The sequence below is a fragment of the Streptomyces sp. NPDC127114 genome (assembly GCF_042677525.1).
GTDB lineage: Bacteria > Actinomycetota > Actinomycetes > Streptomycetales > Streptomycetaceae > Streptomyces.
The window spans coordinates 1-53,431 of record NZ_JBHXTJ010000010.1 but is presented as its reverse complement, the minus strand read 5'-3'; the positions used below and the strand labels follow the sequence as shown (position 1 = coordinate 53,431).

Annotated in this window: 46 protein-coding genes and 1 riboswitch; of the genes, 37 read left to right on the top strand and 9 right to left on the bottom strand. The window is 72.3% G+C overall.

Going from position 1 to position 53,431, the window contains the following annotated elements; all coding sequences use genetic code 11:
* Window positions 1-90: 90 nt before the first annotated feature.
* A complete protein-coding gene (locus ACFVGS_RS13190; protein WP_385692520.1) occupies window positions 91-1,920 on the bottom strand; it encodes an ABC transporter ATP-binding protein in 1,830 nt (609 codons plus the stop codon).
* A gap of 78 nt (window positions 1,921-1,998) precedes the next feature.
* Between ACFVGS_RS13190 and ACFVGS_RS13185 the strand changes: the two genes are divergently transcribed.
* Entirely contained in the window at window positions 1,999-3,267 is a 1,269-nt protein-coding gene (locus ACFVGS_RS13185; RefSeq protein WP_385692519.1) for a hypothetical protein, read from the top strand.
* On the opposite strand, the gene glgX is transcribed toward ACFVGS_RS13185, so the two are convergent.
* Complete coding sequence (glgX, locus tag ACFVGS_RS13180; protein WP_385692518.1) at window positions 3,240-5,549, bottom strand: glycogen debranching protein GlgX; 2,310 nt, start codon at window positions 5,547-5,549, stop codon at window positions 3,240-3,242. The two genes, ACFVGS_RS13185 and glgX, sit on opposite strands and share 28 nt — an antisense overlap.
* 154 nt (window positions 5,550-5,703) lie before the next feature.
* On the opposite strand from glgX, the gene ACFVGS_RS13175 reads away from it, so the two are divergent.
* From ACFVGS_RS13175 to ACFVGS_RS13150, 6 genes are all read left to right on the top strand, one after another.
* Window positions 5,704-6,921, top strand: a complete 1,218-nt coding sequence (locus tag ACFVGS_RS13175; RefSeq protein ID WP_384413426.1) for an Ig-like domain-containing protein — start codon at window positions 5,704-5,706, stop codon at window positions 6,919-6,921.
* 184 nt (window positions 6,922-7,105) lie between these two features.
* Entirely contained in the window at window positions 7,106-8,350 is a 1,245-nt protein-coding gene (locus tag ACFVGS_RS13170; protein ID WP_384413424.1) for an Ig-like domain-containing protein, read from the top strand.
* Window positions 8,351-8,436: 86 nt separating this feature from the next.
* Window positions 8,437-9,204: an enoyl-CoA hydratase/isomerase family protein gene (locus tag ACFVGS_RS13165; protein WP_385692517.1), complete on the top strand. Its 768-nt coding sequence runs from the start codon at window positions 8,437-8,439 to the stop codon at window positions 9,202-9,204.
* 142 nt (window positions 9,205-9,346) lie between these two features.
* Entirely contained in the window at window positions 9,347-9,850 is a 504-nt protein-coding gene (locus ACFVGS_RS13160; RefSeq protein WP_384413418.1) for an ATP-binding protein, read from the top strand.
* Window positions 9,851-10,276: 426 nt separating this feature from the next.
* Window positions 10,277-11,038, top strand: coding sequence for a polysaccharide deacetylase family protein (locus ACFVGS_RS13155; protein ID WP_384413415.1), 762 nt, complete (start codon window positions 10,277-10,279; stop codon window positions 11,036-11,038).
* A complete protein-coding gene (locus ACFVGS_RS13150) occupies window positions 11,038-12,324 on the top strand; it encodes a YncE family protein (protein WP_385692516.1) in 1,287 nt (428 codons plus the stop codon). Before ACFVGS_RS13155 ends, ACFVGS_RS13150 begins: the two co-directional genes overlap by 1 nt.
* A gap of 177 nt (window positions 12,325-12,501) precedes the next feature.
* On the opposite strand, the gene ACFVGS_RS13145 is transcribed toward ACFVGS_RS13150, so the two are convergent.
* Entirely contained in the window at window positions 12,502-13,140 is a 639-nt protein-coding gene (locus ACFVGS_RS13145; protein WP_384413410.1) for a GNAT family N-acetyltransferase, read from the bottom strand.
* 73 nt (window positions 13,141-13,213) lie between these two features.
* Here ACFVGS_RS13145 and ACFVGS_RS13140 point away from each other — a divergent pair, with 73 nt between their 5' ends.
* From ACFVGS_RS13140 to ACFVGS_RS13125, 4 genes are all read left to right on the top strand, one after another.
* Window positions 13,214-13,429, top strand: coding sequence for an EF-hand domain-containing protein (locus tag ACFVGS_RS13140; RefSeq protein ID WP_384413615.1), 216 nt, complete (start codon window positions 13,214-13,216; stop codon window positions 13,427-13,429).
* Window positions 13,430-13,528: 99 nt separating this feature from the next.
* Window positions 13,529-14,440, top strand: coding sequence for a copper resistance D family protein (locus ACFVGS_RS13135; RefSeq protein ID WP_385692515.1), 912 nt, complete (start codon window positions 13,529-13,531; stop codon window positions 14,438-14,440).
* A 116-nt stretch (window positions 14,441-14,556) separates the two neighbouring features.
* Entirely contained in the window at window positions 14,557-15,918 is a 1,362-nt protein-coding gene (locus ACFVGS_RS13130) for a hypothetical protein (protein WP_385692514.1), read from the top strand.
* Window positions 15,915-16,556: a hypothetical protein gene (locus tag ACFVGS_RS13125; RefSeq protein ID WP_385692513.1), complete on the top strand. Its 642-nt coding sequence runs from the start codon at window positions 15,915-15,917 to the stop codon at window positions 16,554-16,556. The genes ACFVGS_RS13130 and ACFVGS_RS13125 overlap by 4 nt, the downstream gene beginning before the upstream one ends.
* 20 nt (window positions 16,557-16,576) lie before the next feature.
* Here the strand turns inward: ACFVGS_RS13125 and ACFVGS_RS13120 are convergent, their stop codons facing one another.
* The 4 genes from ACFVGS_RS13120 to gcvT all read right to left on the bottom strand — a co-directional run bounded on the left by ACFVGS_RS13120 (window position 16,577) and on the right by gcvT (window position 21,074).
* On the bottom strand, window positions 16,577-17,962 hold the full coding sequence (locus tag ACFVGS_RS13120) for an L-serine ammonia-lyase (protein WP_384413398.1): 1,386 nt from the start codon (window positions 17,960-17,962) through the stop codon (window positions 16,577-16,579).
* A 181-nt stretch (window positions 17,963-18,143) separates the two neighbouring features.
* Complete coding sequence (gene glyA, locus ACFVGS_RS13115; protein WP_384413395.1) at window positions 18,144-19,403, bottom strand: serine hydroxymethyltransferase; 1,260 nt, start codon at window positions 19,401-19,403, stop codon at window positions 18,144-18,146.
* Between the two features lie 24 nt (window positions 19,404-19,427).
* Window positions 19,428-19,811: a glycine cleavage system protein GcvH gene (gene gcvH / locus ACFVGS_RS13110; protein WP_384413392.1), complete on the bottom strand. Its 384-nt coding sequence runs from the start codon at window positions 19,809-19,811 to the stop codon at window positions 19,428-19,430.
* Between the two features lie 123 nt (window positions 19,812-19,934).
* On the bottom strand, window positions 19,935-21,074 hold the full coding sequence (gene gcvT, locus ACFVGS_RS13105) for a glycine cleavage system aminomethyltransferase GcvT (protein WP_385692512.1): 1,140 nt from the start codon (window positions 21,072-21,074) through the stop codon (window positions 19,935-19,937).
* Between the two features lie 172 nt (window positions 21,075-21,246).
* Window positions 21,247-21,358: riboswitch (glycine riboswitch) on the bottom strand.
* A gap of 152 nt (window positions 21,359-21,510) precedes the next feature.
* Between gcvT and ACFVGS_RS13100 the strand changes: the two genes are divergently transcribed.
* The 12 genes from ACFVGS_RS13100 to ACFVGS_RS13045 all read left to right on the top strand — a co-directional run bounded on the left by ACFVGS_RS13100 (window position 21,511) and on the right by ACFVGS_RS13045 (window position 34,549).
* Window positions 21,511-22,203, top strand: coding sequence for an AAA family ATPase (locus tag ACFVGS_RS13100; RefSeq protein WP_385692511.1), 693 nt, complete (start codon window positions 21,511-21,513; stop codon window positions 22,201-22,203).
* 141 nt (window positions 22,204-22,344) lie between these two features.
* Window positions 22,345-23,082, top strand: a complete 738-nt coding sequence (locus ACFVGS_RS13095; protein ID WP_384413383.1) for an enhanced serine sensitivity protein SseB — start codon at window positions 22,345-22,347, stop codon at window positions 23,080-23,082.
* 113 nt (window positions 23,083-23,195) lie between these two features.
* Entirely contained in the window at window positions 23,196-23,987 is a 792-nt protein-coding gene (locus ACFVGS_RS13090) for an enhanced serine sensitivity protein SseB C-terminal domain-containing protein (protein ID WP_385692510.1), read from the top strand.
* 226 nt (window positions 23,988-24,213) lie between these two features.
* Window positions 24,214-25,884, top strand: coding sequence for an ABC transporter substrate-binding protein (locus tag ACFVGS_RS13085; protein WP_384413377.1), 1,671 nt, complete (start codon window positions 24,214-24,216; stop codon window positions 25,882-25,884).
* A gap of 93 nt (window positions 25,885-25,977) precedes the next feature.
* The gene (locus ACFVGS_RS13080) at window positions 25,978-26,982 is read left to right on the top strand and encodes an ABC transporter permease (protein ID WP_384413374.1); all 1,005 of its coding nucleotides are present in this window, start codon (window positions 25,978-25,980) and stop codon (window positions 26,980-26,982) included.
* Window positions 26,982-27,944 (top strand): ABC transporter permease, encoded by a 963-nt coding sequence (locus tag ACFVGS_RS13075; RefSeq protein ID WP_384413372.1) that lies wholly within the window; start codon window positions 26,982-26,984, stop codon window positions 27,942-27,944. The genes ACFVGS_RS13080 and ACFVGS_RS13075 overlap by 1 nt, the downstream gene beginning before the upstream one ends.
* 2 nt (window positions 27,945-27,946) lie before the next feature.
* Window positions 27,947-28,939, top strand: a complete 993-nt coding sequence (locus tag ACFVGS_RS13070) for an ABC transporter ATP-binding protein (RefSeq protein WP_384413369.1) — start codon at window positions 27,947-27,949, stop codon at window positions 28,937-28,939.
* Entirely contained in the window at window positions 28,936-30,306 is a 1,371-nt protein-coding gene (locus ACFVGS_RS13065; protein WP_385692509.1) for an ABC transporter ATP-binding protein, read from the top strand. The genes ACFVGS_RS13070 and ACFVGS_RS13065 overlap by 4 nt, the downstream gene beginning before the upstream one ends.
* Before the next feature lie 145 nt (window positions 30,307-30,451).
* Entirely contained in the window at window positions 30,452-31,129 is a 678-nt protein-coding gene (locus ACFVGS_RS13060; protein ID WP_384422840.1) for a trimeric intracellular cation channel family protein, read from the top strand.
* Window positions 31,130-31,152: 23 nt separating this feature from the next.
* Window positions 31,153-32,019 (top strand): thioesterase family protein, encoded by an 867-nt coding sequence (locus ACFVGS_RS13055; protein WP_384422843.1) that lies wholly within the window; start codon window positions 31,153-31,155, stop codon window positions 32,017-32,019.
* Window positions 32,020-32,132: 113 nt separating this feature from the next.
* Window positions 32,133-33,110 carry a helix-turn-helix transcriptional regulator gene (locus ACFVGS_RS13050; protein WP_385692508.1) on the top strand — a complete coding sequence of 326 codons (978 nt, stop codon included), beginning with the start codon at window positions 32,133-32,135 and terminating at the stop codon, window positions 33,108-33,110.
* 275 nt (window positions 33,111-33,385) lie between these two features.
* Window positions 33,386-34,549: a cysteine desulfurase family protein gene (locus ACFVGS_RS13045; protein WP_385692507.1), complete on the top strand. Its 1,164-nt coding sequence runs from the start codon at window positions 33,386-33,388 to the stop codon at window positions 34,547-34,549.
* Window positions 34,550-34,625: 76 nt separating this feature from the next.
* Here ACFVGS_RS13045 and ACFVGS_RS13040 read toward each other — a convergent pair whose 3' ends face one another.
* A complete protein-coding gene (locus ACFVGS_RS13040) occupies window positions 34,626-35,354 on the bottom strand; it encodes an N-acetylmuramoyl-L-alanine amidase (protein ID WP_384422850.1) in 729 nt (242 codons plus the stop codon).
* A 60-nt stretch (window positions 35,355-35,414) separates the two neighbouring features.
* Here ACFVGS_RS13040 and mnmA point away from each other — a divergent pair, with 60 nt between their 5' ends.
* The gene (gene mnmA / locus ACFVGS_RS13035) at window positions 35,415-36,587 is read left to right on the top strand and encodes a tRNA 2-thiouridine(34) synthase MnmA (protein ID WP_385692506.1); all 1,173 of its coding nucleotides are present in this window, start codon (window positions 35,415-35,417) and stop codon (window positions 36,585-36,587) included.
* 144 nt (window positions 36,588-36,731) lie between these two features.
* On the opposite strand, the gene ACFVGS_RS13030 is transcribed toward mnmA, so the two are convergent.
* Window positions 36,732-37,547 carry an alpha/beta fold hydrolase gene (locus tag ACFVGS_RS13030; RefSeq protein WP_384422854.1) on the bottom strand — a complete coding sequence of 272 codons (816 nt, stop codon included), beginning with the start codon at window positions 37,545-37,547 and terminating at the stop codon, window positions 36,732-36,734.
* 120 nt (window positions 37,548-37,667) lie between these two features.
* On the opposite strand from ACFVGS_RS13030, the gene ACFVGS_RS13025 reads away from it, so the two are divergent.
* The 13 genes from ACFVGS_RS13025 to gatB all read left to right on the top strand — a co-directional run bounded on the left by ACFVGS_RS13025 (window position 37,668) and on the right by gatB (window position 53,306).
* Window positions 37,668-38,204, top strand: a complete 537-nt coding sequence (locus ACFVGS_RS13025; protein WP_384422856.1) for a TIGR00730 family Rossman fold protein — start codon at window positions 37,668-37,670, stop codon at window positions 38,202-38,204.
* 184 nt (window positions 38,205-38,388) lie between these two features.
* Window positions 38,389-38,808 carry a hypothetical protein gene (locus ACFVGS_RS13020; RefSeq protein WP_385692505.1) on the top strand — a complete coding sequence of 140 codons (420 nt, stop codon included), beginning with the start codon at window positions 38,389-38,391 and terminating at the stop codon, window positions 38,806-38,808.
* The gene (locus ACFVGS_RS13015; protein ID WP_385692504.1) at window positions 38,805-40,616 is read left to right on the top strand and encodes an alpha/beta hydrolase; all 1,812 of its coding nucleotides are present in this window, start codon (window positions 38,805-38,807) and stop codon (window positions 40,614-40,616) included. The genes ACFVGS_RS13020 and ACFVGS_RS13015 overlap by 4 nt, the downstream gene beginning before the upstream one ends.
* A gap of 98 nt (window positions 40,617-40,714) precedes the next feature.
* Window positions 40,715-41,194, top strand: a complete 480-nt coding sequence (locus tag ACFVGS_RS13010; protein WP_385692503.1) for a hypothetical protein — start codon at window positions 40,715-40,717, stop codon at window positions 41,192-41,194.
* A gap of 15 nt (window positions 41,195-41,209) precedes the next feature.
* Complete coding sequence (locus ACFVGS_RS13005; RefSeq protein ID WP_384422858.1) at window positions 41,210-41,908, top strand: SDR family oxidoreductase; 699 nt, start codon at window positions 41,210-41,212, stop codon at window positions 41,906-41,908.
* Window positions 41,909-41,915: 7 nt separating this feature from the next.
* Complete coding sequence (locus ACFVGS_RS13000) at window positions 41,916-43,952, top strand: tetratricopeptide repeat protein (protein ID WP_385692502.1); 2,037 nt, start codon at window positions 41,916-41,918, stop codon at window positions 43,950-43,952.
* Entirely contained in the window at window positions 43,949-44,974 is a 1,026-nt protein-coding gene (locus ACFVGS_RS12995; protein ID WP_385692501.1) for a methionine synthase, read from the top strand. Before ACFVGS_RS13000 ends, ACFVGS_RS12995 begins: the two co-directional genes overlap by 4 nt.
* Before the next feature lie 32 nt (window positions 44,975-45,006).
* On the top strand, window positions 45,007-47,184 hold the full coding sequence (gene ligA, locus ACFVGS_RS12990; RefSeq protein ID WP_385692500.1) for an NAD-dependent DNA ligase LigA: 2,178 nt from the start codon (window positions 45,007-45,009) through the stop codon (window positions 47,182-47,184).
* 353 nt (window positions 47,185-47,537) lie between these two features.
* Entirely contained in the window at window positions 47,538-49,661 is a 2,124-nt protein-coding gene (locus ACFVGS_RS12985; protein ID WP_384422867.1) for a putative bifunctional diguanylate cyclase/phosphodiesterase, read from the top strand.
* A 73-nt stretch (window positions 49,662-49,734) separates the two neighbouring features.
* Window positions 49,735-50,031: an Asp-tRNA(Asn)/Glu-tRNA(Gln) amidotransferase subunit GatC gene (gatC, locus tag ACFVGS_RS12980; RefSeq protein ID WP_010984178.1), complete on the top strand. Its 297-nt coding sequence runs from the start codon at window positions 49,735-49,737 to the stop codon at window positions 50,029-50,031.
* Window positions 50,032-50,037: 6 nt separating this feature from the next.
* Window positions 50,038-51,540, top strand: a complete 1,503-nt coding sequence (gatA, locus tag ACFVGS_RS12975) for an Asp-tRNA(Asn)/Glu-tRNA(Gln) amidotransferase subunit GatA (protein ID WP_384422870.1) — start codon at window positions 50,038-50,040, stop codon at window positions 51,538-51,540.
* A gap of 5 nt (window positions 51,541-51,545) precedes the next feature.
* Entirely contained in the window at window positions 51,546-51,779 is a 234-nt protein-coding gene (locus tag ACFVGS_RS12970) for a hypothetical protein (protein WP_030492500.1), read from the top strand.
* Between the two features lie 15 nt (window positions 51,780-51,794).
* A complete protein-coding gene (gene gatB, locus ACFVGS_RS12965) occupies window positions 51,795-53,306 on the top strand; it encodes an Asp-tRNA(Asn)/Glu-tRNA(Gln) amidotransferase subunit GatB (protein ID WP_385692499.1) in 1,512 nt (503 codons plus the stop codon).
* Window positions 53,307-53,431: the final 125 nt, after the last annotated feature.

The following is a 53,431-nucleotide window of genomic DNA, read 5'->3' as shown; positions in this document are numbered from 1 at the left end:
GGCCGTGACCGGTGCCGGGGGCCGCGGGCTTCTCCGCCGGCGTCCGCGGTCCGCTCGCCTCCTGCTCGGACGCGGTGTCGGTGCCGTCCTTCATCGTGCCCCCTCGTGCTCGTCCGTCCCGCCCGACATCAGCCAGGCGTACTCGGCGCTGGTGCGCAGCAGTTCGTGATGGGTGCCCACCGCCGTGACGCGGCCGCCGGAGAGCAGCGCCACCCGGTCGGCCAGCAGCACCGTCGACGGCCGGTGGGCCACCACCAGGGCCGTCGTGTCGCGGAGCACCTCCCGCAGCGCCGCCTCGACGCGGGCCTCGGTGTGGACGTCCAGGGCGGACAGCGGGTCGTCCAGGACCAGGAAGCGCGGGCGGCCGACGACCGCGCGGGCCAGGGCGAGCCGCTGGCGCTGGCCGCCCGACAGGCTCAGGCCCTGCTCCCCGACCTCGGTGTCGGTGCCGTCGGGCAGCCGGTCCACGAAGCCGTCCGCCTGGGCGACGGCGAGCGCGCGCCGCAGCTCCGGTTCGCCGGCGTCGGGCCCGGCGCCCATCAGGACGTTCGCGCCGACGCTCGCCGAGAAGAGGGTCGGCTCCTCGAAGGCCATGGACACGAGGGACCTCAGCCGGTCCCGCGCCATCAGGGTGATGTCCTCGCCGTCGAGGAGGATCCGTCCGCCGGTCGCCTCGTGCAGCCGCGGTACGAGCGCGGTGAGCGTGGTCTTGCCGGAACCCGTCCCGCCGACCAGGGCCATGGTCTCGCCGGGGCGGATGTGCAGGTCGACGCCGTCGAGCACGGGCGGCGCGTCCGCCGGAGCGTCCGGGTAGCGGAAGGTGACGTTCTCGAACCGCACGCCGTCCGCCGTGCCGGACGCCCCCGGGCTGCCGGACGCGGCCGCCCCGGTCGTCTCCGACTCCTCCGCGGCGTCCATCACCTCGAAGTAGCGTTCCGTCGCCGTCGCCGCCTCCTGGCTCATCGCCAGCAGGAAGCCGATCGACTCCACCGGCCAGCGCAGCGCGAGCGCCGTCGACAGGAAGGCCACCAGCGTGCCCGCCGACAGCTCGCCCTCGGCGACCTGCACGGTGCCGAGCACCAGGGCCGCTCCCACCGCCAGCTCCGGCAGGAAGGTGATGAACGCCCAGATCCCGGCGAGGAGCCGGGCCTTGACCAGTTCCGTGCCGCGCAGCCGCTCCGCCAGGGTCCGGAACGCCTCCGCCTGGCTGCGGTGCCGGCCGAAGCCCTTGACGATGCGGATGCCCAGCACGCTCTCCTCGACGACCGTCGTCAGATCGCCCACCTGGTCCTGCGCTCGCCGCGCCACCACCGAATACCGCTGCTCGAAGACGGAGGAGAGGATCACCATCGGCACGACCGGGGTCAGCAGCACCAGGCCGAGTGTCCAGTCCTGGGCGAACAGCACGCCGTACCCGGCCAGGATCGTCACGCCGTTGACCAGCAGGAAGGTCAGCGGGAAGGCCAGGAACATCCGGACCATCATCAGGTCCGTCGTGGCGCGCGAGAGCAGCTGTCCCGACGCCCACCTGTCGTGGAAGGAGATCGGCAGCCGCTGGAGCCGCCGGTAGAGGGCGGCCCGCATCCCGGCCTCGACCCCGGCCAGCGGGCGGGCCACCAGCCAGCGCCGGAAGCCGAAGAGGACGGCCTCGGCGATCCCGAGGAGCAGCAGGTACAGCGCGCCGAGCCACACCCCGGTCCCGTCGCCGTCCCTGACCGGCCCGTCCACCAGCCACTTCAGGACGAGCGGGATGACGAGCGACAGACAGGACGCGACGATCGCGACGAACGCGGCGGTGAGGAGGCGGACGCGTACGGGCCGTACGTACGGCCACAGGCGTAGCAGCGAGCGCACGGCGGAGTGCTCGGGGACGGCCTCCGCCGGCTGCTTTTCCTTGGGGGGTGCATGTTTTTCGGGCATCAGGTCCGAGCGTAGGGTTCACCCCTGACATCGCTCATGTGGTTTTCCGGCCACGGGAACATCGTCAGGAGTACGAGGGTGGGGAACACCAACGACCACGGGACCGGGCGCCGCGCCGCCGCGGCCCTGCTGCCGCTGCTGCTCGCGGCGCTCACGGCCTGCCAGTCCGCCGGCGGGCAGGAGCCCGGGGCAGAGGCGAAGGGCACGCCGTCCCCGACGCCCGTGTTCGACGTACGGCTCGACGACCAGCTCTCGGCCGCCACCCGGGCCACCCAGGCCGCCGGCACCGCCCGCTTCACCTCGACGCTCAGCTACGGCTCCGCCAAGGGCACCGCCGTGGACCGCGCGAGCGGAGACCAGGACTACGCCCGTGACCTCGCCCGGGCCGGTCGCGAGCTGACGGTCCCGCGCCGCTTCCCCGCCGACGCCGCGGCCGACCTCGGCCGCCGGCCGGGCGAGAGGCCCGTGACCGAGTCGTACGTGGTCGAGGGCAACCAGGTCGACTACCGGACCCGGCAGGGCGGCTGGCTCCGCTACTCCTCGCAGGCCTCCATGGACGTCGTCGACCTCTTCGACGGCATCCTCCAGCGGGCGGGCGACGCCGCCCCGTACGGGGGCACCCTCGCCGAGGTGGTCCGGAACGCCGACGCGACGAAGCAGCCGGTCAAGGCCGCCGACGGCAGCCGTACGTACGAGCTGACCGTCACGCCCCAGATCGCCGCGCCCGCGCTCCCGGAGTCCCTCCAGGGCCCGCTGAAGTACGACAAGGGCAGCTCGCGGATCGCCCTGACCGTGGTCCTCGACGACAAGGGCCGGCTCCGCCGGGCGAGCGCCGACTACACGCCCGCGCTCGAGCGGATGCACGAGGAGGGCCTCCTCAAGGGCGTGACCTCCCTCAAGGCGGAGTACTCCCTCACCGGCCTCGGCAGCACCAGGCCGCCCGGCCCGGCGGACGAGGGCGCGAAGGTCGAGGACGCCGAGAAGGCCCTCACCCCGCTGACCGAGGTGGAGCCCGGCGCGTGCGGCTCGGCCGACACCGGCCTCGGCGGCAGCCTGCTCCTGGTCCGGGTCGTGCCCTGCGGGACCAAGGCCGACCTGCGGGTCTTCGGCCAGGTGAAGGTGAACGAGACGGTCCAGGGCGACCCGGACGGCGTCGCCCAGCGCAAGGCCGGGGACCGCTGCGGCGCGAAGTTCGGCTCCGCGCCGCGCGCCTGGGTCGCCGACGCCCGGCCCGAGGACACCTACTTCACCTACGGTGCCGGCGCCACCAGCTTCGCGTACACCGGTCCTGACGTCGACGTCGAGGGCGACTACACCTGCTACGTCGTGACGTCCGGCCGGCTCTGACCGTCCACCACCCGCAGGAGCAGCACCGACCGCCCCGCCACCGTGACCGTCCCGCCGCCCCGGTGCACCGTGCCCGGGGCGGCGGACTGCTCCTCCACGGCGGTGTCGACGACCCGTTCGTACGCCTCCGCCCAGGGCGGGCCCGGCAGCCGGTACTCCACCGGCCGGTGGTCCGCGTGCAGGATCGCGAGGAAGCTGTCGTCGACGACCTGCTCGCCGCGGGCGTCCCGGCCCGGTATGTCACGGCCCGACAGGTACAGACCGAGCGTGGCGGCGGGCGCGTACCAGTCGGCCTCCGTCATCTCGGTGCCCTCGGCGGTGAACCAGGCGAGGTCCCGCAGCCCGTCGGCGCCCTGCGGCCGGCCCGAGAAGAAGGCGCGGCGGCGCAGCACCGGGTGACGGTGGCGCAGGTCGAGCAGCCGGCGGGTGAGGGCGAGGAGCTGGGCGCGGCCCGGGTCCTCGGGGAGGGTCCAGTCGAGCCAGCCGATCTCGTTGTCCTGGCAGTAGGCGTTGTTGTTGCCGCCCTGGGTGCGGCCCATCTCGTCGCCCGCGACGAGCATCGGCACGCCGGTGGACAGCAGCAGGGTGGTCATCAGGTTGCGCAGCTGGCGGCGGCGCAGGGCGTTGACCGCCGGGTCGTCCGTCTCGCCCTCGGCGCCGCAGTTCCAGGAGCGGTTGTCGTGCGTGCCGTCCCGGTTGCCCTCCCCGTTGGCCTCGTTGTGCTTGCGCTCGTACGACACCAGGTCCCGGAGCGTGAAGCCGTCGTGGGCGGTGACGAAGTTGACGGAGGCGTACGGGCGGCGCCCGCCCCAGGCGTACAGGTCGCTGGAGCCGGACAGCCGGTAGCCCAGGTCGCGCACGTCCGGCAGCGCGCCGCGCCAGAAGTCCCGCACGGCGTCGCGGTAGCGGTCGTTCCACTCGGTCCACAGCGGCGGGAAGGCGCCCACCTGGTAGCCGCCGTTGCCGACGTCCCACGGCTCGGCGATCAGCTTCACGCGGCGCAGCACCGGGTCCTGGGCGATGACCGCGAGGAACGGGGACAGCATGTCGACGTCGTGGAAGGAGCGGGCGAGGGCCGCCGCCAGGTCGAAGCGGAAGCCGTCCACGCCCATCTCGGTCACCCAGTAGCGCAGGCTGTCGGTGATGAGCCGGAGCACCTGCGGCTGCACCACGTGCAGGGTGTTGCCGCAGCCCGTGTAGTCGGCGTACCTGCGGGCGTCGGACTGGAGGCGGTAGTAGCCGCGGTTGTCGATGCCCTTCAGGGACAGCGTCGGGCCCAGCTCGCCCGCCTCCGCCGTGTGGTTGTAGACGACGTCGAGGATCACCTCGATGCCGGCCGCGTGCAGCGCCCGCACCATCCGCTTGAACTCGCCGACCTGCTGCCCGGCCGTGCCGCTCGAGGAGTACCCGGCGTGCGGGGCGAAGTAGCCGATGGAGTTGTAGCCCCAGTAGTTGGTGAGGCCGCGCCGCAGCAGGTGGTCCTCGTGCGCGAACTGGTGCACCGGCAGCAGTTCGACGGCCGTCACCCCGAGCCGCACCAGGTGCTCGACCGCGGCGGGGTGCGCGAGCCCCGCGTACGTGCCGCGCAGGTGTTCGGGGATGCCCGGGTGCCGCGCGGTGAAGCCCTTGACGTGCAGCTCGTAGATGACCGAGTCGGGCCAGGGCGTCTTGGGCCTGCGGTCGTCGGACCAGTCGTCGTCGTCCTGGACGACGACGCCCTTGGGGACGTACGGGGCGGAGTCCCGCTCGTCGCGGACGGTGTCGGCGACGTGCTGCTGCGGCCAGTCCCGCACGTGCCCGTACACCTCGGGCGGCAGCCCGGAGCGGGCGAAGTCCCCGTCGACCGCCCGCGCGTACGGGTCGAGCAGCAGCTTCGCCGGGTTCCAGCGGGCCCCGGTCCACGGGTCCCAGCGGCCGTGCACCCGGTAGCCGTAGCGCTGTCCCGGCCCGACGCCCGGCACGAAGCCGTGCCAGATCTCATGGGTGAGCTCCGTCAGCTCCACACGGGTCTCGCGGCCCGCGCCGTCGAACAGACACAGCTCCACCGCCTCCGCCCCGCCCGCCCACAGCGCGAAGTTGGTGCCCGCGACCCCGTCGGGCCCGACCCGGCAGCGGGCGCCCAGCGGTGTCGGCGCGCCCGGCCACACCACCGGCCGGTCCGGCCGCGCCGCCGGCGCGGCGGGCCCCGCCACCGGTGGCGCGTCCGGGCGTCCCGCCGGGCCCGGCGCCCTCAGGGCCCGGGCATGCTCGTGTACCGCCTCCTGCTCGGCTGCGCTCGACACCGTCCGGCCTCCCGCGGCTCGCCCCGCTCGGACCCGCGGCGTCCCGGCCGCGGCCCCGCACGTGGTCCTCCCACCTGTTCTGCCCGCGCGGCCGTGCTCCCAACATGCCCCGCACGCACGTTTCCCCTGGAGGGGGGCCGTCGTTGGGCCGGGAGTGAGACATGTACTGAAGCGGGCCGGGCACGCGCTCGCGGTCGCGGGCCTCCTCGTGGGCCTCGCCGGCTGCACCGGAGCGGACGGCGGCGGGGGCGTCGACCTCACCCTGCCGGGCAAGGCACGGGCACCCGGCGACGTGATCCGGGTCAGCCCGGAGGACGGCGCCCGAGGGGTGCCGGCCGACGAGCCCCTGGAGGTGAGGGTCGACAGCGGGCGCCTGGAACGGGTGACGGTCGTCCAGGTGGAGGACGCGCAGCGGACGGCGGTGGCGGGTGAGATCTCCGCGGACGGACTGCGCTGGCGGCCCCGCCCGGACACCCGGCTCACGCTCGCCGCCAAGTACAGCGTGGACGCGGTGGCACTGGACGGGCACGGCCGCCGCTCGGCCCGGCACACCACCTTCACCACCGTGGTCCCCGAGCACCGGTTCATCGGCTACTTCAAGCCGGAGAACCGGTCCACGGTCGGCACCGGGATGATCGTCTCCTTCTCCTTCAACCGGGAGATCGAGAACCGCGCGGAGGTCGAGCGGGCCGTCCGCATCACCTCCGACCCGCCGGTGGAGGTCGTCGGCCACTGGTTCGGCAAGGACCGCCTCGACTTCCGGCCGAAGGAGTACTGGGCCCCGGGCACCAAGGTGACCGTCGACCTGGCGCTGCGCGACGTGGAGGGCGCACCCGGCGTCTACGGCATCCAGCGCAAGACGGTCGGCTTCACCGTCGGCCGCTCGCAGGTCTCCCTGGTCGACGCCGAGAAGCACACCATGGAGATCCGCCGGGACGGCGAGGTGCTCACCACCCTGCCCATCACGGCCGGGGCGCCGAAGACCACCACGTACAACGGCAAGATGGTGGTCACGGAGCTGTTCGACGTGACGCGGATGGACGGGCGGACGGTCGGCTTCGGCGGCGAGTACGACATCAAGGACGTGCCGCACGCGATGCGCCTCACCGACTCGGGGACCTTCCTGCACGGCAACTACTGGGCGTCCGCCTCGACGTTCGGCTCGGCCAACGTGAGCCACGGCTGCGTCGGCCTGCGGGACGTGAAGGGCGGCGGTTCGGACACCCCGGCCGGCTGGTTCTTCGACCGGACGCTCGTCGGCGACGTGGTCGAGGTGGTCAACTCGCGCGACAAGCAGGTGGCTCCGGACAACGGCCTGGGCGGCTGGAACATGGACTGGATCCGCTGGAAGGCCGGCTCGGCGCTGCGCTGAGACACCCTCGCGGGCCGGGCCGTCCCGTGCCCGGCCCGCCGTATCACGCCAACTGGGACTGAACGGTGACATTCGCGAGGAACTTTCGTGTCCTGCGATGTGATTAATTAACGCCGTGTGCGCGGGAGGATGCGCATGGGGGTGGGGCCCAGGCAGTGCCGGGTCGTGCGAGGGGAGAACCATAGTGAACGGCCAGCCGATATCCGGAACGACCGCCGGACGGCGGCGTCGTGGCATCCGCCTGGGGGCCCTGGCGACGGGAGCGCTGCTCCTCGTCCTGACGGCGTGCGGCGGCGGCGACGCCGGCGGCGCCAAGGGCGGCCAGGACGGCGCGGGCGCAGGCGGCGGCAAGCAGGAGAACGCGGCCTCCCAGGCCGTCGTGACGATCGCTCCGAAGGACGGGGCCGACGCGGTCGCCACCAGCGGCGCGCTGAAGGTGACGGCCCAGCAGGGCAAGCTGACCACGGTGACGGTCGCCGACAGCGAGGGCCACAAGGTCGAGGGCAAGCTCGCGGCCGACGGCAGCAGCTGGGAGCCGGTCGGGCACCTGTCCGCGAGCACCCAGTACAAGGTGCACGCGGTCGCCCAGGACACCGAGGGCCGCGAGTCGGCGAAGGACACCACCTTCTCGACGCTCACGCCGAAGAACACCTTCATCGGCCACTACACGCCGGAGAACGGCCAGACCGTCGGCGTCGGCATGCCGGTCTCGATCAACTTCACCCGTGGCATCACCGACCCCGAGGCCGTCGAGCGCGCCATCAAGGTCACGGCCGAGCCGGCGGTGGAGATCGAGGGCCACTGGTTCGGCAACGACCGTCTCGACTTCCGGCCGGAGGAGTACTGGGCCGCGGGCACCAAGGTGACCGTGCAGCTCAACCTGGACGGCGTCGAGGGCCGCCCGGGCGTCTACGGCACGCAGAAGAAGACCTTCTCCTTCACCATCGGGCGCCGCCAGGTCTCCACGGTGGACGCGAGCGCCAAGACGATGAAGATCGAGCGCGACGGCAAGATCATCAAGACCCTGCCGATCACCGCGGGCGCGCCGTCCACGACGACGTACAACGGCCAGATGGTCATCAGCGAGAAGTTCAAGGTGACCCGGATGAACGGCGCCACGGTGGGCTTCGGCGGCGAGTACGACATCAAGGACGTGCCGCACGCGATGCGCCTGTCCACCTCGGGCACCTTCGTCCACGGCAACTACTGGGCGTCGGCCTCGACGTTCGGCTCGGCCAACGTCAGCCACGGCTGCGTGGGTCTGCGGGACGCGCGCGGCGCCGGCGACAGCTCGACGCCGGCCGCCTGGTTCTACGACCGCTCGCTGATCGGTGACGTCGTCATCGTGAAGAACTCGAAGGACAAGCAGATCCAGCCGGACAACGGCCTCAACGGCTGGAACATGTCCTGGTCGGAGTGGAAGGCGTAAGCGGCCTCCCACCCCTGTGAACGGACCCGGTGCTGTGAGCAACAGCACCGGGTCCGTCGTCGTTAACGACAGCTAACCTTCGGACCATGACTGTGAACCTCGAAGTCGCCGAAGGCGTCGGCACGATCCGCCTCGAACGCCCCCCGATGAACGCCCTCGACATCGCCACCCAGGACCGGCTGCGCGAGCTGGCCCAGGAGGCGACCGACCGCGACGACGTACGGGCGGTGATCCTCTACGGCGGCGAGAAGGTGTTCGCGGCCGGCGCGGACATCAAGGAGATGCAGGTCATGGACCACGCGGCCATGGTCAAGCGGTCCCGCGCGCTCCAGGACTCCTTCACCGCGATCGCCCGCATCCCGAAGCCGGTCGTCGCGGCGGTCACCGGCTACGCCCTGGGCGGCGGCTGCGAGCTGGCGCTGTGCGCCGACTACCGGATCGCCGCCGACAACGCCAGGCTGGGCCAGCCGGAGATCCTGCTCGGCCTCATCCCGGGCGCCGGCGGCACCCAGCGGCTCTCCCGTCTCATCGGCCCCTCCAGGGCCAAGGACCTCATCTTCACCGGCCGCATGGTGAAGGCCGACGAGGCGCTCCAGCTGGGCCTGGTGGACCGCGTGGTCCCCGCCGCCGAGGTCTACGAGCAGGCGCACGCCTGGGCCGCCAAGCTCGCCCAGGGCCCGGCGATCGCGCTGCGCGCCGCGAAGGAGGCCGTCGACCAGGGCCTGGAGGCGGACATCGACACCGGCCTCGCCATCGAGCGCACCTGGTTCGCGGGCCTGTTCGCCACCGAGGACCGCGAGCGCGGCATGCGCAGCTTCGTCGAGGAGGGCCCGGGCAAGGCCAAGTTCGTCTGAGTGGCCGGATCCGAACGACCGTGACCGCGTTCCGACTGACTTTGGCATATGCCGGAGTCAGTCACGCGGAATTGTCCGATCCGAGGGGGCGAATCCCCCGGAACGGCCCCGCGCCGGGCCTCGTCCGGCCATGATGGGGGGCATGGCGGGCCTGGAGGGTATGGATCAACCGCGGCAGCGTGGCGGTGCGACCGCCGCACGGTGGATACCGGCCGCCGAGGACGAACAGGCCGCGGAGGCACTGCGGTTGTACGGGAACCCGGCCGAGGAGGACGCCCGGCTGCCGTCCCGTCCCGAGTCCGCCGCGGTCGCCCGCCGGCTCACCCAGTGGGTGGTTCTGCGCCATTGGGCGCTCACCCCGCAGATCGCCGAGCACGCGGTGCTGCTGGTCTCGGAGTTGGTCGGCAACGCGGTCCGGCACACCGGCGCCCGGGTCTTCGCGCTGCGGATGCTGCGGCGCCGTGGCTGGATCCGCGTCGAGGTCCGGGACCCCTCGCGCGGCCTGCCCTGTCTGATGCCGGTGCACGAGCTCGACACGAGCGGGCGCGGCCTCTTCCTCGTCGACAAGCTCTCCGACCGCTGGGGCGTCGACCTCGCGCCGCGCGGCAAGACCACCTGGTTCGAGATGAGGGTGAGCGACCGCTGAGCCACCGCCGATCGAACGCCGGCCGGCCGTCGGGCGGTCGCCGGGACGCGGATGCACGAAAGCCCCCGTCCGCCGGGATGGGGCGCGTGGGGGCTTTCGTGTGGTGCGCCGCGGAATGGGGGGGTGTATCCGCGGCAGCTACGACGACCTGGCCCGGGTCAATGGGGGTCGTGTCATCGACTATGGCAGACAGGTGGCCTCGGTGCCAAAAGTCCCTACCGGGACAGATGCGGACAAAGTCGGACGGTTTACCGATGAATCGTTGGTGACCTACAGCACCCACCTTGTAAACCATGAATAAATATGGGCTTCATTGCGTGTTTCCTCGCCCTGTCCGCATGATGGACGGCTGATCGCGACCCGCAAACGTCCTGAATCGGCCCAATCGTTATCTTTCGGGCGTATCGGCCGTTAAATGGTCCCGTGATGCCGACCGACCGCCGCGGTGCCCTCCGGGCGGGCGCGGCCACCGCCCTCGCGGGAGCCCTCGCCACCGCCTGCGGTACGGAGCCCCGCCCCGAGCCCCGGCGACAGCAGCCCGCGCCCGCCGCACCCGTCGCCGCGCCCGCGCCCCGCCGCTGGCCCGGGCGGCCCGCCGAGATCGCCAACGGCCCCCGCGACCGGCCCCGGGTCGCCCTCACCTTCCACGGCCAGGGCGACCCCGCCACCGCCCGCGCGATCCTCGGCCACGCCGAGCGGGCCGGTGCCCACGTCACCGTCCTCGCCGTCGGCGAGTGGCTCGACCGCCACCCCGACATGGCCCGCCGCGTCCTCGACGGCGGCCACGACCTCGGCAACCACACCCAGCGCCACCTCGACATCACCGCCATGACCGAGGCCGAGGCACACGCCGAGATCGAGGACTGCGCCCGCCGCCTGCGCCGTCTCACCGGCTCCATCGGCACCTGGTTCCGGCCCTCCCGCACCCAGCACGCCACCGAGACCGTCCGCCGGGCCGCCCGCCGCGCCGGATACCCGCACGTGCTCTCGTACGACGTCGACTCCCTCGACTTCACCTCGCCGGGACCCGAGACCGTCGTCGCCAACGTGACCGGACGGATCCGCGACGGCTCCGTCGTGAGCCTCCACTTCGGCTACCCCGACACCGTCGCCGCGCTGCCCCTCCTCCTCGCCGACCTCGACCGCCGCGGTCTCTCCGCGGTCACCACCACGGAGCTGCTCACGTGATGCCGACCCCCGCCACCCGCACGAACCCCTCCCGCGCGAACGCCCCGCACACGATCCGCTCCCGCCCGGACCCCTCCCGTACCGGCGCCGCCCGCACGGACTCGCGCCGTACGAGGACCGCGGCCGCCGCCGCGCTGCTCCTCGCCCTCGGCCTGGCCGCCTGCGGCAGCCCCCGCCCGGCCGACACCGGCGCCGCCGACGGCGTCAAGAAGGCCGCCGCCGTGCCCGCCGTACCGAAACCGGCCGCCGCGCCCGCCGGGCTGCCCGGCATGCCGCCGCTGCTCAAGCCCGACGACGTCTACGCCGCCGACCGCCCCAACCAGCTCTCCCCGGTGGTGCGGGGCTTCCCGTCCCGGGTCTACGTCCCCAACACCAACTCCAACACCGTCTCCGTCATCGACCCCGCCACCTACAAGGTCGTCGAGACCATCCCGGTCGGCGTCCAGCCGCAGCACGTCGTCCCCTCCTGGGACCTGAAGACCCTCTGGGTCAACAACAACCGCGGCCACACCCTCACCCCGATCGACCCGGCCACCGGTGTCGCCGGCAAGCCCGTCGAGGTCCACGACCCGTACAACCTGTACTTCACCCCGAACGGGAAGTACGCCGTCGTCATGGCCTCGCTCGACCGCGAGCTGGTCTTCCGCGACCCGCACACCATGGACCGGAAGAAGACCGTCCCCGTCTCCTGCTACGGCGTCAACCACGCCGACTTCTCCGCCGACGGGCGCTACTTCGTCGTCTCCTGCGAGTTCTCCGGCGAGCTGCTCAAGGTCGACACCGAGAAGATGGAGGTCGTCGGCCAGCAGAAACTGCCCTTCCAGGGCGCCATGCCGCAGGACGTGAAGATCTCACCGGACGGCAGGACCTTCTACATCGCCGACATGATGGCCCACGGCATGTGGGTCCTCGACGGCGAGAAGTTCACCACCCCGCGACTGCTGCCCACCGGCAAGGGCTGCCACGGCCTCTACGTCTCCCGCGACTCCAAGGAGATGTACGTGTCGAACCGCGGCGAGGGCACGATCTCCGTCTTCGACTTCACCAGGAACGAGCTCACCAAGAAGTGGCCGCTCCCCGACGGCGGATCGCCCGACATGGGCGGAGTCTCCGCCGACGGCAAGGTCCTGTGGCTCTCCGGACGCTACGACTCCGAGGTCTACGCGATCGACACCACGACCGGGAAGCAGCTGGCCCGCATCCCGGTCGGCAGCGGCCCGCACGGCCTCGCGGTCTACCCGCAGCCGGGCCGCTACTCACTCGGCCACACGGGCATCTTCCGCTAGGCCGTTTCTTTCGGATCAGGGCCGGATAGGCCGCGGCGTCTGGTGCGGTGCCTCGCAAGGCGCCGGAGCGTCGCGATAGCGGAGCTATCGGGGCGTTTCGGCAACGCGGCGAGGTGCCGTGCCAGGCGTCGCGGACCCGGCCAAGATCCGGAAGAGACGGCCTAGGCCGCTTCCGCCTCAGCCCGCGACGAGCAGCACCTCCGCGCCCACCGGGCGGTATCCCGCCGCCTGGAAGGTGCGGACGCTGCGGGCGTTGCCCGGGGTGTTCTGGGCCCACACCACGGTGTCCGGAGTCAGGTGGCGGGCCGCCGTCGCGAGCGCCCGCCCCAGCCCCCGGTGCCGTACGTCCTCGTCCACCTCGACCGCGACCTCCATGCGGCCCGCCACGCCCCGGCCCATGATCAGCACGCCGCCGTCCGCCGCCCACACCCGGACGTCGTCACGGTACTTCAGGGCGCGCGCCACCCGCGGATGCTCCTGGTCCTCGATCTCCCGGAGCTCGATCGCCGGCTCGCCCGGCAGCGCGTCCGCGACCGTCATCAGGTCGACCGTGTTCACGTACCGGCCCGTGCGGGCCATCAGCGCCGCGTGGAACCGCGGGGTCATGCTCGCCACCAGAGGATCCGTCGACGCCGTCGCCAGCTCCGCCCGGATCCAGTCCGGGTCCTCGTCCAGGAACACCACCGAGTGCGCCGTGAACGACAGCACTCCCGCGTCCCGTGCGTTCGGCTGGGGCACGATCGTCGTCGAGCCGTCCGGCGGCGGGAACTCCCCGCGCGCCGCGGCCGCAAGTATCTCCGCCACGTCGCTCTTCATGCCCCCATCATCCGGCACCGGGGCGCCCGCTAATCTGGCCCCCGACATCAAGCACCATGAAGGGGCGGAAACAGTGGCGGACATCGAGTCGGCACGTACGGCATTCAACAAGTTCGACGTGGACGGGGACGGCTTCATCACGGCCGCCGAGTACAAGCACGTCATGGCCGAGATGGGCGACTTCAACGTGACCGAGACGGTCGCCGAGGCGCTCATCAAGCAGCGCGACGACAACGGCGACGGCGTCCTGTCCTGGGACGAGTTCTGGGCCCACCTCAGCAAGGCCTGACCCCGGAACCCACCGTCCGGGGCGCGGACGGGCGGCGCCGTACGACCAAGCGTACGTACGTGAGTTGCCGCCCGTCCGGCCCCCGGTGACGATCATGAGGTGACGCTCCCAGGCCCCTTCGGCACCCCGACCCGCCGCCTGACGGCAGCCGTAATCGCCGCAGTCGCCGTCCTCACCGTCGCCCTCCTCGGGGCCTCACTCGCCCAGACCGGCACCGGCGAACTGCAGATCCCCGCCGCCGGCACCACCACCCTGCTGCGCCTCCTCGTCGTCGCCGCGCTCGCCGTCCAGATCGGCGAGATCGCCGGCGTCCGGATCGCCGGAGAGGGCCCGCTGCCCCGCCGCTGGTCCGTCCCGGCCGCCGCCGTCGGCTGCGCCGCCTCCGCAGGCCTCCTCGTGCTCCTCGCCGTGATCAGCGGACTGAAGCTCAGCACCGTGTACGGGCTGCGCGAAGGCCGCCTCTTCCTCGTCACCGCCAACGCCCTCGCGCTCGCCGCCGTCTGCGCGGCCACCAGACGCCCGGCCCTCGCGCTCGGGCCGCTCGCCGTCGCCGTCGTCGCCGAGGCGCTGCGCGCCCACCCGGAGGCGTACACACCGGCGATCGGCGTCACCCTCACGGTCGTCCACCTGACGGCCGCGTCGCTCTGGTTCGGCACCCTCCTGTACGTGCTGCGCACCATGCGGCTGCGCGGCGGCGCCCGGGACGTCCTGATGCGCTACGCGAAGATGGCCGCCTGGGTCTTCGGCGCCCTCGCCGTCACCGGCACCTGCTCCACCCTGCGCCGCCTCCCGCTCGACGGCGTGTTCACCACCGCGTACGGCAGGGTCCTCCTGGTCAAACTCGCCCTCTTCGGCCTGACCGCCCTCCTCGCCCTCACCGCCCGCCGCCGCATGCTCCGCGGCGAGGACGCCCAGCCGCCGGCCCGGGTCGAGCTGTCCGTACTGGCGGCGGTCATGGTCGTCTCGGCACTCCTCACGGTGGTACCGGACCCGCACTGGCTGCTGCCGTGAGCCGGGGGTTCCCGACGAGCGAAGATCCGCAGGCCGGAGGAGAATGGAAGACGACCCCCCACCTCCTCACCCTCATGTTCACTGCCCTGCGACTGGCGCGTCGAATGCTGACGGCGGTGCTTCTGAGCGCGGCGATCAGCGTGGGGCCGGTCGCTTTCACGCCACCGGCGGCGGCCGAACCGCTGAACGCGGGCGTCTACCTGACCCCGGATTCGGGTCCGGCCGGGACGGACGTGACGGTGGGCGGCCAGGGCTTCGAGGCGTGCGGCGCGGTGACGATCACCTTCGACGGCGGGCATGCCGAGCCGGGCACGGTGAACGTGCCCGAGATCTCCGGCTCCATCACGGTGCCGGAGGGCACCCCGGCCGGGCAGCACTCGATCGAGGCCACGTGCGACGAGGATCCCGACACCGGCGACTACTACTACGGCTCGGCGTCCTTCACCGTGACCGGGGACGGCACGCCGCCGTCCTCCGAGACCCCGGCGCTCCAGCTCGACCGGTCCGAAGGGCCGCCGGGAACGACCATCGGCGTCGAGGGCTCGGGCTTCGGCACGTGCTACGCGGAGGACGTCGAACTCTACGTGGACGAGAGGCGGGCGCTGGACTACCGGATCGATGTGGGTGCCGAGACGGGCACCTTCAGCGAGCAGATCACGCTCGCGGACGACATCGAGCCGGGCGATCACCGGATCCGGGCCGTCTGCGTCGGCTACCCGGGTGTCTCGGCGGAGGCCCCCTTCGTCGTCACGGGCACGACGACGGAGGCGAACCCCGTCCTCACCGTCGCCCCCGAGCAGGACGTCGCCGGCGCGACGGCAACGGTGACCGGTACCGGGTTCACCTGCACGGAGGCCCAGCTGCTGTGGGACGGCTCCGAGCAGCTGGCCACCGCGACCGTCGACGGCTCGGGCGACCTCGGTGCGGCCATCACGGTGCCGGACGACGCGGCGGAAGGCGCGCACACGATCCGGGCGGTCTGCGTGGACTACCCGGAGCAGTACGCCGACGCCCCGTTCACCGTCACGCCCACGGGTGGCGGCACCGACAACGGCGGGACCGACAACGGTGGCACGGACAACGGCGGGACCGACAACGGCGGGACCGACAATGGCGGCACGGACAACGGTGGGACCGACACCGGCGGAACCGACACCGGTGGGACCGACACCGGTGGTGGGTCCGGTGGGTCCGGGGGCGGGTCCAGTACCCCCGTCGGCGTGGTCGTCGGCGGCACCTCCGGTGCCGCGCTCGCCCTCGCCGCCGCCGCGCTCGTCTACTTCGGGCGGCTGCACCGCGGCCCGCGCTGGGTGCACAAGCACATACGCGCCACCCTGCGGCCCGCCACCGGCGCCACGGCGCTGACCGAGACCCGGCAGCCCGGCGATCCCCCGACCCACACCACCCGGCTCGACCCGCACGCGGACCCCGGGCGCCAGCGCCTGGAGGGCGACGGCTCCGAAGAGGAGGAGCGATGACAGCGACCGTGATCCCGCCCGTGGCGGCTCCTACGTCCGTCCGCTCGTTCCTGCTCGACGCCGGCGAGGGCCTCGAAGGCCCGCTGCGCGCCCACGGCACGGCCGGCCCGCTGCTCGCTCCCGTACGCGGCAGGACGCCCGCCGCCGACCGGGCCGTGGAGCACGAGCTGGCGACGGTCGTCGACGACTTCCTCGGCCTCGACGTGCTCGACCTGGTGGCCGGCGGCTGGCGCGGCCACGCGGGCCTGCGGTCCGCCGCCCGGCGCACCCGCGACCTGCCCGGCAGCGAGGAGGTCGTCGCCCTGGCCCGCCACAAGATCACCTCCACGCACCGGCCGTACGTCGACCTCTACGTGGACGGCGCGAAGCTCGGCACCCTCGAGGTGGAGCTGAACCTGGTCCTCTGGATCTCCGGCCTGGTCTGCGTGGTCCGCGACGCCTGTCTGACCGCGGTCAGGGCGGGAGACTGCGCGGTCGACGTGAGCCTCGCGGTCCAGAACACCCCGATCGCCGAACGCCGGGGCAGCCCCCTGGACCTCCCCGGCGCCTTCGCCCTGCGCCGCCCGGTACCCCTGCTGCGGGACGAACCCCCGAGACCCCAGGAAGCCCCGACGGTCCCGGGCGTCGGCACGAGGTGATCAGCCCTCGGTGGGCCGCGTCAGCACTCGATGATGTTCACCGCGAGGCCGCCCCGCGCCGTCTCCTTGTACTTCACGCTCATGTCCGCGCCCGTCTCCTTCATGGTCTTGATGACCTTGTCGAGCGAGACCAGGTGGCTGCCGTCGCCGCGCATCGACATCTTCGCCGCCGTGACGGCCTTGACCGCCGCCATGCCGTTGCGCTCGATGCACGGGATCTGGACCAGGCCGCCGACCGGGTCGCAGGTGAGGCCCAGGTTGTGTTCCATGCCGATCTCGGCGGCGTTCTCGACCTGCTCGGGGGAGCCGCCCAGGACCTCGGCGAGGGCGCCGGCCGCCATGGAGCAGGCGGAGCCGACCTCGCCCTGGCAGCCCACCTCGGCGCCGGAGATGGAGGCGTTCTCCTTGAAGAGCATGCCGATGGCGCCGGCGGCGAGGAGGAAGCGGACCACGCCGTCCTCCTTCTCCGCTTCCGAGGCCCCGCCGGCCCCGAAGTTCATGTAGTAGTGCAGGACCGCCGGGATGATGCCCGCCGCACCGTTCGTCGGGGCGGTGACCACGCGGCCGCCCGCCGCGTTCTCCTCGTTCACGGCCATCGCGTACAGAGTGATCCACTCCATCGCGTGCGCGGCCGGGTCGCCCTCGGAGCGCAGCTTGCGGGCCGAGGTCGCGGCGCGGCGGCGGACCTTCAGGCCGCCCGGCAGGATGCCCTCGCGGGACATGCCGCGCGAGACGCAGGCCTGCATCACGCGCCAGATCTCCAGGAGCCCCTCGCGGATCTCCGTCTCCGTGCGCCAGGCCTTCTCGTTCTCCAGCATCAGGGAGGAGATGGACAGGCCCGTCTCCTTGGTGAGGCGGAGGAGCTCGTCGCCCGTGCGGAAGGGGTACTTCAGGACCGTGTCGTCCGGGATGATCGGGCTCTCGCCCGCGACCGCGTCCTCGTCGACGACGAAGCCGCCGCCCACCGAGTAGTAGGTCTTCTCCAGGACCAGCGCGCCCTCGGCGTCGTACGCGAAGACCGTCATGCCGTTGGCGTGGTACGGCAGCGCCTTGCGGCGGTGCAGGATCAGGTCGTCGTCGAACGAGAACGGGATCTCGTGGGCGCCGAGCAGGTTGATCCGGCCGCTCTCCTTGATCCGCTCGAACTCGTCGTCGGCGGTCTCCACGTCCACCGTGCGGGGCGAGTGGCCCTCCAGGCCGAGCAGGACCGCCTTCGGGGTGCCGTGGCCGTGGCCGGTGGCGCCGAGCGAGCCGTACAGCTCCGCCCGTATCGCCGCCGTGTGGGCGAGCAGCCCCTCGTTCTTCAGCCGGCGGGCGAACATCCGGGCCGCGCGCATCGGGCCCACCGTGTGGGAGCTCGACGGACCGATGCCGATCGAGAACAGGTCGAAGACCGAGATGGCCACGGGGACTCCTTGTGGGGCTGGACGCCGTTGTCTGCCGGGGTGGTGCAGAAGAACAAGCAGGAAGAGCGGGACGGGGCGTGGTGAGGGGGCGCAAAGCGGTGGGGCACCACACTCACCGTCCAGTGTGCGTGGTGCCCCGGAGCTTTCGTACGAACGAACCCTGGAACTAAAGGGTACGAAATTACTTCAGGCCGGGGTACAGCGGGTGCTTCTCGGCCAGAGCGGTCACGCGGGCCTTCAGAGCCTCGGCGTCGAAGCCGGGCTTCAGCGTCTCGGCGATGATGTCGGCGACCTCGCGGAAGTCCTCGGCCTGGAAGCCGCGGGTGGCGAGGGCCGGCGTGCCGATGCGCAGGCCGGAGGTGACCATCGGCGGGCGCGGGTCGTTCGGAACGGCGTTCCGGTTGACCGTGATGCCCACCTCGTGGAGGCGGTCCTCGGCCTGCTGGCCGTCCAGCTCGCTGTCGCGCAGGTCGACGAGGAGCAGGTGGACGTCCGTGCCGCCGGACAGGACGGAGACGCCGTGCTGCGTGACGTCGTCCTGGACCAGGCGCTCGGCGATGATCCGGGCACCGTCCAGCGTGCGCTGCTGGCGCTCCTTGAACTCCTCCGAGGCGGCGACCTTGAAGGAGACGGCCTTGGCCGCGATCACGTGCTCCAGCGGGCCGCCCTGGAAGCCGGGGAAGACCGAGGAGTTCAGCTTCTTCGCGAACTCCTTCTTCGCCAGGATGATGCCGCCGCGCGGGCCGCCGAGCGTCTTGTGCGTGGTGGAGGTCACCACGTCCGCGTACTCGACCGGGTTCGGGTGCAGACCGGCGGCGACCAGGCCGGCGAAGTGGGCCATGTCGACCCACAGGTACGCCTCGACCTCGTCGGCGATCCGGCGGAACTCGGCGAAGTCCAACTGACGCGGGTACGCCGACCAGCCGGCGATGATCACCTTCGGACGGTGCTCCTTGGCGAGGCGCTCGACCTCGGCCATGTCCACCAGGCCGGCCTCGTCCACGTGGTACGCGACCACGTTGAACTGCTTGCCGGAGAAGTTCAGGCGCATGCCGTGGGTGAGGTGGCCGCCGTGCGCCAGGTCGAGGCCGAGGATCGTGTCGCCGGGCTGGGCGATCGCGAACAGCGCGGCCTGGTTGGCGGAGGCGCCGGAGTGCGGCTGCACGTTGGCGTACTCGGCGCCGAACAGGTCCTTGATCCGGTCGATCGCGATCTGCTCGGCCACGTCGACGTGCTCGCAGCCGCCGTAGTAGCGGCGGCCCGGGTAGCCCTCGGCGTACTTGTTGGTGAGGACCGAGCCCTGGGCCTCCATGACCGCGACCGGAGCGAAGTTCTCCGAGGCGATCATCTCGAGGGTGGACTGCTGGCGGCGGAGCTCGGCGTCGACGGCGGCGGCGACGTCCGGGTCCAGCTCGTGGAGAGGGGTGTTCAGAAGCGACATGAATCGATCCCTAGGGGGTCTCGGTTAGCCGGCGGTGAAGGCGGTGTACTCGTCGGCGCTGAGCAGGGCGTCGGCCTGGCTCTCGTCGGAGAGGCGCACCTTGAACAGCCAGCCGCCCTCGAACGGGGCGGTGTTCACCAGCGCCGGGTCGTCCACGACGTCCTGGTTGGCCTCGACGACCTCGCCGGACACAGGGGCGTACAGCTCGCTGACGGACTTGGTCGACTCCAGCTCGCCACAGGACTCGCCCTCGGTCACGGTGTCACCGACCGCGGGGAGCTGGACGTACACGATGTCGCCGAGCGCGTTCGCCGCGTGCTCGGTGATGCCGACCGTGGCGACGCCGTCCTCGACGGCCGACAGCCACTCGTGCTCCTTGCTGTAGCGCAGCTGCTGGGGGTTGCTCATGACCTGATTCTCCTGGATCGGGGGAGTACTGATGAACGTGGGTCTTACGGGGTGAGACACGGACTGAGACGGATGCGTCACGTCCGGCTCATGTCCGGTGCCGGAGGGGCCTCGGCCCCATGGTCACTTCTGGCGCTTGTAGAACGGCAGCGCCACGACCGTGTACGGCTCGTGCGCGCCGCGGATGTCGACGCCGACGCCCTCCGTGCCGGGCTCGGCGAAGGCCGCGTCCACGTACGCCATGGCGATCGGCTTGCCGAGGGTCGGGGACGGGGCGCCGGAGGTGATCTCGCCGACGACCTCGCCGTTCGCGACCACGGACATGCCGGCGCGGGGCACCCGGCGGCCCTCGGCGACCAGGCCGACCAGCTTGCGCGGCGGGGCGGTCTCGGCGCGCTCGGCGGCCTTCTCCAGCGCCTCGCGGCCGACGAAGCGGCCCTCGTTCGTGGTCTTCTCGAACTTGACGACCCGGCCGAGCCCGGCGTCGAAGGGCGTGAGCGCGGTGGTCAGCTCGTGGCCGTACAGCGGCATGCCCGCCTCCAGGCGGAGCGTGTCGCGGCAGGACAGGCCGCAGGGGATCAGACCGACGCCCCGGCCCGCCTCGGAGAGCGCCTGCCACACGCCCTCGGCGTGCTCCGGCTTCAGGAACAGCTCGAAGCCGTCCTCACCCGTGTAGCCGGTGCGGGCGATCAGGGCGGGGACGCCGGCGACGGTGCCCGGGAGGCCCGCGTAGTACTTCAGGCCGTCCAGGTCGGCGTCGGTGAGCTGCTTGAGGATGCCGGGGGACTCCGGGCCCTGGACGGCGATCAGCGCGTACGCGTCGCGATCGTCGCGGACCTCGGCGTCGAATCCCCCCGAGCGGGCCACGAGCGCGTCGAGGACGACCTGGGCGTTGGAGGCGTTGGCGACGACCATGTAGTGAGAGGACCCGGCCTCGGTCTCGCCGAGGCGGTAGACGATCAGGTCGTCGAGGATGCCGCCGTCCTCCTGGCAGATCATCGTGTAGCGGGCTCGGCCGGGGCCGATCGTGGAGATGTTCCCCACCAGGGCGAAGTCGAGCAGTTCCGCGGCCTGCGGCCCGGTGACGGTGATCTCGCCCATGTGGGAGAGGTCGAAGAGGCCGGCCTTGGTGCGGACGGCGTTGTGCTCGTCGCGCTCGCTGCCGTACCGCAGCGGCATGTCCCAGCCCGCGAAGTCGGTCATGGTCGCGCCCAGTGAACGGTGCAGCGCGTCGAGGGCGGTCAGACGGGGGGCAGTGCTCATCGGGTGGCTCCCGGGTCCCAGGGCGTGCAGGGCACGACATGACAAGACGGTGAGGACGTTCCTCCCCATCTGTCATGGAACCTGAGAGGTTCACCGAGAGCATCTCGTCACCGAGAGTTCGGCTTGCACCTTGGGTGGGGACGCGACGGCGCGACCCGCTTTTCAGATCTGCCTCATCCACGCGGTACGGGGCCTGAGAGATTCAAGGGAGGTACTTGCTCCTTCGGCGCCCGGGCGACGCGGCGCGACTGCGCCGGCGACCGGAACTCTCCCGCGCGGATTCGAGCGGCCGGTATGCGGTTGTGCGCGCTCGGGCGAGCGCGTGGCGCGCTCATCATTGCACGGCGGATCCGCGCGGCAAATCGCTTGTGCCGCATTACCGTCTCTTTACACTTCGTGGGCAAGGGTCTCCGCAGACCCGACAGGGGGAGAAGCGATGACGATCCAGCGCACCGGTGTCGCGGCCGCGGCCACGAACACCGGGATACCGCCCCAGCGGGCGGTCGCCCGGGCCCGCACGCGCGAGCGCGCCCGCACCCGGCGCCGCGCGCGGCTGCTGCGCGACCTGCGCGAGCGCGAGGGCCGCAGCCCCCGCGTGCTGACGTACGCGGCGGGCGACGTCGTGGTCGTCTCCGGGCTGCCCGGCGCCGGGAAGTCCACGCTGATGAGCCGGGCCGCCGAGGGCCGGGCCGTCGACTCCCAGCACACCCGGGAGCGCTGGGAGCAGCGGCTGCCCCGCTTCCTGCCCTACGCCGTCTACCGCCCGTTCGCCCGGATCGCCCACTACGCGGGTCTGCGCCGCGCCCTGCGCACCGGCGCCGGGGTGATCGTCCACGACTGCGGCACCCAGTCCTGGGTGCGCGGCTGGCTCGCCCGCGAGGCCCGCAGACGCGGCGTCGCACTGCACCTCATCCTGCTCGACGTCGACCCCGGCACCGCCCGGGCCGGCCAGCGGGAGCGCGGCCGCGGCGTCTCCTCGTACGCCTTCGCCCGGCACCGTCGCGCGGTGAGCCGTCTGGTGCGGACCGCCGAGGCGGGCGCGCTGCCACCCGGCTGCGCCTCCGTCACCCTGCTCGACCGCGCTGCCGCCGACACCCTGCGGAAGATCGGATTCCGCGACGTGGCGTGAACCACTCCGGCCCCTTCGGGCGTCCTTTCCGGTCACAGGGCCGCCGGAGCGCCATTAAGGTGCATACGGCCTGTCCGGCGGATCCGCGCCGGGTGCCGGGAAAGGGCCGCGAAAGGGCCGGGAAAGGGGACGACGAGGACCGTGGACGTGACGTGGCCGGGCAATGAGCTCGAGGAAGTACTGGCCGCCTCCCTCGGCAACCCCTCCGCCGGAGGCCGTCTCGTCGAGGTCCTCGGCCGCAGCCCGATCTGGGTGCCGCTGCCCAACGGCGGCGGACCCGACAGCACCGACCTCGACCTGCCCACCATGGAGATCGAGGGCGGCGCCTACGTGCCCGTCTTCAGCTCCGAGCAGCAGTTCCTCGCCTGCGTCGGCGCCCACATGTCGTACACCGTCGCCCCGGCCCGCGACTTCGCCCGCGGCCTGCCGCCGCAGCTCGGCATCGCCGTGAACCCCGGCGGCACCGTCGGCGTCCCGCTCCCGCCGCCCGCCGTGGCCGAGCTCTGCCGGACCGGCCGCACCGCCCTCGACGGGCCGGCGACCGGCGGCCGGGTCCGCCTCTTCGAGCCCGACTGGCAGGACGACCCGGTCGACTTCCTCGCCGCCGCCTCCGCCGAGTTCGAGGCCACCGGCGTCGTCCACTCCGCCCGCCGCGCCCTCGCCAGCGTCGAGGGCACCGAACCCGCCCTCTTCGTCGGCGTCCAGCTCACCGGCCCCGAAGCCGACCGGAACGCGCCGCTCGACGCCCTCGGCCGGGCCCTCGGCCGCGTCGAGGTCGCCTGGCCGGTCAACCTCATCCTGCTCGACGTGGCCCAGGACCCGGTCGGCGACTGGATGCTGGACAAGGTGCGCCCCTTCTTCCAGCGCGCCGCCGTGTGACAGACCCCCCGTTTAAGCTGAACTTCCAGTCGGACCTCCAGCAGTACCCACGCTGAACCCCGAGCCGAACCGATCCACGAGCCGAGCCGTACGAAAGAGGGGCGGGACCCACGGTGAGCGCGTCAGGCACCGCCGAGACCGGACAGGTCGAGCACATGCTGCGCCAGGTGGCACCCGGGCGTCACGACGCCTACGAGCAGCTGCTGCACGCCCTGGCCGGCTCCGACGTGTGGATGCTGCTCTGGCAGGGCACCCCCGGCTCGCCCGACGCCCAGTACGGCAACATGGAGGTCGACGGCTACGGCTACGCGCCGTGCGTCACCTCCGCCCAGGAGCTCGCCGCCTCCGGCTGGAACCGCGCCCACGAGCTCGTCACCGGCATCGAGATCGCCCGCGCCCTCTTCCCCGACCGCTGGGGCATCTGGCTGAATCCCCACGCGCCCGGCGGGGGCGTCGGCATCCCGTGGGCCGACCTGCGCCGCATCGCCACCGGCCTGGACCGGATGCCCGCGGGACCGCTGCGGCTGTCCGAACCCGCCGTCGAGATCCCGCAGTTCTACGCGCTGCTCACGCAGAACGCCCACCGCACCCCGGCCGTCCGCTCGCTGCGCCGCGCCTGGGTGCAGCCCGCGCTCGGCTCCCCGTACCTCGCCATCGGCCTCGACCTGTACGACTCCTCGCCGGCCTCCGTCGAGGCGGTCCGGGCGATGATGCACCAGACGGTCGCCGCCGTCCCCGACGGGCTGCCCGTCTCCACGGTGGCCATGTCCGACACGTACGACCCGGTCGCGATGTGGCTGTACGCCCACGCCCGTCCGTTCTACGACCGGGACGCGCACGCCGCCGGACCGGCCGCCGCGTCTCACCAGTCGGGATACGGCTACCCGCCCGCGCACCACCGCTGAGCCGTCCCGGAAACCCCGCGGAAACCTTGCCGAAATGCCTTGCCGAGCTGAGGTTTTGGCTCCGCTTTCGGACGGCGACGCTGCGATGTCCCGCATCCGCCCGATTTGCCAACTGTCCGGGTCTCAGCTTGATATCACCGCTATGCGGACTGTTCTCTGCCGCGTCACTCGCCAGTAGCGTTCGGCCGGTCAGACCGACCACACATGGCGACCCAGGGGTGGACCCATGCGAATATTCACGTCCCGGTCAGCCCGGGCTTTGACGGCGGCCCTCGCGGTCGGCCTCATCGCCACCGGCTGCGCGAGCGAGCGGGGCAAGGACGGGGACAAGGACGGAGCGAAGGACACCTTCGTCTTCGGTGCCCCCGGTGACCCGGCCTCCCTCGACCCGGCCCTCGCCGCGGACGGCGAGACCTTCCGCGTCACCCGGCAGGCCTTCGAGGCGCTGCTCGAGCACGAGTCCGGCGGCAGCAAGCTGGTCGGCGGTCTCGCCGAGAAGTGGTCCAGCAACCCTGAGGGCACGGTCTGGACGTTCAACCTGCGCAAGGGCGTGAAGTTCCACGACGGCGAGGCGTTCAACGCCGCCGCGGTCTGCGCGAACTACGACCACTGGTTCAACTGGAAGGGCACCTACCAGTCCTCCGCGATCTCCACCTACTGGCAGGACATCATGGGTGGCTTCGCGAAGAACGAGGACAAGGAAGCCCCCGCGCCGAACTACAAGTCCTGCACCGCGAAGGACGAGAACACGGCGGTCATCGAGGTCCTCAAGCCCTCCGCCAACCTGCCCGGCGGCTTCTCGCTCCAGGCGCTCGCGATCCACTCGCCGAAGGCGATCAAGGAGTACGAGAAGCAGGAGGCGAGCGCCAAGGGCGACGCCATCACGTACCCCAAGTACAGCCAGGAGGCCGGCACGGTCGCCGGCACCGGCCCGTACAAGATCACGAAGTGGAACAAGGGCAACAAGGAAGTCAGCCTGACCCGCTTCGACGACTACTGGGGCGACAAGGCCAAGGTGAAGAACCTGGTCATCCGCACGATCGACACCGAGGACGGCCGCCGTCAGGCGCTCCAGGCCGGTGACATCGACGGCTACGACCTGGTCGCGCCCGCCGACATCAAGACGCTCGAGAGCGCCGGCTTCAAGGTGCCGACCCGTGACGTCTTCAACCTGCTCTACCTCGGCATGACGCAGACCAAGAACCCGGCGCTGCAGAAGCCCGAGGTCCGCCAGGCCATCGCGCACGCCGTGGACCGCGAGAACATCGTGAAGACCCAGCTGCCCGCGGGCGGCAAGGTCGCGACCCAGTTCATGCCCGACACGGTCGCCGGCTGGTCCGAGAACGTGAAGAAGTACCCCTTCGACACGGCCAAGGCCAAGCAGCTCCTCGCCTCCGCCGGCGCGAGCAACCTCTCGATCGAGATGTGCTACCCGACCGAGGTCACCCGCCCGTACATGCCTGCCCCGCAGGACATCTTCGAGCTGATCAAGGCCGACCTGGAGAAGGCCGGCATCAAGGTCACCCCGAAGCCGCTGAAGTGGAACCCGGACTACCTGGACGCGGTCGAGGCCGGCTCCTGCGCCCTGCACATGCTGGGCTGGACCGGTGACTTCAACGACGGCTACAACTTCATCGGCACCTGGTTCGCCGAGCCCGACAAGCAGTGGGGCTTCAAGGACGACAAGGTCTTCAACGCGGTGAAGGCGGGCTCGCTCCAGGGCGACCCGACCAAGCGGACCGACCTCTACAAGGCCGCCAACGAGGCGATCATGGACTACCTGCCGGGTCTCCCGCTGACGTCCTCGCCGCCGGCCATCGCGTTCGGCAAGAACGTCGTCCCGCCGAAGGTCTCCCCGCTCACGCAGGAGAGCTTCGCCGAGGTCTCCTTCAAGTAACACCCCGTAAGCGGTCCGCCCGGTCACGCGTTCCTCCGTGACCGGGCGTCCGCGCATCCGACTCCCGAACCACGCAAGAAAGGGGCACGCGGGGTGTTGCGACTCGTCGTACGACGACTTCTCCAGCTCATACCCACCCTGCTCGGCCTGTCGGTTCTGCTGTTCCTCTGGCTGAACCGACTGCCCGGCGGACCCGCCTCAGCGATCCTGGGCGAGCGGGCGACCGAAGCCGATGTGGCACGCATCAACCGCACGCTGGGTCTCGACCAGCCGGTCTACGTCCAGTACGGACGCTTCCTGAAGCGGCTGCTCAACCTCGACCTGGGCACCTCGGTGCAGACCGGACAGCCGGTCTGGGACGAGTTCGTGCTGCGCTTCCCCGCCACGGTGGAACTCAGCATCGCCGCCATGATCATCGCCACCGCCGTCGGCATCCCGATGGGCTACCTGGCGGCCCGCAAGCGCGGCGGCTGGCTCGACGTGGCCTCCGTCTCCGGCTCGCTGCTCGGCATCTGCATCCCGGTCTTCTTCCTCGCCCTGCTCCTCAAGGGCGTCTTCGCCGTCCAGCTCGGCATCTTCCCCAGCTTCGGCCGCCAGTCCACCGGACTCGACGCCACCGACGTGACCGGTTTCGCCGTCCTCGACGGCCTGCTCACCGGCGAGTTCGACGCCAGCTGGGACGCGATCATGCACCTGGTGCTGCCCGCGATCGCCCTCGCCTCCATCCCGCTCGCCGTCATCGTGCGCATGACCCGCGCCAGCGTCCTGGAGGTCCTCGGCGAGGACTACGTCCGCACCGCCGAGTCCAAGGGCCTCGAGCGCCGCGTGGTGCGCGGCCGGCACATCCTGCGCAACGCGATGCTGCCCGTCGTCACCGCCGTCGGCCTGCTCACCGGAAGCCTGCTCTCCGGCGCCGTCCTCACCGAGTCCGTCTTCTCCTTCGGCGGCATCGGTTCCTTCATCCGTACCGCCATCGACGCCCGTGACTACCCGGTGCTCGTCGGCTTCATCATGTTCATCGCGATGGTGTACGTCCTGATCAACCTGCTGGTCGATCTCCTGTACAGCGTCATCGATCCGAGGGTGCGGGTGCACTGATGAGCCTGATATCCACCAACACGTCGAAGATCGACCGGCTCGCCGAACTCACGGCGAAGACCGAGCACTCGACGGGCGCCAGCCTCTGGCGCGAGGCGCTGCGCCGGCTGCGGGCCAGCAAGATGGCCGTCATCGGCGCCGTCGTCATCGCCCTCTTCGTGGTCGTCGCGGTCGTCGGCCCCTGGGTCGCCCCGTACGGGCCGGTCGAACAGACCTGGCGCGGCGAGGTCTTCCCCAACCAGGGCAGGTTCGTCGGCGCGCGCGCCGAGAACTGGTTCGGCCTCGACCACCTGGGCCGCGACCTGTTCTCCCGGTTCCTCGTGGGCGCCCGGCAGACGCTCCTCGTCGGCGTCGTCTCCATGCTCATCGGCCTGATCGCGGGCGCCGTCATCGGCGCGCTCTCCGGCGCGGCCGCCACCCTCGGCGGACGCTCCGGCCAGCGGATCGACTCCTTCATCATGCGCATCACCGACATCATGCTCGCGCTGCCGTCGCTGCTGCTCGCCGTCTCCATCGCCGCCGTGATGGGCCAGTCGCTCACCACCGTGATGATCGCCGTCGGCGTGGTGCAGGTGCCGATCTTCGCCCGCCTGCTGCGCGGCTCGATGCTCGCCCAGGGCCGCAGCGACTACGTGCTCGCCGCCCGCTCCCTCGGCATCCGCAAGCGGCGCATCGTGCTCACCCAGATCATGCCGAACTCGCTGAGCCCGGTCATCGTCCAGGCCACGCTCAGCCTCGCCACCGCCATCATCGAGGCGGCCGCGCTGTCGTACCTCGGCCTCGGCAACCCCGACCCCGCGGTCCCGGAGTGGGGCGTCATGCTCTCCCAGGCGCAGCGGTTCTTCGACAACGCGCCGATGATGTCCGTGTATCCGGCGGTCGGCATCATCGTCACGGCCCTCGGCTTCACCCTGCTCGGCGAGGCCATGCGCGAAGCGCTCGACCCGAAGCTGCGAGGTTAGTCATGCCACTGCTCACCGTGGACGAACTCACCGTCACCTTCGGCGGCCGCGGCCGCAAGGACGTCCGGGCGGTCAACGGCGTCTCCTTCAGCGTCGACCAGGGCCAGGTCGTCGGCCTCGTCGGCGAGTCGGGCTGCGGCAAGTCCGTGACCTCGCTCGCCCTCATGGGCCTCCTCCCGGCCAAGGGCGTCACGCTCGGCGGGCGCGCCGACTTTGACGGCACGGACCTGCTCACGCTCAGCCCCGGCAAGATGCGCGACATGCGCGGCCGCGACCTGGCGATGATCTTCCAGGACCCGCTGTCCTCGCTGAACCCGGTCGTCCCCATCGGCATCCAGGTCACCGAGATCCTCCAGCGCCACCGGGGCCTGAAGGGCGAGGCCGCCCGCAAGGAGGCCGCCCACCTGCTCGACCGGGTCGGCATCCCCGACCCGAACCGGCGGCTCAAGGAGTTCCCGCACCAGCTGTCCGGCGGCATGCGCCAGCGCGCGCTCATCGCCATGGCGGTGGCCTGCGCCCCGCGCCTGCTCATCGCCGACGAGCCGACGACCGCGCTCGACGTCACCATCCAGGCCCAGATCCTCGAACTCCTCAAGGAACTGGTCGACCAGGAGGGCACCGCGCTGCTGATGATCACCCACGACCTGGGTGTCGTCGCCGGCCTGTGCGACCAGGTGAACGTGCTCTACGCGGGCAAGGTCGTCGAATCCGCCGCCCGCCGCGAGCTGTTCGCCCACCCGACCCACCCGTACACCCACGGGCTGCTCGGCTCCATCCCCCGGCTCGACGCCCCGCGCGGCGAGCCGCTGCACCCCATCCGCGGGTCCATCAACGACCAGATCGCCTGGGCCGAGGGCTGTGCCTTCGCGCCGCGCTGCGACCGGTACGAGATGGACTGCCTCACCGGCACGCCCGCACTGACCGAACCGCGTGAGGCCGGACACCGCGCCCGCTGCGTCAACCCGGTCCTGGCCACCACGGAGGTCCCGGCATGAGCCTGCTGGAACTCGACGGAGTGAAGGTCCACTTCCCCGTCAGGAAGGGCGTCCTCTTCGACCGCACGGTGGGGCACGTCTACGCCGTCGACGGCATCTCGCTGTCGGTCGAGGCGGGCCAGACCTACGGCCTGGTCGGCGAGTCGGGCTGCGGCAAGACGACCCTCGGGCGAGCGGTGCTGCGCCTGGTCGACGTCACCGACGGCTCGGTGGTGCTCGACGGCACCGACGTGGCCAAGCTCTCCGAGAAGGAGCTGCGCTCCTTCCGCCGCCGGCTCCAGATGGTCTTCCAGGACCCGCTGGGCAGCCTCAACCCGCGGCAGAACATCGAGTCGATCCTCAGCGAGGGCATGGCCGCGCACGGGATCGGCGCGAACCAGGACGAGCGCCGGGAGAAGATCAAGGAGATCCTGGCGAAGGTGGGCCTGCCCTCCAACGCCCTCTCCCGCTACCCGCACGAGTTCTCCGGCGGCCAGCGCCAGCGCATCGGCATCGCGCGGGCCCTGGTCCTCGAACCGGACGTCATCATCTGCGACGAGCCGGTGTCGGCGCTCGACGTCTCCATCCAGGCCCAGGTCATCAACCTCCTGGAGGAGCTCCAGGAGTCGATGGGCCTGACCTACCTGGTCATCGCCCACGACCTGGCCGTGGTGCGGCACATCTCGGACGTCATCGGCGTGATGTACCTCGGCTCGCTGGTCGAGGAGGCGCCGAGCGACGCGCTGTACGCGGAGCCCAGGCACCCGTACACCAAGGCCCTGATGTCCGCGGTCCCGGTCCCGGACCCCGAGGTCGAGGAGCGCCGCGAGCGCATCCTGCTCCACGGCGACCTGCCGTCCCCGGCCAACCCGCCGGCCGGCTGCCGCTTCCACACCCGCTGCCCCTGGGCCCAGGCCACGCGCTGCGCGACCGAGCGCCCGGAGCTGACGGACCTCGGCGACGGCCACAAGGTGGCCTGCCACTTCGCCCGCGAGATCGCCGAGGGCACGATCACGCGCGCGGGCGAGGAGCCCTCCGCGCCCGCCGCCGCCCCGGCGGAGATCCCGTCGCAGGCGACGGGGGAGCGGGCGGAGACCGAGGCGTCGGAGGCCGAGACGGTGGAGGACGCCGAGCCGGCGGACGCCGCGCCGGCCGCGGACGCGGCGGAGGACACCGAGCCGGCCGACGCCGAGCCGGCCGACGCCAAGGCGGAGGCGGGCGCCGAGGTGGCGGACGCGAAGGCGGAGGCGGGCGCCGAGGTGGCGGATGCCGAGCCGGAGGACGCGAAGGTGGCGGATGCCGAGGCGGCGGATGCCGCGGCGACCGCGGACGCGGCGCAGGACGCCGAGCCCGCCGACGCGAAGGCGGGCGACGCGCCCAAGGCGTGACGCGTGGGTGAGGCCCCGCTGCCGTCCGGCAGCGGGGCCTCACCCGTGTCGGCGCCGGGGCGCTCCGGGCCCTTCCTCAGGGGCGGGCCGGGGACCCGGAGGCCGGTGTTCCGGAGCGGGGGTTCCGAACCGGGACAATGGTTCGGTGCTCCACGATCTGTTCAATCCGTCCGTCCAACACGCCCTGGACCTCATCGGCATCTTCGTCTTCGCCATCTCCGGTGCCCTGCTCGCCGTCCGCAAGAACTTCGACGTCTTCGGCATCGCCGTCCTCGCCGAGGTCACGGCGCTCGGCGGCGGGCTCTTCCGCGACCTGATCATCGGAGCCGTGCCCCCGGCCGCCTTCACCGATCTCGGCTACTTCCTCATGCCGCTGGTCGCGACCGTCCTCGTCTTCTTCCTCCACCCGGAGGTGGAGCGCACCCAGACCGCCGTCAACGTCTTCGACGCCGCCGGTCTCGGACTGTTCTGCGTGACCGGGACGACCAAGGCGTACGACTACGGCCTCGGCCTGACCTCGTCGGCGGCGCTCGGCCTCGCCACGGCCGTCGGCGGCGGTGTGCTGCGCGACGTGCTCGCCAACGAGGTGCCGTCGCTGCTGCGCTGGGACCGGGACCTGTACGCCGTGCCGGCGATCGTGGGCGCGACGATGGTCGTGCTCTTCATCCGCTTCGACGTGCTCAACGCGTACACCAGCGCGACCGCCGTGCTCGCCGCCTTCCTGCTGCGGCTGCTCGCGATGCGCTACCACTGGCGCGCGCCGCGCGCCTGGAACCGGCGCTCGTCCGCCCGCGAGGAGCCCGAAAAAGCTACCGCTCAGTAGCTAAATCCTGTACCGTCGCGGACATGAGCACGAGCAGCATCGAGACGCCGAAGACGCCGAGCGCCGCCGCCCCGAGCGAGTTCGACCGCGACACCGCCGTCACCCTCCGCGAGCCCGGCGTCTACGACGCCGAACTCTCCGCCGGCTGGACGATCATCCACGCCGTCAACGGCGGCTACCTCCTCGCTCTCCTCGGCCGCGCACTCGGCGACCACCTGCCGCACCCGGACCCGTTCACGATCTCGGCGCACTACCTCACGCCGTCCGTGCCCGGCCCTGCGGTGATCCGCACCGAGACCGTCCGCACCGGCCGCACGCTCTCCACCGGCACGGCGTCCCTCTTCCAGTACGCCGAGGACGGCACCGAGGTCGAGCGGATCCGCGTCCTCGCCTCGTACGGCGACCTCGACGCCCTCGCGGACGACGTCCGCACCACCGCGACCCCGCCCGCGTTCGCCCCGGTCGAGCAGTGCTTCAGCGCCGCCGACAACCCGGCCCCGCGGATCCCCGGCTCCTCCGCCATCGCCGACCGGCTCGACCTCCGCCTCGACCCCGCCTGCGTCGGCTGGGCCGTCGGCGCGCCCTCCGGCAAGGGCGAGATGCGCGCCTGGTTCGGCCTCGCCGACGGCCGCGAGCCCGACCCGTTCTCCCTGCTCCTCGCCGTCGACGCGCTGCCGCCGACCTCCTTCGAGCTGGGCCTCAAGGGCTGGACCCCGACCGTCGAGCTCACCACCCACGTCCGCTGCCGCCCGGCCCCGGGCCCGCTGCGCGTCTCCATCACCACCCGCAACCTCGCGGGCGGCTTCCTGGAGGAGGACGCCGAGGTCTGGGACAGCGCCGGCCGTCTGGTCGCCCAGTCCCGCCAGCTGGCCCGCGCCCCGCGCGACTGACCCGGCCGGCCCGCGCGGCCGCCGGGCCGTTTCTTCCGGATCAGGGCCGGACAGGCCGTGCCAGGCGTCGCGGACCCGGCCGGGACCCGGAAGAGATGGCCTAGCGTGGCCCGGTGAAGTCCGACCGGCTGCTGTCCCTGCTCCTGCTGCTCCAGACCCGGAGCCTCGTCCCGGCGAGCGAACTGGCCGAGCGGCTCGACGTGTCGGTGCGGACCGTCTACCGGGACGTCGAGGCGCTCTCGGCCGCCGGCGTGCCCGTGTACGCCGAGCGCGGCAGGCACGGCGGGATCGCGCTGCTCCCCGGCTACCGCACCGACGTCACCGGACTCACCGCTGACGAGTCCCGCGCCCTCTTCGTGCTCGCCGCGCAAGGGGCGCACGCCGCGCTCGGGCTCGACCGGGCGCTGGGGTCCGCCCTGCGCAAGGTGATGGCCGCGCTGCCCGCGCCGCACCGGCCGGCCGCCGAGCTGACGAGCCGTCGCATCCTGGTCGACCCCGACCGCTGGATGAGCGCACCGCGCCCGGACGTCGACCTCGACGTCCTCAACCGGGCCGTGTTCGCCGACCGCCGCCTGGCCCTGCGCTACCGCGGCAGCGGGGCGCCCGCCCCGAAGGCGTACACCGTCGACCCGTACGGCCTCGTCGTGAAGGCCGGCGTCTGGTACCTGGTCGCCGACCACGAGGGCGAGCCCCGGCTCTTCCGCGTCGACCGCGTGCACGAGGCCGAACTCCTCGACGCCCCCGTCGGCCGCCGCCCCGGCGTCGAACTGGCCGAGGTGTGGGAGCTGCTGCGCACCCGCGTCGAGCGCCGTCCGGCCGACCTCGCCGTGACCGCCCGGGTCCACCGCGACCGCTACGACCGCTTCCTGCGCCTCCACGGCGACCGGCTCACCACCCCGCCGCCGCCCCGGCCGTCCGAAGGCGCCGACGCCGAGTGGACCACCGTCGAACTCGCCTTCGCCGAGCTCGGCGAGCTCCGCCCGCTGCTCGCCATGGGCGCCAGCCTGGAGGTCCTCACCCCGCCCGCCGCCCGCGCGTACCTGGCCGAGGTGGCCGCGGAGACCGTCGCCTTGTACGGGGGCAGACCGTAGCGCTGTACGGAGGGGCGGAGCGTAGTCCTTGTGCGAGGGCGGAGCGTTGCCCTCGTGCGAAGGCGGAGCGTCGCCCTGGACGGGGCAGACCGTCGCCTTGTACGGGGGCGGAGCGTCGCCCTGGACGGGGGCGGACCGTAGCCCTGTGCGGGGCGGAGCATCGCCTGCCCCAGGGCGGAGCGCCGCCCTGGACGGGGGCAGGGTGACGTAAACCGGCCGTCTGCGCCGACCGGCCGGGGCCGGCTCGCGGACCGCCTCGTAGAATCGTTCCCACCATGGCTTACCTCGACCACGCCGCGACCACGCCCATGCTCCCCGAGGCGATCGAGGCGATGACCGCCCAGCTCGCCGTCACGGGCAACGCCTCCTCGCTGCACGCGGCCGGCCGCCGCGCGCGGCGGACCGTCGAGGAGGCCCGCGAGACCCTCGCAGGGGCGCTCGGCGCCCGGCCCAGCGAGGTCGTCCTCACCTCCGGCGGTACGGAGGCCGACAACCTCGCCGTGAAGGGCCTGTACTGGTCCCGTCTCGCCGCCGACCCACGCCGCACCCGGGTCCTCGCCAGCCCCGTCGAGCACCACGCCGTCCTCGACGCCGTCGACTGGCTCGCCACGCACGAGGGCGCCACCGTCGAATACCTGCCGGTCGACACGTACGGCCGGGTCCACCCCGAAGCCCTGCGCGAGGCCATCGCCCGCGATCCCGGCTCCGTCGCCCTCGCCACCGTCATGTGGGCCAACAACGAGATCGGCACGATCATGCCGGTCCGCGAACTCGCCGACGTCGCCGCCGAGTTCGACGTGCCCCTGCACGCCGACGCGGTGCAGGCCTTCGGGCAGATCCCGGTCGACTTCGCCGCCTCGGGACTGGCGGCCATGACCGTCTCCGGCCACAAGATCGGCGGCCCGTACGGCATCGGCGCCCTGCTCCTCGGCCGCGAGCACACACCCGTCCCCGTCCTGCACGGCGGCGGGCAGGAGCGGCACGTCCGCTCCGGCACCCTCGACGTGCCCGCCGTCGCCGCGTTCGCCGTGGCCGGGCGGCTCGCCGCCGAGGGCCGCGAGGAGTTCGCGACCGGTGTCGGCGCCCTGCGCGACGAGCTCGTCGCCGCCGTCCGCGGCGCCGTCCCCGACGCGATCCTCGGCGGCGACCCGGTCGACCGGCTGCCCGCCAACGCCCACTTCACCTTCCCCGGCTGCGAGGGCGACTCGCTGCTGCTGCTCCTGGACGCCGCCGGGATCGAGTGCTCCACCGGCTCGGCCTGCACCGCCGGCATCGCCCAGCCCAGCCACGTCCTGCTCGCCACGGGCGCCGACCCGGACCTGGCCCGTGGCACCCTCCGCTTCAGCCTCGGGCACACCTCCACCAAGGAGGACGTGGCGGCGGTCGCCGAGGCCATCGGCCCGGCGGTGGAGCGGGCCCGCAGCGCGGGCCTGAGCTGAGGACGGCCGCGCCGGCCTGACCGGCGCCGGTCCCAGCCGTCCGACGGCCACCGGCCCCGGCCAGTGGCCGCCCGTCTCACCCGCCGGACGGCAGCTTCGCGCGCTCCTTCCGTACCAGTGCCATGTAGCGGTCCCAGTCCCAGTGCGGACCGGGGTCCGTGTGGTCCGTGCCCGGGACCTCCACGTGGCCGATGATGTGCTCCCGGTCGACGGGGATGCCGTACCGGGCACATATGTCGGCCGTGAGCCGGGCCGAGCCCTCGTACATCGCCCGGGTGAAGTCCTGCGGGCGGTCGACGAAGCCCTCGTGCTCGATGCCGATGCTGCGTTCGTTCATGTCCCGGTTCCCGGCGTGGAAGGCCACGTCGAGCTCCCGGATCATCTGCGCCACGTGCCCGTCCTTGCGCACGACGTAGTGCGCGGCGGCCCCGTGCGCCGGGTCCTTGAAGACCTTCACGGCCGACCGGTAGCTGCCCTGCACGACATGGATGACGACCCGGTCGACGGCGTAGTCGTCGGGGCGGTCGGCCCGCCGCAGGTTCGCCCGCGAGGCCGCCGTCCATTCCGCGCCCTTGTGGTCCAGCTCGCCCTCGACCCGCTTCTTCTCCATCCCCGGCAGCCGCCAGTAGAAGCGCGCCAGCTCGTCCCGCGCGAAGACGGCCGCGCCGGCGACGGCGACGGTGCCGCCGAGCAGGAACGCGCGCCGCGAGGGCCCCTTGCCCCCGCCGCCCTTCCCGGCGCCCTTCCCCGAGCCCTTCTTCCGGGCCGTCTTCTTCGCAGCCCCGCCGCTCCCCTTGTTCCCCATGTGATCGAGAACGCTTACCCGGGCGACCACGGTTCCCCGGCCCCGTACCCTGGTAGGGCTATGACTCAGACCCCGCCGCAGACTCCGTCGCAGAGCCCGTCGCCGAGCCCCGCCACCCGCCCGCTCCGCGTCCTCGCCGCCATGTCCGGCGGAGTGGACTCGGCCGTCGCCGCCGCCCGCGCCGTCGAGGCGGGGCACGACGTCACCGGCGTGCACCTGGCCCTCTCCGCGAACCCGCAGTCCTTCCGCACCGGTGCGCGCGGCTGTTGCACCATCGAGGACTCACGCGACGCCCGGCGGGCCGCCGACGTCATCGGCATCCCGTTCTACGTGTGGGACCTCGCCGAGCGCTTCCGCGAGGACGTGGTCGAGGACTTCGTCGCGGAGTACGAGGCGGGCCGCACGCCCAACCCGTGCCTGCGCTGCAACGAGAAGATCAAGTTCGCCGCGCTCCTCGACAAGGCGCTCGCCCTCGGCTTCGACGCCGTCTGCACCGGCCACTACGCGACCGTCGTCCTCAAGGAGGACGGCAGCCGCGAGCTGCACCGCGCCTCCGACATGGCCAAGGACCAGTCGTACGTCCTCGGCGTCCTCGACGAGAAGCAGCTCGCCCACGCCATGTTCCCGCTCGGCGACACCCTCACCACCAAGGACGAGATCCGCGCGGAGGCGGAGCGGCGCGGGCTCGCGGTCGCCAAGAAGCCCGACAGCCACGACATCTGCTTCATCGCCGACGGCGACACCCAGGGCTTCCTGGCCAGGCACCTGGGCACGGCGGAGGGCGACATCGTCGACGAGTCCGGTACGAAGGTGGGCACCCACCAGGGCGCGTACGGCTTCACCATCGGCCAGCGCAAGGGCCTGCGGATCGGACACCCGGCGGCGGACGGCAAGCCGCGCTACGTGCTCGACATCTCGCCCGTGAACAACACCGTCACCGTCGGCCCCGCCGAGGCCCTGGACGTCACCGCCCTCACCGCGATCAGGCCCCGCTGGTGCGGCACCGCCCCCGAGGGCCCCGGCCGCTACACCGCCCAGCTGCGCGCCCACGGCGGGGAGACGCCGGTGAGCGCGGCGATGGAGGACGGCGAGCTGACCGTCACCTTCGACGAGCCGGTCCGGGGCGTGGCCCCGGGCCAGGCGATCGTGCTCTACGACGGCACCCGCGTGGTCGGCTCCGCGACGATCGCGACGACGTCCCGGCGCACGACCCAGGAACAGCAGCCGGCCTGAACCACGGCGGGACGGCGGAACGCCGGCCAGTCTTCTTGAGTCGGGGCGCCGGGCGGCGATGCGCCGCCCGGCCTGGGCGAGCTGCAGCCGGCTGGCGGTGCGCCTGACCGCCGTCCGGGGCGGGCAGGCTCGGTCGGCGTCGTTTCAGGTGCCCGCCGGGTCCTCCTCCCGGCAGTCCTCCAGGAAGTCCTCGATGACCGGCGCCAGAACGTGCGGGGCCACCTGGTGGGTCTGGCCGGTCAGTGTCCGGTGGCGTCCGCGGGGGACCGCCGCGGCGACCGTACGGGCCACCCGACGCGTCCACGAGGGGCTCGCCCCGCCGTCCACCACCAGTACGCGCGCGTGGACCCGGCCCAGGCGGGCGGCGGGGACGGAGCCGTCGCCCACGACCGCGTCGTCGTAGGCGAAGGTGTGCGTCAGCGCCTCCAGGACGGGCCGCGGCTGCGCGGGCACACCGGCGCCCTCGCCGAGCAGCAGATCGAGCGCCTCGCCCCGTCGGCCCCGGTCGAGCAGCGCCCGCACCCGGCCGCGCCGCGCCGCGGCCTCGGAGCCGTACGGCGGTTCGTACACCGACACCGGCCCGACCGGCACCCCGGCCGCCGCGGCGGCGAGCGCCAGCGCACCGCCGCAGGCGGTGCCGTGCACGGCGGCCGTGCCGGCCGCGCCGCCCACGGCGTCGACGAGCGCCGCCAGATCGGCGATCTCCCGCTCCACCGCGTAGGGCCCGTTGTCCCCGCTCGCGCCGCGCCCCCGCCGGTCGTACGCGACCACCGAGAACCGCCGCGCGAGCAGCCCGGCCAGCGGCCGCTCGCTCCCGGCCGTGCCCAGCGCCCCGCTCACCAGGATCACCGGGGGCCCGTCCCCGTCCCCGTCCCCGTACCGCTCGTAGGCGATGTGCGTGCCGTCCGCCGACCTGACCAGCCCGCGGGTCGCGCACACCGTCGTCTTCACCTCGTCCATGGAAGGGCAGACCGCGGTCGTGCGCGGAACTCATCGCTCCCGGGGGCGACTTCCCGGAAAAATCCAGGTGTCGGCCGGCGGCCGGCAGGCGACACCCGGCCAGGCCCTACCGTGGAGCCCATGAACATCTGCGTCTTCCTCTCCGCCGCCGACCTCGACGAGCGCTACACGGCCCCCGCCCGCGACTTCGCCGCCCGCCTCGGCAAGGCCGGCCACACCCTGGTCTGGGGCGGCTCCGACGTCGGCCTGATGAAGGTCGTCGCGGACGGCGTCGAGGAGGCGGGCGGACGCCTCGTCGGCGTCTCGGTGGACTTCCTCGCCGCCAAGGCCCGCCCGGTCGCTGACGAGATGGTCGTCACCAGGGACCTCGCCGAGCGCAAGGCCGTCCTCCTCGCCAAGTCCGACGCGATCGTGATCATGGTCGGCGGTACCGGCACCCTCGACGAGGCCACCGAGATCCTGGAGCTGAAGAAGCACGGCCACCACACCAAGCCCGTCGTCCTCCTCAACACGGCCGGCTTCTACGACGGCCTGAAGACCCAGTTCCGCCGCATGGAGGAGGAGGGCTTCCTGCCCGTCCCGCTCTCGGACCTCGTCTTCTTCGCGGAGGACGGCGCGGAGGCGCTGGCCTTCCTGGAGCAGGCCCTGGCGAGTTGAGTTCGCGAACGGTCCGAGGACCGCGCGAGCTGAGCAGGGCAGCCCTTGTGCCCTGCTCAGCGCGGGTGTTATGGCGTCGGCACCTTTCCTGCTCGACGACCCTCTTCGCGGTTGCGTTCGGGTGATCCTGTTTCGCTAATCTCTCCGGGCGGCGCACGTCGCGGACGAGGAGGAACGGGGGACCATGTCGTATTCACAGCGCTGGCAGGAGGTTTTCGGCCCGCTCGAAGGCGACGCCCGGATGACCCTCGCCTCCACGGCTCCCGAACCCGGTGCCTCCGGCCCGGGGAACCTCAAGCACACCGGCGGCCCCTGGACCAGCGCGGCCGGCACCGCGGGTGATCTGCGCACCAGTTCGGAGACGAGCCGGACCGCCCTCGGCCCCGGCCACGAGGGGGTGACGACGGGCGGCGCGGGACTGACCGCCGTCGCCGCGCTCGCGGCCGTACGCACGTCCTGGGAGGAGCGTCTCGCGGCCGTACGCGACGAGTGCGACGCGCTCCAGGGCGCCCTGCGGAAGGTCGCCAAGGAGATGGGCGAGACCGACATCGGGGTCCGGAACGAGTTCGCGAAGGTCCACGGGAATCCGGAGGACAAGCGATGACGGCGGGCACCCTCACCTGGCAGCAGCTCCGCGACCTGAAGCTCTCCGAGTTCGAGCAGGCGGGCGACGCCTGGCACCAGGTCTCCGGCCGCTCGGACTCCGACCGGACACGGGTCGACCGGGCGATGTCCGCGAAGCTCCGCGAGACCCAGGAGAGCGAGTCCGCGACGGCGGCCGTCGGCCGGCTCCAGCGGCTCAGCCGCAACTTCCGGTACCTGCACAGCGAGTGCGGGCTCGTCCGTACGACGCTCAACGGCCTGGCCGGCGACCTGGCCGAGCCGCAGACCCAGTTGAAGCAGGCCCTCGCGGACGCCGCCGCCCTGAACCTCACCGTCCACGCCGACGGATCGGTGAGCTATCCGGCGGCCGAGGTCGAGGACCTGGCCGGCGCGAAGAAGGAGGCGCCGGGCGGCACGGTGCAGGGCAGCGCCCGCCTGCCGCTGGAACCGCCGGGCTTCGGCCCCAAGAGCCAGTCGCCGCTGTACCCGGGCTACTCGGGCTTCAAGCCGCTCAACCCGAACGCCGCGAAGGCACAGGACGTGGCCGACCGCGTGGCCAGGGCCGTACGGTCCGCGTCCGAGATCGACGCCCGTTACGCGAAGACCCTGAACGGCCTCAAGGCGGAGAAGGGCCTCGACGTCACCGAGGCCACGCTGAAGGACGTCGCCGGGGACACGGCCGACGTACGGTCGACCGCCGGCAAGCACCTCTACGAGGCCATGCCGAAGGACAAGAACCCCGCCGAGTACAAGGCCTGGTGGGACGGCCTGAGCGAGGAACAGCGCCGCGAGTACCTCGACATCGCGCCGGACCTGATCGGCGGCGTGGACGGCATCCCGGCGGTCGCACGGGACGAGGCGAACCGGCGGTACCTGCCGCTGCTGATCGACGAACTGGCGCAGAAGGACGGCGACGACGCGGAGACCAAGCTGGACGCGCTCCGCCTGATCCAGGACAAGCTGAAGGAGCCCAGCGACCCGCCGATGTTCCTGCTGGGCATCGGGGACGAGGGCAACGGGCGCGCGATCGTCGCGTACGGCAATCCCGACACGTCGAAGAACGTGTCCGCGTACGTGCCGGGTCTGGGGACGAAGCTCGACGACGAGTTCGTCGAGGACACGATGACGCGCGCTCAGGACACGGCGCTCGGGGCGCGGGAAGTGGATCCGTCCAGTGCGGCGATCGTCTGGCTGGGATACGACGCTCCCCAGAACGTGGACGTCATGACCAAGGGCGATGCCGAGCGAGGCGCCCCGGCGTACAACCGGTTCATGGCCGGGCTGTCGGCGACGAACGAGAGCTCGGACCCGCACGTGACGGCCATCGGGCACTCCTACGGTTCGCTCACCGTGGGCACGGCGGCCAAGCAGTCCGGAGGAATTCCGGGCGTGGACGACATCATCCTGCTCGGCAGTCCGGGCGTCGGCGTGGACAAGGCGCAGGACCTGGGAGTCGGCAAGGACCATGTCTTCGTGGGCTCCGCGGAGAACGACCCCGTCACCCACCTGCCCACGAAAGACGAGGTGGTCCTCGCCGGACCGATCGGCTCGCTCATCTACGGCGACGTGTTCGACTGGGGCGACGACGACATCTACTTCGGCAAGGATCCGTCGAGCGAGGCGTTCGGAGCCCGTCGCTTCAAGGTGGACGACGGACCCCATCCCGTCCTTGAACTGGGAGGTTTCGACGCCCACTCCCAGTACTTCACGCCGGGGTCGGGCCCGGGGACGGACCAGGAGTCGGCGGACAACATCGCCTTCATCGTCGGCGGGAGTCCCCACAAGATCAGCACGGAGGAGTACCGGTGAATCGACGAGGACGGCAGTTCCGGGCTGCCCTCCCCCTGGCTCTGGCGAGCGTGGTGCTGACGGGGTGCGGAATGGTGAGTGAGGGAGCCAAGGCAGACATGAACATGCAGGAAGCGGCAGAGCGTGCAGACTCCATGCTGGACGCCACCTTCAAGGAGATCGTCCCCGAAGTCGTATGGGTCCATGGCACGACCACGACACACAAGTGCGACGTGATCCGACGGCGAACAGTGATGACCGTCGTCTCCGAGCAACGGCGTGGCGGTTTCCTCGGCGTGGTTCAGCGGCATTGGGAGCAGAGCGGCTACACCATCAAGAGCGTCAGGCCGGACAGGGAGATGCCGGCCATCTATGCCGTCTCGCCGGACGGGTTCCAGATCCGCGTCCTTTTCGGGTACAAGGGGCAAGCGTTCCTGCAGGTCAACACACCCTGCGTGGAGCAGTCAGAGGTCGCCGAGCCCACCAGCAAGGCCAACGGCCCCACCTACCCTCCGTCGGCCGAGATCCCCACCCCCAACGTCCGCTCCGACTTCTGGTCCGCCACCGAGCCCCTGCCCTCGTCTGCCCCTTCCTCCTGACCCGGCGGTGAGACCATGGGCCCCATGGCTACTCATGTGATCACCGGAGCCGGCTCCGGCATCGGCGCGGCCGTCGCGCGGCGGCTGCACGCGCGCGGGGACGAGCTCGTGCTGCACGCGCGCGATGCCGGCCGGGCCAGGGAGCTGGCGGCGGAGTTTCCCGGCGCCCGGACGCTCGTCGGGGACCTGGCGGACCCGGACCGGCTGTCCTGGGCCTTCTCGCACCAGTCGCTGCCCGAGCGGGTCGACACCCTCCTGCACATCGCGGGCGTCGTCGACCTCGGCCCGGTCGGCGAGCTCACCCCGAAGACCTGGCACCACCAGCTCAACGTCAACCTCGTCGCCCCCGCCGAGCTGACCCGGCACTTCCTGCCCCAACTGCGGGTGTCCAAGGGCCATGTGCTCTTCGTCAACTCGGGCGCCGGGCTCAACGCGCACGCCGAGTGGAGCGCGTACGCCGCCTCCAAGCACGGGCTCAAGGCCCTCGCCGACTCGCTGCGCCACGAGGAGCACGGCAACGGCGTGCGGGTCACGTCCGTCTACCCGGGGCGGACCTCCACGCCCATGCAGGCGAAGGTGCACCAGCAGGAGGGCAAGGAGTACGACTCCGAGAAGTGGATCGACCCCGAGTCGGTGGCCACGACCATCGTCATGGCGATCGACCTGCCGCGCGACGCCGAGGTCAACGACCTGACGGTACGGCCCGGACAGTGACGGCGCGATGACCACGGGCGCGGGCGGCAACTCGATCACCGGCGGGACCCAGGGGACCGTCGTCCAGGCCGGGCACATCGAGCACCTGGTGGTGCGTCAGGCGCCGCCCCCGGCCGACGAGGTGACCGTCGCCCCGCCCTGGGGCCTGCGCGGCGCCCCGCTGCGCGGCCGCGCCGAGCTGCTCGCCCGGCTCCGCGCCGCGTCCGGCACCCACGTCCTGTACGGCCTCGGCGGCGTCGGCAAGACCAGCCTCGCGCTGGCGGTCGCCGACGTCCTGGCGGCGGACGGCGCGCCCGTGTGGTGGGTGGCCGCGCAGGACGCCGGGCGGCTCGCGGGCGGGCTGCGGGCGGTCGCCCGGCGGCTCGGCCTGAGCGAGGACGAGCTGGCCGCCGGCCAGACCGCCGACCTGCTGTGGGAACGGCTCGCCGGCCTGCCCGGGCCCTGGCTCCTCGTCCTCGACAACGCCGACGATCTCGCGCTGCTCGACGGGCCCGGCTCCCTCGCCGCCGGGACGGGCTGGGTGCGGGCATCGGCACCCCTCCGCGGGCTCGTTCTCGTCACCACCCGGGACGGCGAGCCGGCCGCCTGGGGTACCGGGCCCGTGCTCCATCCGCTTGGCGCCCTCCCCGGCGCCGAGGGTGCCCGCGTCCTCGCCGACCGGGTGGCCGCGGAGGCCGGGCCCGCGACGGACGCCGAGCTGCTCGCCGTACGCCTCGGAGGGCTGCCGCTGGCCCTCGACAGCGCCGGGCGCTACCTCGCCTCCGTCGCCGAGCGTCCCGCCTACTTCCGTACGCCCGGCGAGCCCGCCACGTACGGCGCGTATCTCGCCGCCCTCGGCGCGGGGGACGTCACGGTCGACGGCGACGGGACCCTCGCCCGTATCTGGGCCATGTCCCTCCGGCTGCTGCGGGACCGGGGTCACGCCCATGCCGAGGGCCTCCTGCGGCTCCTCGCAGGCTTCGCCGACGCGCCCGTACCGCTGCGGGTCTTCGCGCCGGTGCGGGTCGACATCCCGCCGGGGGAGTTGTGGAGCTGCCTCCAGGCCCTCGATCGGCTCGGCCTCGCGACCCTGCAGACGGACGGCGAGCCCCTGGTGACACTGCATCCGCTGGTGCGGGACGCGTTCCGGGGGGAGCGGGAGCGGCTGTCGGCGGCTCTGGCGGAGGAGCTGGAGTCGCCCCAGCGGCTGGGGCCGTTGTGGCCGTTGCTCGTTCCGCATCTCCTGGACGGCCTCGGGCCGGACGTGCCCTATTCCGCATGGGCGGGTGCGGTTCGCGCGGTGCGTTCCCTGACCGCACGCGGTCTCCTCCAGGAGGCGGTCGAGGCGGCGACGACCGTGTCGCAGGGCACGGCGGACGCGCTGACCGAGGACGATCCCCTCACCATGGCGGCGCGCTTCACGCACGGGCGGGCCCTGCTCCATCTCGCCCGGTACGGTGAGGCTCTCGTGGTCCTCCACGCGCTCGTCGAGGACTGCTGCCGGCTGCTTCCGCCGGACGACCTGTTTCTGCTGCAGGCCCGCAACGAGCGCGCCCTCGTGCTCCAGCAGAGCGGCTCGAACGACCTTTCCCAGGTCGAGTTCACCGCGGTTCTCGAGAGCCTCCTCCGGCTCCTCGGGCCGGACCACGAACACACCCTGATCACCCACCACAACGTTGCCATGGATCTCGCGATCCTCGGCCGCCTCGACGAGGCCCTGACCGAGCTGGACGTGGTGCTTGCGGCGGAGACGCGACTCCTCGGCCCCGATCACGACGACACCCTCACCACCCGGGAGAACCGGGCCTGCGTGCTGCGCGACCTCGGCGACACCGAGGCCGCCCGGAGCGAGCTCCGGGCCGTGACCGAGGCGCGGCGGCGACGGTTCGGCCCGGAGCACCCGACGACCCTCTCCGCGCGTTTCAACCTCGCCACCGTTCTCGCCCCCGACCGGGCCCGCGCCGAACTGGCCGCCGTCCTCCACGCCCGTACCCGCCTCCTCGGCCCCCACCACCCCATCACCGTCGCCACCGGCGAAGCCCTGGCACGTACGCTGCCGGAGTGAGCGACGACAGCGACAACACGCACGAATTCCCCTGGGCCTCCGCCACCGGCGTCGGGTCCATGCCCGGCGGCGACGCCCGGGAGGCCGCCAAGACCGTGACCGGGTCCTTCGAGGACTTCCCGTTCCTCGCGGAGCTGCCCGCCCGCGGGCCCGGCGCGGACATGATCGGGCGGACCACCGGGATGCTCGTCGAGCTGTACGCGCACGTGGAGCCGAGCGGCTGGCGGATCAGCGACCGGCCCGGGCGGGACACCCGCCGCGCGCGGTCCTGGCTCGGTGAGGACCTGGACGCCCTGGAGGAGTTCACCCAGGGGTACGAGGGCGCGCTGAAGGTGCAGGCCGTGGGGCCGTGGACACTGGCGGCGGCCCTGGAACTGCGCGGCGGCGAGGCGGCGCTCAGCGACGCGGGGGCCTGCCGGGACCTGGCCGGTTCGCTCGCCGAGGGGCTGCGCCTGCACCTCGCCGAGCTCGCGAAGCGCGTGCCCGGCGCCCGGATCGTGCTCCAGCTGGACGAGCCCTCGCTGACCGCGGTCCTGCTCGGCCAGGTCCGCACGGCCAGCGGCTACCGCACCCACCGGGCCGTGGACCGCCAGGTCGTGGAGAGCGCGCTGCGGGACGTGATCGCGGTCCACGACGGGCCCGTGGTCGTGCACTCGTGCGCGCCGGGCGTGCCGTTCGGGCTGCTGCGGCGGGCCGGGGCCGCAGGGGTGTCGTTCGACTTCTCCCTGCTCACCGAGCGTGACGAGGAGCCGGTCGGGGAGGCCGTGGAGGCCGGGACGAAGCTCTTCGCCGGTGTGGTGCCGTCCACGGACCCGGCCTCGGGGGCATTGTCAGACCCGGGAGGTAGCGTCATGGGTGTCAGGACGCTGTGGCGCAGGCTGGGGCTGAATCCGGGGACTCTCGCGGAGTCCGTCGTGGTCACTCCTGCCTGTGGTCTCGCGGGTGCCTCGCCGGCGTACGCCCGCAAGGCCCTCGCGCACTGCGCCCGGGCGGCGAGATCGCTCGCGGACAACCCAGAGTGACCGGGTTTCAGGACACGGGAGGACGAGGAACGGTGGCAGTCGAACAGGGGGCCCCCGCCGAGGCGCGGGAGAAGCACGCCGAGCTGGCGGAGCAGGTCGAGGAGCACCGCTTCCGGTACTACGTGAAGGACCAGCCGGTCATCAGCGACGCGGAGTTCGACAGGCTCCTGCGGTCCCTGGAGGCGCTGGAGGAGGAGTATCCGGAGCTGCGGACGCCGGATTCGCCGACCCAGAAGGTCGCGGGGTCGTACGAGACGGAGTTCACCTCCGTGGAGCACCGGGAGCGGATGCTCTCGCTGGACAACGCGTTCGACGACGCGGAGCTGTCGGCCTGGGCCGACCGGGTCGCCAAGGACGTCGGTACGTCCGACTACCACTTCCTGTGCGAGCTCAAGGTCGACGGCCTCGCGGTGAACCTCACGTACGAGCACGGCCGGCTGACCCGGGCGGCGACCCGTGGCGACGGGCGTACGGGCGAGGACATCACGTCGAACGTGCGGACGATCGCGGACGTCCCGGAGCGGCTGCGCGGCGACCGCATCCCGGCGCTCGTGGAGATCCGCGGCGAGGTCTACTTCCCGATGGAGGCCTTCGAGGGGCTGAACGCGCGCCTGGTGGAGGCCGGCGACAAGCCCTTCGCCAATCCGCGCAACGCGGCGGCGGGGTCGTTGCGCCAGAAGGACCCGAAGGTGACGGCGACCCGTCCGCTGCACATGGTGGTGCACGGGATCGGCGCCCGCGAGGGCTTCGACATCTCGCGCCTCTCGGAGACGTACGAGCTGCTGCACGAGTGGGGCCTGCCCACCGCCCGGCACAACAAGGTCGTGGACTCCCTCGACGGCGTGCGGGAGTTCATCACGCACTTCGGCGAGAACCGGCACTCGGTGGAGCACGAGATCGACGGCGTCGTCGTCAAGCTCGACGAGATCGCGCTCCAGGGCCGCCTCGGCTCCACGGCGCGCGCGCCGCGCTGGGCCATCGCGTGGAAGTACGCGCCGGAGGAGGTCAACACCAAGCTCGTCGACATCAAGGTCGGTGTCGGCCGCACCGGCCGCGTCACCCCGTACGCGCAGGTGGAGCCGGTGACGGTGGCCGGCTCCGAGGTCGAGTTCGCCACCCTGCACAACCAGGAGGTGGTGAAGGCCAAGGGCGTGCTGATCGGCGACACGGTCGTGCTGCGCAAGGCCGGTGACGTGATCCCGGAGATCCTCGGTCCGGTGGCGGACCTGCGGGACGGCACCGAGCGCGAGTTCGTGATGCCGGCCGAGTGCCCGGAGTGCGGGACGCCCCTGAAGCCGATGAAGGAGGGGGACATCGACCTGCGCTGCCCCAACGCGCAGTCGTGTCCGGCCCAGCTGCGCGAGCGGCTGTTCTTCCTGGCGGGCCGTCAGTGCCTGGACATCGAGAACTTCGGCATGGTCGCGGCGGCGGCCCTGACCCGGCCGCTGGAGCCGGCGGAGCCGCCGCTCCTCGACGAGGGCGACCTCTTCGACCTGACGATCGAGCAGCTGCTGCCGATCCGGGCGTACGTCCTGGACCCCGACAGCGGGCTGCCGAGGCGGGACCCGAAGACCGGCGAGGAGAAGATCGTCTCCGTCTTCGCCAACCAGAAGGGCGAGCCGAAGAAGAACGCGCTGGCGATGCTGGAGAACATCGCGGCGGCGAAGACGCGTCCGCTGGCCCGGTTCCTCAACGGTCTGTCGATCCGTCACGTCGGCCCGGTCGCCGCCGAGGCGCTGGCCCGCGAGTTCCGCTCCCTGGAGCGGATCGAGCAGGCGACGGAGGAGGAGCTGGCGGCGGTCGACGGCGTCGGCGGGATCATCGCCGCCGCCGTGAAGCAGTGGTTCGCCGAGGAGTGGCACCGGGAGATCGTGCGCAAGTGGCGCGCGGCCGGGGTCAGTTTCGAGGACGAGGGCGCGGGCGAGGAGCAGGGGCCGCGTCCGCTGGAGGGCCTGACCGTGGTGGTCACGGGCACCCTGCAGAACTACACGCGGGATGGCGCAAAAGAGTCGCTGCAATCCCTCGGAGCCAAGGTCGCCGGTTCCGTTTCGAAGAAGACCTCCTTCGTCGTGGTCGGTGACAACCCGGGCTCCAAGTACGACAAGGCGATGCAGCTGAAGGTTCCGGTTCTCGACGAGGACGGTTTCGTGATCCTGCTCGAACAAGGTCCCGAAGCCGCTCAGGAGGCCGCTCTGCCCGTCGCGGAGTAGCCGCACGCCCGCCGTCGCCGGGGGGCGGCGGCGGGCGCGGAAGAGGCGCGCGAGGGGCGCGAAAAGGCCCCGGAGGTTCACCCGTTCGGCGCATACCAGATCGTTACGGGTGGCCGGGTCGCATTCGGGCAAGAGATGGAGAGCGCTGCCCGTAGCAGCCCTCCGCGGCCTAGTGTGGTGACCGTGCGTCCGTCGCACACGGCCGTGCGAGGGCCCTGCCGGCGCGCAGGAGCAGGACACGCGGTACGGCGCGCGACGGGACGACGACCCAGTGGCATGACACCAGTGCATGACAGTGGCATCACGACGGCCCCCGCGTTGCGACGGCACCGCCGGCTGTGAGAGGGACGGGAATGAAACCGACCGAGAGTGCCGCCCCGGTCGCACGGCCCCAGGGCCGTGCGGCGTTCGTGGGCATCACCTCCGGGCTGCCCGGAGCGCTCGTGGGCATCGCCGCCGTCGTGCTCACCGCCGGTCTCTACCGGACGCTGAGCACCGGGCAGGGCCTCTTCCCCGGCGGCGCCGCCGGCTGGTCCCTCGCCGTCCTCACCGGCCTCATCGTCGGCCACCTGGTCGCGCTCGGCCGCGACCGCTGGTGGGGCGGCACGGGCTCCGGCGCCGCCCTCACCCTCGCCGTCCTGCTCCTGTACGGCTGGGTGCCGGCCTGCCTGGTCTCCGTCACCGTCGTCGTCCTCGTCGCCGCCGCCCGCCGGCACCGGTGGCGCCAGGGCCTGCTGCACGGCGCCGTGGACGTCATCGGCGCGGGTGCCGCCGCCCTCGTGCTCGCCACCTTCGGCGACGTCCCCACCGTCGCGGAGCCCTGGCAACCCCTCGACTGGGGGATCGCCGACGTACCGGAAGTGATGCTCGCCGCCGTCGCCTATCTCGTGGCGACCCGCCTCCTGCTGTGGTACGCGCTCGCCCCGCACGGCGGCGGGCTGCCCACCGCCGCCCGCACCGCCCTGCTCCGCCAGGGCCTGGTCGCCGTCGCGCTGCTCGGGATCGCCCCGCTCATCTGCGTCGTCGCCGCCTCCCGGCCCCCGCTCCTGCCGCTCTTCGCCGTACCGCTCATCGCCCTCGACTCCACCCTGTGGATCGCCCGGGCCCGCGCCGAGGAACAGCTGCGCGACCCGCTCACCGGGCTGCCCAACCGCCAGTGGCTCCTGGAGCGCACCTGGACCGCCCTGGAGGAGGCCGAGGGCGAGGGCGTCCGCTCCGCGCTCGTCCTGATCGACCTCGACCGCTTCCGGTCCGTCAACGACACCCTCGGGCACCTCGCCGGCGACCGGCTGCTCCTGCAGATCGCCGAGCGGCTCCGGCTCGCCCTGCCGCGCGGCGCCGAGGCCGCACGGCTCGGCGGCGACGAGTTCGCCGTCCTGCTGCCCACCGCCGACTCCACCACCAGCGCCCAGCGCGTCGCCCGTCACCTCGTCGCCGAGCTGTCCTCGCCGCTCGACCTCGACGGGCTCACCCTCGTCCTGGAGGCCAGCGCCGGCGTCGCCGTCTTCCCCGACCACGCCCTCGACGCCGAGGGCCTGCTGCGCCGCGCCGACGTGGCGATGTACCAGGCCAAGCGCGACCGCACCGGCGTCGAGGTCTACGAGTCCAAGCGCGACTCCAACACGCCCGACCGCCTCGGCCTCCTCGGCGACCTGCGGCGCGCCCTCGACGCCGGCGAGGTCGAGCTGCACTACCAGCCCAAGGTCCGCTTCGACGGCCAGGTCGCCGGCCTGGAGGCCCTGGTCCGCTGGGTGCACCCGGAGCGCGGAAAGGTCCCGCCGGACGAGTTCATCGCCATCGCCGAGTCCTCCGGCCTCATGCCGCACCTCACCGAGTACGTCCTGGAGACCGCCCTCGCCCAGGTGGCCCGCTGGCGCGCCCAGGGCCTCGACGTGCCCGTGGCCGTCAACGTCTCCCCGCGCGACGTCCACACCCCCGGCTTCGCCGGCGCCGTCGCCGCCCGCCTCGCCCGGCACGGTGTCCCGGCCGGCGCGCTGCAGCTGGAGATAACGGAGCACGTGCTCCTGGAGGACCCGCAGCGGGCCGCCGACACCATGGCCGGCCTCACCGGCCACGGCGTCAAGATGTCCCTCGACGACTTCGGCACCGGCTATTCCTCCCTCGTACACCTGCGCCGCCTCCCGGTGAGCGAGCTGAAGATCGACCGCTCCTTCGTCGCCCGGCTCGCCGTCGACACCGAGGACGCCGAGATCGTCCGCTGCACCGTCGACCTCGCCCACTCGCTCGGCCTGCTCGTGGTCGCCGAGGGCGTCGAGGACGACGAGACCTGGGAACGCCTGCGTGACCTGGGCTGCGACGCCGTCCAGGGCTGGCTGGTCGCCGCCGCCATGCCGCCCGCCGAGACCACCGCCTGGCTCCGCGCCCGCGGCGAGCACGGCTGGCGCCGCCCCTCGGAGATCGCCGCGAGCGCCGCGATCACCGACGTCGACCACCCCTCGGACCACGTGGTGCAGTGACCGTTTCACGGGTATCGGTGCGGGCCCCATAGGATTGGGCCAACACCATCACACTCACCCCGTGAGGATCCGCATGCCTGGCATCACGCGCGAGGAGGTCGCCCACCTCGCCCGGCTGGCACGTCTGGAGCTGAAGGCCGAGGAGCTCGATCACTTCGCCGGTCAGCTCGACGACATCATCGGCGCGGTCGCCCGCGTCTCCGAGGTCGCCGACCAAGACGTACCGCCGACCTCCCACCCGCTGCCGCTGACCAATGTCATGCGCGCGGACGAGGTCCGTCCGTCGCTCACCCCCGAGCAGGCGCTCTCCGGCGCCCCGGCCCAGGAGCAGCAGCGTTTCAAGGTGCCGCAGATCCTGGGGGAGGACTAAGAAGCCATGACGGACAACAGCACCATCATCAAGCTCACCGCCGCCGAGATCGCGGCGAAGATCGCCTCCGGCGAGCTCACCGCCGTCCAGGTGACCGAGGCCCACCTCGCCCGCATCGACGCCGTCGACGAGAAGGTCCACGCCTTCCTGCACGTCGACCGCGAGGGCGCCCTCGCCCAGGCCCGCGCCGTGGACGAGAAGCGGGCCCGTGGCGAGAAGCTGGGCCCGCTGGCCGGTGTGCCGCTCGCGCTCAAGGACATCTTCACCACCCAGGGCGTGCCCACCACGGTCGGCTCGAAGATGCTCGAGGGCTGGATCCCGCCGTACGACGCGACCCTGGTCAAGAAGCTCAAGGCCGCCGACGTGGTCATCCTGGGCAAGACCAACATGGACGAGTTCGCGATGGGCTCCTCCACGGAGAACAGCGCCTACGGCCCGACCGGCAACCCGTGGGACCTCACCCGTATCCCGGGTGGTTCCGGCGGTGGCTCCTCGGCCGCCCTCGCCGCGTACGAGGCCCCGCTCGCCATCGGCACGGACACCGGCGGCTCGATCCGCCAGCCCGCCGCCGTCACGGGCACCGTCGGCGTCAAGCCGACCTACGGCGCGGTCTCCCGCTACGGCATGGTGGCCTTCTCCTCCTCGCTCGACCAGGGCGGCCCCTGCGCCCGTACGGTCCTCGACGCGGCCCTGCTGCACGAGGCCATCGCCGGGCACGACCCGCTCGACTCGACCTCCATCGACGCCCCGGTCCCGCCGGTCGTCGAGGCCGCCCGCAACGGCTCCGTGGCCGGGATGCGCGTCGGCATCGTCAAGCAGTTCCGGGGCGAGGGCTACCAGGCCGGCGTCGTGCAGCGCTTCGACGAGTCCGTCGAGCTGCTCAAGTCGCTCGGCGCCGAGATCGTCGAGCTGGACTGCCCGTCCTTCGACCTCGCGCTCTCCGCGTACTACATCGTCGCGCCGTCCGAGTGCTCCTCGAACCTGGCCCGCTTCGACGGCCTGCGCTACGGCCTGCGCAGCGGCGACGACGGCACCCGCTCGGCGGAGGACGTCACCGCGCTCACCCGCGAGGCCGGCTTCGGCCCCGAGGTCAAGCGCCGCATCATCCTCGGCACCTACGCCCTGAGCTCGGGCTACTACGACGCCTGGTTCGGCTCGGCGCAGAAGGTCCGCACCCTCATCACCCGCGAGTTCGAGAAGGCCTTCGAGCAGGTCGACGTCATCGTGTCGCCGACCACGCCGACCACCGCCTTCCCCATCGGCGAGCGTGCCGACGACCCGATGGCGATGTACCTCGCGGACCTGTGCACCATCCCGACCAACCTGGCCGGAAACGCCGCCATGTCGCTGCCCTGCGGCCTGGCGCCGGAGGACGGTCTCCCGGTCGGCCTGCAGATCATCGCCCCCGCCCTGAAGGACGACCGGCTCTACAAGGTCGGTGCCGCCGTCGAGGCCGCCTTCGTGGAAAAGTGGGGCCACCCGCTGCTCGAGGAGGCTCCGTCGCTGTGAGTGCCATGGCAAAGAAGGCCAAGAACTTCAAGAAGTCGAAGACGGGCATCTACGTCTCGCTGGCGACCACCGCCTTCGGCGCCGTCAGCGTCGCCAAGCAGGCCAAGCTGGCCCGCAACGACCACGACATGCTGCGGCTGATCGACTCCGCCGTGTCCGCCGCCGCCATCGTCACCGGCCTCGCGATCCTGTACCGCGAGCTGAAGCGCCTCGGCGACGACGACGTCCTGCTGGGCTGAGAGGGAAGTTCCACCGTGACTGTCACTGAACTGCTGTCGTACGAGGCGGCGCTCGCCGAGTACGACCCCGTCATGGGCCTGGAGGTCCATGTCGAGCTCGGCACGAAGACCAAGATGTTCTGCGGCTGCTCGACCGAGCTCGGCCAGGACGCCAACGCGCAGACCTGCCCCACCTGCCTCGGCCTGCCCGGCGCGCTGCCGGTCGTCAACGCCGTCGGCGTCGAGTCCGCCATCAAGATCGGTCTCGCGCTGCACTGCGAGATCGCCGAGTGGTGCCGCTTCGCCCGGAAGAACTACTTCTATCCGGACATGCCGAAGAACTTCCAGACCTCCCAGTACGACGAGCCGATCGCCTTCAACGGCTACCTGGACGTCCAGCTGGAGGACGGCGAGGTCTTCCGCGTGGAGATCGAGCGCGCCCACATGGAGGAGGACACCGGCAAGTCCACCCACATCGGTGGCGCGACCGGCCGCATCCACGGCGCCTCGCACTCGCTGCTCGACTACAACCGGGCCGGCATCCCGCTCATCGAGATCGTCACCAAGCCGATCGTCGGTGCCGGCGAGCGCGCCCCCGAGGTCGCCAAGGCGTACGTGGCCGAGCTGCGCGAGCTGATCCGCGCCCTGGGCGTCTCCGAGGCGCGCATGGACAAGGGCCAGATGCGCTGCGACGTCAACCTGTCGCTGATGCGCAAGGGCGCGCCGGAGTTCGGCACGCGCTCGGAGACGAAGAACGTGAACTCGCTCCGCTCGGTCGAGCGGGCCGCGCGCTTCGAGATCCAGCGCCACGCGGCGATCCTGGAGGCCGGCGGCTCGGTCGTCCAGGAGACCCGGCACTTCCAGGAGGACGACGGCACCACCACCGCCGGCCGTATCAAGGACAACGCCGAGGACTACCGCTACTTCCCCGAGCCGGACCTGGTGCCGGTGGCCCCCTCCCGCGAGTGGGTCGAGGAACTGCGCAAGGGCCTGCCCGAGCTGCCGCGCGTGCGCCGCAACCGGCTGCGCGAGGAGTGGGGCGTGTCCGAGCTGGACATGCAGGCCATCCTCAACGCGGGCGCGGTCGACGCCATCGTCGCCACGACCGAGGCGGGCGCGGACGCCGCCTCCGCCCGCAAGTGGTGGATGGGCGAGCTGGCCCGCAACGCCAACGAGCAGGGCGTCTCCCTGGAGGAGCTCCCGATCACCCCGGCGGACGTCGCCCGCGTGTCGGCCCTGGTCGCCTCCGGCGACCTGAACGACAAGCTGGCCCGTCAGGTCATCGAGGGCGTCCTCGCGGGCGAGGGCACCCCGGACGAGGTCGTCGAGAAGCGCGGTCTGAAGGTCGTCTCCGACGACAGCGCGCTCGGCGCGGCCGTCGACGAGGCCATCGCCGGCAACGCGGCCATCGCCGACAAGATCCGCGGCGGCAAGGTGGCCGCGGTCGGCGCCCTGGTCGGCGCGGTCATGAAGGCCACCCGCGGCCAGGCCGACGCGGCGAAGGTCAAGGACCTGATCCTGGAGAAGCTGGGCGTCAGCGAGGGCTGATCCGGCTCTCGTACGGATCGTCCGTACGGCTCACGGGGGCGGGGGCCCCGCCCCGGGGGCGGGGGGGGGGGGGTGTTTGTGGGGGTCAGTGTAAAGCGAAATAACGTACAGACCAGTGGGTCCGG

Bases quoted from the DNA above. Each gene is read 5' to 3' on its own strand.
- ACFVGS_RS13160 (WP_384413418.1), top strand. From the start codon at position 9,347: ATGGCGGGCCTGGAGGGTATGGATCAACCGCGGCAGCGTGGCGGTGCG.
- ACFVGS_RS13055 (WP_384422843.1), top strand. From the start codon at position 31,153: ATGAGCACGAGCAGCATCGAGACGCCGAAGACGCCGAGCGCCGCCGCC.
- ACFVGS_RS13045 (WP_385692507.1), top strand. From the start codon at position 33,386: ATGGCTTACCTCGACCACGCCGCGACCACGCCCATGCTCCCCGAGGCG.
- mnmA (WP_385692506.1), top strand. From the start codon at position 35,415: ATGACTCAGACCCCGCCGCAGACTCCGTCGCAGAGCCCGTCGCCGAGC.
- ACFVGS_RS13100 (WP_385692511.1), top strand. From the start codon at position 21,511: ATGACGATCCAGCGCACCGGTGTCGCGGCCGCGGCCACGAACACCGGG.
- ACFVGS_RS13010 (WP_385692503.1), top strand. From the start codon at position 40,715: ATGAACATGCAGGAAGCGGCAGAGCGTGCAGACTCCATGCTGGACGCC.
- ACFVGS_RS13150 (WP_385692516.1), top strand. From the start codon at position 11,038: ATGCCGACCCCCGCCACCCGCACGAACCCCTCCCGCGCGAACGCCCCG.
- ACFVGS_RS12985 (WP_384422867.1), top strand. From the start codon at position 47,538: ATGAAACCGACCGAGAGTGCCGCCCCGGTCGCACGGCCCCAGGGCCGT.
- ACFVGS_RS13025 (WP_384422856.1), top strand. From the start codon at position 37,668: ATGAACATCTGCGTCTTCCTCTCCGCCGCCGACCTCGACGAGCGCTAC.
- gatC (WP_010984178.1), top strand. From the start codon at position 49,735: ATGCCTGGCATCACGCGCGAGGAGGTCGCCCACCTCGCCCGGCTGGCA.
- gcvH (WP_384413392.1), bottom strand. From the start codon at position 19,811: ATGAGCAACCCCCAGCAGCTGCGCTACAGCAAGGAGCACGAGTGGCTG.
- ACFVGS_RS13005 (WP_384422858.1), top strand. From the start codon at position 41,210: ATGGGCCCCATGGCTACTCATGTGATCACCGGAGCCGGCTCCGGCATC.
- ACFVGS_RS13030 (WP_384422854.1), bottom strand. From the start codon at position 37,547: ATGGACGAGGTGAAGACGACGGTGTGCGCGACCCGCGGGCTGGTCAGG.
- ACFVGS_RS13190 (WP_385692520.1), bottom strand. From the start codon at position 1,920: ATGCCCGAAAAACATGCACCCCCCAAGGAAAAGCAGCCGGCGGAGGCC.
- ACFVGS_RS13015 (WP_385692504.1), top strand. From the start codon at position 38,805: ATGACGGCGGGCACCCTCACCTGGCAGCAGCTCCGCGACCTGAAGCTC.
- gatA (WP_384422870.1), top strand. From the start codon at position 50,038: ATGACGGACAACAGCACCATCATCAAGCTCACCGCCGCCGAGATCGCG.
- ACFVGS_RS13000 (WP_385692502.1), top strand. From the start codon at position 41,916: ATGACCACGGGCGCGGGCGGCAACTCGATCACCGGCGGGACCCAGGGG.
- ACFVGS_RS13155 (WP_384413415.1), top strand. From the start codon at position 10,277: ATGCCGACCGACCGCCGCGGTGCCCTCCGGGCGGGCGCGGCCACCGCC.
- glyA (WP_384413395.1), bottom strand. From the start codon at position 19,403: ATGTCGCTTCTGAACACCCCTCTCCACGAGCTGGACCCGGACGTCGCC.
- ACFVGS_RS13020 (WP_385692505.1), top strand. From the start codon at position 38,389: ATGTCGTATTCACAGCGCTGGCAGGAGGTTTTCGGCCCGCTCGAAGGC.
- gcvT (WP_385692512.1), bottom strand. From the start codon at position 21,074: ATGAGCACTGCCCCCCGTCTGACCGCCCTCGACGCGCTGCACCGTTCA.
- ACFVGS_RS13145 (WP_384413410.1), bottom strand. From the start codon at position 13,140: ATGAAGAGCGACGTGGCGGAGATACTTGCGGCCGCGGCGCGCGGGGAG.
- ACFVGS_RS12970 (WP_030492500.1), top strand. From the start codon at position 51,546: ATGGCAAAGAAGGCCAAGAACTTCAAGAAGTCGAAGACGGGCATCTAC.
- ACFVGS_RS13040 (WP_384422850.1), bottom strand. From the start codon at position 35,354: ATGGGGAACAAGGGGAGCGGCGGGGCTGCGAAGAAGACGGCCCGGAAG.
- ACFVGS_RS13125 (WP_385692513.1), top strand. From the start codon at position 15,915: ATGACAGCGACCGTGATCCCGCCCGTGGCGGCTCCTACGTCCGTCCGC.
- ACFVGS_RS13065 (WP_385692509.1), top strand. From the start codon at position 28,936: ATGAGCCTGCTGGAACTCGACGGAGTGAAGGTCCACTTCCCCGTCAGG.
- ACFVGS_RS13165 (WP_385692517.1), top strand. From the start codon at position 8,437: ATGACTGTGAACCTCGAAGTCGCCGAAGGCGTCGGCACGATCCGCCTC.
- ACFVGS_RS13070 (WP_384413369.1), top strand. From the start codon at position 27,947: ATGCCACTGCTCACCGTGGACGAACTCACCGTCACCTTCGGCGGCCGC.
- ACFVGS_RS13085 (WP_384413377.1), top strand. From the start codon at position 24,214: ATGCGAATATTCACGTCCCGGTCAGCCCGGGCTTTGACGGCGGCCCTC.
- ACFVGS_RS13075 (WP_384413372.1), top strand. From the start codon at position 26,982: ATGAGCCTGATATCCACCAACACGTCGAAGATCGACCGGCTCGCCGAA.